General features: G+C 72.0%; 46 protein-coding genes and 1 pseudogene (1 of these 47 cut by a window edge). 22 read left to right on the plus strand and 25 right to left on the minus strand.

Going from position 1 to position 57,283, the window contains the following annotated elements:
- The 4 genes from J5X86_RS37485 to J5X86_RS37500 all read right to left on the minus strand — a co-directional run.
- A partial coding sequence (locus J5X86_RS37485) for an Hsp70 family protein (RefSeq protein ID WP_208521227.1) occupies positions 1–101 on the minus strand: 101 nt, incomplete at its 3' end.
- Positions 102–275: 174 nt separating this feature from the next.
- Positions 276–2,729, minus strand: a complete 2,454-nt coding sequence (locus J5X86_RS37490; RefSeq protein WP_208521135.1) for a SpoIIE family protein phosphatase — start codon at positions 2,727–2,729, stop codon at positions 276–278.
- 19 nt (positions 2,730–2,748) lie between these two features.
- Entirely contained in the window at positions 2,749–3,951 is a 1,203-nt protein-coding gene (locus J5X86_RS37495) for a PP2C family protein-serine/threonine phosphatase (protein ID WP_208521136.1), read from the minus strand.
- A 42-nt stretch (positions 3,952–3,993) separates the two neighbouring features.
- Positions 3,994–5,052: a DMT family transporter gene (locus J5X86_RS37500; protein ID WP_208521137.1), complete on the minus strand. Its 1,059-nt coding sequence runs from the start codon at positions 5,050–5,052 to the stop codon at positions 3,994–3,996.
- Positions 5,053–5,225: 173 nt separating this feature from the next.
- On the opposite strand from J5X86_RS37500, the gene J5X86_RS37505 reads away from it, so the two are divergent.
- The gene (locus tag J5X86_RS37505; RefSeq protein ID WP_208521138.1) at positions 5,226–5,846 is read left to right on the plus strand and encodes a TetR/AcrR family transcriptional regulator; all 621 of its coding nucleotides are present in this window, start codon (positions 5,226–5,228) and stop codon (positions 5,844–5,846) included.
- 51 nt (positions 5,847–5,897) lie between these two features.
- Here the strand turns inward: J5X86_RS37505 and J5X86_RS37510 are convergent, their stop codons facing one another.
- The 3 genes from J5X86_RS37510 to J5X86_RS37520 form a co-directional block, all read right to left on the minus strand.
- On the minus strand, positions 5,898–6,737 hold the full coding sequence (locus J5X86_RS37510) for a glycosyltransferase family 2 protein (RefSeq protein WP_243982489.1): 840 nt from the start codon (positions 6,735–6,737) through the stop codon (positions 5,898–5,900).
- A gap of 221 nt (positions 6,738–6,958) precedes the next feature.
- On the minus strand, positions 6,959–7,573 hold the full coding sequence (locus tag J5X86_RS37515; protein WP_208521139.1) for a hypothetical protein: 615 nt from the start codon (positions 7,571–7,573) through the stop codon (positions 6,959–6,961).
- A gap of 252 nt (positions 7,574–7,825) precedes the next feature.
- The gene (locus J5X86_RS37520) at positions 7,826–8,599 is read right to left on the minus strand and encodes an SDR family oxidoreductase (protein WP_208521140.1); all 774 of its coding nucleotides are present in this window, start codon (positions 8,597–8,599) and stop codon (positions 7,826–7,828) included.
- 173 nt (positions 8,600–8,772) lie between these two features.
- Here J5X86_RS37520 and J5X86_RS37525 point away from each other — a divergent pair, with 173 nt between their 5' ends.
- Entirely contained in the window at positions 8,773–10,395 is a 1,623-nt protein-coding gene (locus J5X86_RS37525; protein ID WP_208521141.1) for an alkaline phosphatase, read from the plus strand.
- A gap of 78 nt (positions 10,396–10,473) precedes the next feature.
- Here J5X86_RS37525 and J5X86_RS37530 read toward each other — a convergent pair whose 3' ends face one another.
- Positions 10,474–11,487 carry a Gfo/Idh/MocA family protein gene (locus tag J5X86_RS37530; RefSeq protein ID WP_208521142.1) on the minus strand — a complete coding sequence of 338 codons (1,014 nt, stop codon included), beginning with the start codon at positions 11,485–11,487 and terminating at the stop codon, positions 10,474–10,476.
- Positions 11,488–11,578: 91 nt separating this feature from the next.
- Between J5X86_RS37530 and J5X86_RS37535 the strand changes: the two genes are divergently transcribed.
- The 3 genes from J5X86_RS37535 (at position 11,579) to J5X86_RS37545 (ending at position 15,435) form a co-directional block, all read left to right on the plus strand.
- Entirely contained in the window at positions 11,579–12,919 is a 1,341-nt protein-coding gene (locus J5X86_RS37535; protein ID WP_208521143.1) for a multidrug effflux MFS transporter, read from the plus strand.
- A gap of 59 nt (positions 12,920–12,978) precedes the next feature.
- A complete protein-coding gene (locus J5X86_RS37540; protein WP_308124845.1) occupies positions 12,979–13,983 on the plus strand; it encodes a serine hydrolase domain-containing protein in 1,005 nt (334 codons plus the stop codon).
- A gap of 120 nt (positions 13,984–14,103) precedes the next feature.
- A complete protein-coding gene (locus J5X86_RS37545) occupies positions 14,104–15,435 on the plus strand; it encodes a cytochrome P450 (protein ID WP_208521144.1) in 1,332 nt (443 codons plus the stop codon).
- 435 nt (positions 15,436–15,870) lie between these two features.
- Here the strand turns inward: J5X86_RS37545 and J5X86_RS37550 are convergent, their stop codons facing one another.
- The gene (locus J5X86_RS37550) at positions 15,871–16,887 is read right to left on the minus strand and encodes a small ribosomal subunit Rsm22 family protein (protein WP_208521145.1); all 1,017 of its coding nucleotides are present in this window, start codon (positions 16,885–16,887) and stop codon (positions 15,871–15,873) included.
- 371 nt (positions 16,888–17,258) lie between these two features.
- A complete protein-coding gene (locus J5X86_RS37555; protein ID WP_208521146.1) occupies positions 17,259–18,161 on the minus strand; it encodes a glycerophosphodiester phosphodiesterase family protein in 903 nt (300 codons plus the stop codon).
- Between the two features lie 169 nt (positions 18,162–18,330).
- On the opposite strand from J5X86_RS37555, the gene J5X86_RS37560 reads away from it, so the two are divergent.
- Positions 18,331–19,068, plus strand: coding sequence for a bifunctional DNA primase/polymerase (locus tag J5X86_RS37560; protein WP_208521147.1), 738 nt, complete (start codon positions 18,331–18,333; stop codon positions 19,066–19,068).
- 115 nt (positions 19,069–19,183) lie between these two features.
- Here the strand turns inward: J5X86_RS37560 and J5X86_RS37565 are convergent, their stop codons facing one another.
- The 7 genes and pseudogenes from J5X86_RS37565 to map form a co-directional block, all read right to left on the minus strand.
- Complete coding sequence (locus J5X86_RS37565) at positions 19,184–20,089, minus strand: hypothetical protein (RefSeq protein WP_208521148.1); 906 nt, start codon at positions 20,087–20,089, stop codon at positions 19,184–19,186.
- The gene (efeU, locus tag J5X86_RS37570; RefSeq protein WP_208521149.1) at positions 20,040–21,017 is read right to left on the minus strand and encodes an iron uptake transporter permease EfeU; all 978 of its coding nucleotides are present in this window, start codon (positions 21,015–21,017) and stop codon (positions 20,040–20,042) included. The genes J5X86_RS37565 and efeU overlap by 50 nt, the downstream gene beginning before the upstream one ends.
- Positions 21,018–21,057: 40 nt before the next feature.
- Positions 21,058–22,317 (minus strand): iron uptake transporter deferrochelatase/peroxidase subunit, encoded by a 1,260-nt coding sequence (efeB, locus tag J5X86_RS37575; RefSeq protein ID WP_208521150.1) that lies wholly within the window; start codon positions 22,315–22,317, stop codon positions 21,058–21,060.
- Positions 22,318–22,328: 11 nt separating this feature from the next.
- Positions 22,329–23,459 carry an iron uptake system protein EfeO gene (efeO, locus tag J5X86_RS37580; protein WP_208521151.1) on the minus strand — a complete coding sequence of 377 codons (1,131 nt, stop codon included), beginning with the start codon at positions 23,457–23,459 and terminating at the stop codon, positions 22,329–22,331.
- 213 nt (positions 23,460–23,672) lie between these two features.
- Positions 23,673–23,903 (minus strand): annotated as a pseudogene (locus J5X86_RS37585) (hemin ABC transporter ATP-binding protein); the annotation flags it as partial.
- Between the two features lie 37 nt (positions 23,904–23,940).
- On the minus strand, positions 23,941–24,585 hold the full coding sequence (locus tag J5X86_RS37590; RefSeq protein ID WP_208521152.1) for a heme oxygenase (biliverdin-producing): 645 nt from the start codon (positions 24,583–24,585) through the stop codon (positions 23,941–23,943).
- 150 nt (positions 24,586–24,735) lie between these two features.
- Positions 24,736–25,593 (minus strand): type I methionyl aminopeptidase, encoded by an 858-nt coding sequence (map, locus tag J5X86_RS37595; protein WP_078641069.1) that lies wholly within the window; start codon positions 25,591–25,593, stop codon positions 24,736–24,738.
- An 88-nt stretch (positions 25,594–25,681) separates the two neighbouring features.
- Between map and J5X86_RS37600 the strand changes: the two genes are divergently transcribed.
- Complete coding sequence (locus tag J5X86_RS37600) at positions 25,682–25,906, plus strand: hypothetical protein (RefSeq protein WP_208521153.1); 225 nt, start codon at positions 25,682–25,684, stop codon at positions 25,904–25,906.
- 39 nt (positions 25,907–25,945) lie between these two features.
- Here J5X86_RS37600 and J5X86_RS37605 read toward each other — a convergent pair whose 3' ends face one another.
- Together J5X86_RS37605 and J5X86_RS37610 are read right to left on the minus strand one after the other, a co-directional pair.
- A complete protein-coding gene (locus J5X86_RS37605) occupies positions 25,946–27,259 on the minus strand; it encodes an MFS transporter (RefSeq protein WP_208521230.1) in 1,314 nt (437 codons plus the stop codon).
- A 408-nt stretch (positions 27,260–27,667) separates the two neighbouring features.
- Positions 27,668–28,276: a hypothetical protein gene (locus J5X86_RS37610; protein ID WP_208521154.1), complete on the minus strand. Its 609-nt coding sequence runs from the start codon at positions 28,274–28,276 to the stop codon at positions 27,668–27,670.
- 261 nt (positions 28,277–28,537) lie between these two features.
- Here J5X86_RS37610 and J5X86_RS37615 point away from each other — a divergent pair, with 261 nt between their 5' ends.
- From J5X86_RS37615 to J5X86_RS37640, 6 genes are all read left to right on the plus strand, one after another.
- Positions 28,538–29,665: an exo-alpha-sialidase gene (locus tag J5X86_RS37615; RefSeq protein WP_208521155.1), complete on the plus strand. Its 1,128-nt coding sequence runs from the start codon at positions 28,538–28,540 to the stop codon at positions 29,663–29,665.
- Positions 29,662–31,017 carry an ABC transporter substrate-binding protein gene (locus J5X86_RS37620; protein WP_208521156.1) on the plus strand — a complete coding sequence of 452 codons (1,356 nt, stop codon included), beginning with the start codon at positions 29,662–29,664 and terminating at the stop codon, positions 31,015–31,017. Before J5X86_RS37615 ends, J5X86_RS37620 begins: the two co-directional genes overlap by 4 nt.
- Positions 31,014–31,955, plus strand: a complete 942-nt coding sequence (locus J5X86_RS37625) for a carbohydrate ABC transporter permease (RefSeq protein ID WP_059143140.1) — start codon at positions 31,014–31,016, stop codon at positions 31,953–31,955. Before J5X86_RS37620 ends, J5X86_RS37625 begins: the two co-directional genes overlap by 4 nt.
- Complete coding sequence (locus J5X86_RS37630; RefSeq protein WP_243982473.1) at positions 31,952–32,935, plus strand: carbohydrate ABC transporter permease; 984 nt, start codon at positions 31,952–31,954, stop codon at positions 32,933–32,935. Before J5X86_RS37625 ends, J5X86_RS37630 begins: the two co-directional genes overlap by 4 nt.
- Before the next feature lie 47 nt (positions 32,936–32,982).
- Positions 32,983–33,720: an NADPH-dependent F420 reductase gene (npdG, locus tag J5X86_RS37635; RefSeq protein WP_119994395.1), complete on the plus strand. Its 738-nt coding sequence runs from the start codon at positions 32,983–32,985 to the stop codon at positions 33,718–33,720.
- Positions 33,721–33,823: 103 nt separating this feature from the next.
- Positions 33,824–34,024, plus strand: a complete 201-nt coding sequence (locus J5X86_RS37640) for a hypothetical protein (RefSeq protein WP_208521157.1) — start codon at positions 33,824–33,826, stop codon at positions 34,022–34,024.
- Positions 34,025–34,221: 197 nt separating this feature from the next.
- On the opposite strand, the gene J5X86_RS37645 is transcribed toward J5X86_RS37640, so the two are convergent.
- Entirely contained in the window at positions 34,222–35,019 is a 798-nt protein-coding gene (locus J5X86_RS37645) for a site-2 protease family protein (RefSeq protein ID WP_119987419.1), read from the minus strand.
- A 221-nt stretch (positions 35,020–35,240) separates the two neighbouring features.
- Here J5X86_RS37645 and J5X86_RS37650 point away from each other — a divergent pair, with 221 nt between their 5' ends.
- The gene (locus tag J5X86_RS37650; protein WP_208521158.1) at positions 35,241–38,651 is read left to right on the plus strand and encodes a BTAD domain-containing putative transcriptional regulator; all 3,411 of its coding nucleotides are present in this window, start codon (positions 35,241–35,243) and stop codon (positions 38,649–38,651) included.
- A 108-nt stretch (positions 38,652–38,759) separates the two neighbouring features.
- On the opposite strand, the gene J5X86_RS37655 is transcribed toward J5X86_RS37650, so the two are convergent.
- From J5X86_RS37655 to panB, 3 genes are all read right to left on the minus strand, one after another.
- A complete protein-coding gene (locus tag J5X86_RS37655) occupies positions 38,760–39,584 on the minus strand; it encodes an ABC transporter permease (protein WP_308124836.1) in 825 nt (274 codons plus the stop codon).
- On the minus strand, positions 39,581–40,591 hold the full coding sequence (locus J5X86_RS37660) for an ATP-binding cassette domain-containing protein (RefSeq protein ID WP_208521159.1): 1,011 nt from the start codon (positions 40,589–40,591) through the stop codon (positions 39,581–39,583). Before J5X86_RS37660 ends, J5X86_RS37655 begins: the two co-directional genes overlap by 4 nt.
- A gap of 208 nt (positions 40,592–40,799) precedes the next feature.
- The gene (gene panB, locus J5X86_RS37665; RefSeq protein ID WP_014060167.1) at positions 40,800–41,660 is read right to left on the minus strand and encodes a 3-methyl-2-oxobutanoate hydroxymethyltransferase; all 861 of its coding nucleotides are present in this window, start codon (positions 41,658–41,660) and stop codon (positions 40,800–40,802) included.
- Positions 41,661–41,881: 221 nt separating this feature from the next.
- On the opposite strand from panB, the gene J5X86_RS37670 reads away from it, so the two are divergent.
- From J5X86_RS37670 to J5X86_RS37690, 5 genes are all read left to right on the plus strand, one after another.
- Positions 41,882–43,507 (plus strand): MFS transporter, encoded by a 1,626-nt coding sequence (locus J5X86_RS37670; RefSeq protein WP_208521160.1) that lies wholly within the window; start codon positions 41,882–41,884, stop codon positions 43,505–43,507.
- Positions 43,504–44,112, plus strand: a complete 609-nt coding sequence (locus J5X86_RS37675) for a TetR/AcrR family transcriptional regulator (protein WP_208521161.1) — start codon at positions 43,504–43,506, stop codon at positions 44,110–44,112. Before J5X86_RS37670 ends, J5X86_RS37675 begins: the two co-directional genes overlap by 4 nt.
- A 172-nt stretch (positions 44,113–44,284) precedes the next feature.
- Complete coding sequence (locus J5X86_RS37680; RefSeq protein WP_208521162.1) at positions 44,285–45,310, plus strand: endonuclease/exonuclease/phosphatase family protein; 1,026 nt, start codon at positions 44,285–44,287, stop codon at positions 45,308–45,310.
- A gap of 210 nt (positions 45,311–45,520) precedes the next feature.
- On the plus strand, positions 45,521–46,726 hold the full coding sequence (locus J5X86_RS37685; RefSeq protein WP_208521163.1) for an MFS transporter: 1,206 nt from the start codon (positions 45,521–45,523) through the stop codon (positions 46,724–46,726).
- A gap of 499 nt (positions 46,727–47,225) precedes the next feature.
- Positions 47,226–48,002, plus strand: a complete 777-nt coding sequence (locus tag J5X86_RS37690; protein ID WP_208521164.1) for an alpha/beta fold hydrolase — start codon at positions 47,226–47,228, stop codon at positions 48,000–48,002.
- A 57-nt stretch (positions 48,003–48,059) separates the two neighbouring features.
- Here the strand turns inward: J5X86_RS37690 and J5X86_RS37695 are convergent, their stop codons facing one another.
- A complete protein-coding gene (locus J5X86_RS37695; protein ID WP_208521165.1) occupies positions 48,060–49,814 on the minus strand; it encodes an NAD+ synthase in 1,755 nt (584 codons plus the stop codon).
- 136 nt (positions 49,815–49,950) lie between these two features.
- On the minus strand, positions 49,951–51,585 hold the full coding sequence (locus J5X86_RS37700) for a multicopper oxidase family protein (protein ID WP_208521166.1): 1,635 nt from the start codon (positions 51,583–51,585) through the stop codon (positions 49,951–49,953).
- 424 nt (positions 51,586–52,009) lie between these two features.
- Here J5X86_RS37700 and glnA point away from each other — a divergent pair, with 424 nt between their 5' ends.
- From glnA to J5X86_RS37715, 3 genes are all read left to right on the plus strand, one after another.
- Positions 52,010–53,371 carry a type I glutamate--ammonia ligase gene (gene glnA / locus J5X86_RS37705; RefSeq protein WP_208521167.1) on the plus strand — a complete coding sequence of 454 codons (1,362 nt, stop codon included), beginning with the start codon at positions 52,010–52,012 and terminating at the stop codon, positions 53,369–53,371.
- A gap of 87 nt (positions 53,372–53,458) precedes the next feature.
- On the plus strand, positions 53,459–54,085 hold the full coding sequence (locus J5X86_RS37710; protein ID WP_208521168.1) for a maleylpyruvate isomerase family mycothiol-dependent enzyme: 627 nt from the start codon (positions 53,459–53,461) through the stop codon (positions 54,083–54,085).
- A 119-nt stretch (positions 54,086–54,204) separates the two neighbouring features.
- Positions 54,205–57,283: the 5' portion of a bifunctional [glutamine synthetase] adenylyltransferase/[glutamine synthetase]-adenylyl-L-tyrosine phosphorylase gene (locus J5X86_RS37715; protein WP_208521169.1), read on the plus strand. It continues 170 nt past the right edge of the window; only the first 3,079 of its 3,249 coding nucleotides appear in the window; it begins with the start codon at positions 54,205–54,207; the stop codon falls past the right edge of the window.

A 57,283-nucleotide genomic window follows, 5' to 3' on the forward strand; every position in this document is an offset into this window, starting at 1 on the left:
CGGTTTCCCTCGGAGTTCGGAACGACCGAGGACTCACCGCCTTCCCACACGGCGATCACCGAGTTGGTGGTGCCCAGGTCGATTCCGACTGCCTTGGCCATGGCAACTCCTTCCGAGGCGGCCACGGGCTGGGCTCAGCGCCCGGTCGGCCGCGGGAGCGGGATCGGTTAGCGGGCCCTCTAGGCAAATGGTGACAAATCAGACCGCTGCCGGTCCAGTGCCCGGGGGTCGAAAATCGGCGTCCCGAGTGCACCCACGGGACAGGGCATCCGTGGTCAGTCCGGGGAGAGGTCCTGCTCCACCCAGATCGTCTTGCCGTCCGCGCCCTGCCGGGTGCCCCAGCGCGTCGCCATCTGGGCGACCAGCATCAGACCGCGGCCGCCCTCGTCGAAGACCCGGGCCCGGCGCAGATGGGGCGCCGTGCTGCTGGCGTCGGAGACCTCGCAGATGAGGCCGCGGTCGCGGATCAGGCGCAGCCGGATGGGCGGGCGGCCGTAGCGGATCGCGTTGGTGACCAGTTCGCTGACGATCAGCTCGGTGGTGAAGAGCGTCTCCTCAAGACCCCAGGCCAGCAGTTGCCGGGTGGTGTTCCGGCGGGCCTCGGCGACGGCGGCCGCGTCCGCGGGGATGTCCCAGGTGGTGACCCGGTCGGCGGGGAGCGGCCGGGTGCGGGCGAGGAGCAGCGCGATGTCGTCGTCGGGACTGACCGGGAGCAGGGCCCGCAGGACGTTGTCGCAGAGCGCCTCCAGGGACGGGGCGGGCCGGCTCAGGACCTCGCGCAGCGTCTCCAGCCCCTCGCCGATCTCGCGGTCGCGGCCGTCGACCAGACCGTTGGTGTACAGGGCGAGCAGACTGCCCTCGGGCAGCTCCGTCTCCATGACCTCGAAGGGCAGCCCGCCCAGCCCCAGCGGCGGACCGATGGGCAGATCGAGCGGATCGGCGGTGCCCTCCGGGCCGACCACCAGCGGTGCGGGATGGCCCGCCGCGGCCATGGTGCAGTGGCGGGAGACCGGGTCGTAGACCGCGTACACACAGGTGGCGCCGAACGGCCCGAAGCTCTCGGGTTTCTCGTCCGCAGACAGCCGGGTGACCAGGTCGTCGAGGTGGGTCAGCAGCTCACCGGGCGGCAGATCGATATCGGCCAGGGTGCGTACGGCGGTGCGCAGCCGTCCCATGGTGGCGGCCGCCTCGACGCCACGGCCCACGACATCGCCGACCACCACGGCGGCGCGGGCGCCGGACAGCGGAATCGCGTCGAACCAGTCGCCGCCCACCCCGGCCCCGGCGCCCGAGGGCAGATAGCGCGAGGCGAGCTCCAGCGCCGTCAGGTCGGGCATCCCCTGCGGCAGCAGGCTGCGCTGCAGGGTCTCGGCCGTCACGCGTTCCCGCAGATAGCGACGGGCGTTGTCGACACAGACGGCTGCCCGGGAGGTGAGCGCCTCGGCCAGCAGGACGTCGTCCTCGGAGAAGGGCACCGGGGTGCGGTGGCGGGCGAAGAAGGCGGCACCGAGGGTGACCCCGCGGGCGCGCAACGGCGCCACGATCACCGAATGCATCCCGTGCTCGCGGATCCGGGCGGCCCGGCTGGGATCCTTGGCCTCCCACCGCGCCAGCAGGGGCTCCGTCACCTCGCACCGCACGGCCCGGCCCTCGATCAGACACTCCGCGGTGGGGGAGTACTTGGGGTGGGTGGCCACGCCCCCGATGTCGACCACCGCCTCCGGGACGCCCTCCAGGACCGACCGGTGGGCCACGCGGCGCAGGATGATGGGCCCGCGCAGCGGCCCCTCCGGGGGCTCGTCGCCGTGGTGGAGGAAGGTGAGCAGATCGACGCTGGTGAAGTCGGCGAGCCGGGGGACCGCCACCTCGGCCAGATCCTGGGCGATCCGGTCCATGTCCAAGGTGTCGCCCAGCCGCTCCCCCGCCTCGTTGAGCAGCAGCAGCCGCTGCCGGGCCTCCTGCTCGGCGGTGGTGTCGCGGGCCGCGAAGCACACGCCGCACAGCCCGCCGGACCGGTCCGTCAGCGGGGCCAGGGAGACCGACCAGGCGTGCTCATGGCTCTCGCCCGGCCCCCGCAGATGCGTGTCCAGTTCGAGCCGTTCGCCGCTCTCCAGCACCTCCCGCATGGCCCGCTCGACCCGCTCGCTCTCCCCGCGGCCCACCAGCTCCGTCAGCCGCAGCCCGCGCATCTGGTCCTCGCCGCGGGCGGTGGCGGCCTGCATATCGGCGTTGGCCCGCGACAGCCGCAGCTCGGTGTCGAAGAGCGCAAGGACGCACGGGCACTGGGCGAACGCGCGGTCCACCGGTGCGCCAGGCTCCTGGGAGAGCGGTTCCGGGGGGAGCGGCTCCCGGGGGAGCGGCTCCCGGGGCGCGGCGGAGACCAGCAGCCAGCCCGCGGATCCATCGCCCACCGGGCCGCGCTGGGCCAGCAGCTCGACCTCCACCCGATGGCCGTCCCGGTGGCACAGCGCCACCTGTCCGCTCCACCGGGGCTCGTCCGCCAGGCACGGCCCGGCGCCGCCCGCGGCGTCCCCGAGGGTCTTCTCCGCGCGCAGCTCGCCCGCCGACCGCCCTACGACGTCCTCGGCGCGATAGCCCAGCAGCCGCCAAGCGCCCTCGCTCCACCCGGTCACCACGCCGTGGTCGTCGACCGTGGCCGTGGCCAGGTCGGGGGCGCCGGGCGGGGGGTTCGGCCGGACGCGGCGGGTGGCGGGGTCGGGGGGCGTCATCGGATATCGCCTCGACGGCTCAGGGATCCGGCGGCTGCCACTCGATCATCAAAATCGTGGCGTCGTCGCTGAGTTGGCTGTGCCCGTGGTCGAGGATGGCGTGGATGAGCAGCCGGAGCACCTCGGGGGCGTTCTCCCCGGCGGCCGTCGAGCGGATGATGTGGTCGGCGAAGCGCTCCAGGCCGAACTGCTCGCCTCCCGCGTCGCGCGACTCCACGACCCCGTCGGTGTACAGCAGGATCCGGTCGCCGGGCTCCAGGGCCGTCTCATGGATCCGGCGGGGGGCCTCCGACAGCCGCGTGGGCAGCCCCAGTGGCGGTTCTGAGGACCGCTCCAGCTCCTTGTCCAGCAGCCGTTGGCGGCGGATGACCAGTGGGGCGGGATGGCCGCAGTTGGACCAGCGCAGCGCCCCGCTCGGCATATGCAGCCGGAGGAAGACGCCCGTGCAGAACTGGTCCGGAAGCCATTTGGCCAGGGCCTCGTCCACGGTGGTGACCAGCTCCGCCAGGTCGGCGCCGGTGCGCCGGGCGTTGCGGCTGCCCGCCATCGCCACGGAGGTGGTCAGCCCGGACGCCAGATCGTGGCCCATGGCGTCGAGGATCGTGGCGTGCAGGACGTCCTCGGTGAACGAATGGTCGAAGGCATCGCCGCCCAGCTCGTACGCGGGCTCCAGAACGGCCGTCGAGATCACCCGGCCGGTGCCGATCGAACGCGGCGGGAGGAAGGCCCGCACCATCTCCGTGGGCAGCTCCATGGTCCGGGTCCGGGTGCGCCGCGCGAAGGTGTCGATGGACGTGCGCTTGGACGTGATGACCAGGGAGAGGAGGGAGGCCAGCGTCCGGCAGCGCCAGAGCGTGAGCCCGTCCAGGGAGTCCATCCGCAGCTTCAGCATCCCCAGCCGCTCCGCGCCGTTCATCAGCGGCAGCCAGACGTCCAGCCCGCCCCCGTTGTCCTCCTTGACCCGCACGGTGCTGGTCCGGTAGGCGAATCCGGCCAGGGAGTCGTCGAGGTCCAGGCGCGATACGTCCTCGTCGAGCGGTATCAGCAGCCGCTGCTGGAGGTCGATCAGGTAGACGACCGCATGGCCCATGTGCATGGCCGCGGTGTAGCGGTCCAGGGCTCCCGGAAGCTCCGCGGGTGAAGCCTCGTGGGACGCCCGGAGCAACTCGTCCAGCGACTGCTCAGCGGTCTCGGCCGAGGTCGACACGCTCGCGTCCACCATGCGGTCCACCTTACGGCGGCGGGCCGCCCGGCGCCCGGACGATCACGGGGGCGTGGGCACCGGCTCCCGCGCCGACTCGCGCACGGCTTCCCGCGCCGGTTCCCGCACGGGTTCCCGGGGGACGGCGGCGGGCTCGCGCAGGGTCTCATCGGGTGCGCGGCTCTCCGGTACGGCGGCTGCCTCGCGTGCGGTGGCCCGCCGTACGGTCGCGGCGGCCTCCCGTACGGCCACGGCGTCCCCGCGCACGTCCGTGCTCGCCTGGGGGGCCCGGGAGAGCAGGACCACGCCACGGGCCGCCGCCGCCGCGCCGGCGGCGGCCAGGGCCCAGCCCGCCGGGCCGCCCCGGAAGCGCTCGTCCAGCAGGACGATCCCGATGGCGGCGGCCGCCACCGGGTTGGCGAGGGTCAGGGTGGCGAGCGGTGCGCCGAGGCCGCTGCCGTAGGCGCTCTGGGCCAGCAGCAGACCACTCACGGCGAAGACCGCGACCAGGACGGCCACGATCACGGTCCGCCAGGACACCAGGGCCGCCCCGGGCGCGTGGGAGTCGGCGAGCGCGACGGTGAGGGTCTGGGTGAGCGCCGAGGCGACGCCCGAGGCGACCCCGGACGCGGTGGCGTACCGCAGACCCCGGCCCGACATCCCGCGCTCCCCGCGCCCCGGCCGGACGCACAGCGCGATGAACACCAGGACGACGCCCGCGAGCGCGACCGCCTGCGGCAGGCTGAGCGTGTCGCGCGGGGTCTCCCCGGCGGTGACCGGCAGCAGGGCGCCGAGGCCGAGCAGAGCGAGGGCCACGCCCCGCCATTCGGTCCGGGCCACCCGCCGCCCCGCGAGCCGCGCGCCCAGCGGGACGGCCGCGACCAGGGTCAGCGCGCCGAGCGGCTGGACCAGGGTGAGCGGTCCGTACCGCAGCGCGGCCACATGCAGCAGGGCACCGGTGGAGTTGAGTCCGACGGCACCCCACCAGGCGCCGCGCAGCAGCAGTCCCGGCATACGGCCCGGCCGCCCGCCGGCGGCCAGCCGCTCCTGGGCCACCGCGGCGGTCGCGTAGGCGACGGCCGAGGCGAGCGCGAGCGCGACGGCTATGACGGTCGGGTTCATCCACCGTGCCTTTCTCTGGGCGCCTCTCTGTCTGGCGCCATCGGCACACAAACGTATCGATACGAGAGTGTACCGGTTCTGAGCTGTATCGGTACATGGGTGTATCGGTACGCCGATGTGTCGGTACACTGCGTGGTCGGGGGGCCGGAGTCCGGTGACCGAGGAGGAGAGCCATGGCGACGCAAGGCTCGGAGACGGCCGCGCCGCAGCGCCGTTCCAAGATCAGCCCCGAGCGGGAGCAGGAGTTCTACCAGGCAGTCCTCGATCTGCTCCAGGAGGGCGGCTACGAGGCCCTCACCATCGAGGCGGTCGCCGCCCGCACCCGCGCCAGCCGCTCCACCCTCTACCGGCAGTGGTGCAGCAAGCCCCAGCTCGTCGTCGCCGCGCTGCGCTCGTGCAAGCGCCCCTTCGCGCTGGAGGGCATCGACACCGGCTCCCTCGCGGGCGATCTGCGCGCCGTCGCGGCGGCGGTGGGGGAGGCGCGGGAGGTGTGCGGCGGTGACACGGCGCTGGTGTACGCCGTTGGGCACGCCGCGCTGCAGGACCCCGATCTGCTGCAGGCGCTGCGCGCCGCGCTGATCGAGCACGAGGTGAAGACGATCCAGGCGATGGTTCGCCGGGGCGTGGAGCGCGGCGAGGTGGCCGCGGACAACCCCGCCGTCGAGTTCGTCCCCACCCAGCTCATCGGCGCGATGCGGGTCCGCCATCTGCTGGAGGGCCGCTTCGCCGACCGCGACTATCTGACGCGCTTCCTCGAAGCGTCGGTCTTCCCCGCCCTCGGGCTGGCCCCGTAGGGCCGCCGGTCACGCCACCGGGCGCCTTCGGTCCATCGATCCGTCAGCCCATCAGATCACGGGTGGGCGGCCGAGTTTGGTCATGTGCCATACCGTGCGCCAGCGCATCGGGCGGCGCTTGCCGCAGGAGGTGCGCAGCCCCTCCAGAAAGCCGCCCGCCCAGGCCCGCAGCCCCGTCAGGGAGCGGGTGCGGGCGAGCGTGAGCAGCGTCCAGGTGCCGAGATAGAGCGGGACCAGCGGCAGCGGCAGATGGCGGCGGGCCAGCCAGACCCGGTTGCGGGCGGTCATCCGGTGGTAGACGGCGTGCCGGGCGGGGGAGGTCCTGGGGTGCTGAAGCAGCAGCTCGGGGGCGTAGAGGACCTTCCAGCGCGCGTCGAGCGCCCGCCAGGCGAGGTCGGTCTCCTCATGGGTGAAGAAGAACGCGTCCGGCCAGCCGCCGATCTGCTCCAGCATCGCCACCGACAGGGCGTGGCCGCCGCCGAGGAAGGTGGTCACCTCGCCGCCGCGCATCGGATCGGAGGCGCGCAGCCGGGGTACGTGGCGGCGCTGGGTCTCGCCCGTCTCGTCGGCGATGCGGAAGCTCACGATGCCCAGGCGCGGGTCCTCGGCGTACAGATCGCGCACCCTGCGGAAGACGTCGGCGTCGACCAGCAGTCCGTCGTCGTCGAGGTCGATGACGACGTCCACGTCGCCGAAGTCGCGCAGCCGCCGCCAGGCGACATTACGGCCGCCCGAGACGCCGAGGTTCTCCGCCAGCTCGACCGCGGTCACCTCGGCGGGGAACTCCGGGAGCGGGGAGCCGTTGCCGACGACCACGATGCGGGCCGGGGGCACGTCCTGCTTCGCGACCGACTCCAGCAGGGCGGCCACCTCTGTGGGCCGGTTGCCCATGGTCAGGACGGCGATACCCAGGCGTGGTTCGGAGGCGGCGGACACGATGGGACTCCAGAGCTCGGGTGCGATGCCCGCGATCGTATCCGTTCACCCGGAAGGGCACTTCCGTACGGCTGATGTTCATCAAGGACTGAGCCGCCGACCTCAAAGGGTGAGCGGAACAAAAAGACCGAGCGGAACACAAAGACCGAGCGGAACAACGAGACTGAGCGGAACGATCAGCCGTCGAGCGCGGAGAGGGCCTTCTTGGCCGCGCTGATGGCGCCCTTACGGATCGCATCGCCGTCGGCGGCCTTGTGGCTCTCGAAGTCGCCGCCGTTGTAGGTCACGGTGACCGTGGCGTTGTCCTGGTGGACCGTCACCACGGCCTCGCGTATGCCCTGGTCGTCGTCCTCGGTGGTCTTCTCGGTCACCGACGCGTCGTCGCCGAGGCCGGGCACCGCGCTGCCGCCCTCGCTCCCGCTCTTCTTCCCCGCGGTGCTCTTGACGTCGTAGGCGATGTCCAGCCAGCGGTATTCGAAGTCGTCCAGGGCGTGCCAGGAGCAGCCCGTGCGGCGGTTGAGGTCGCTGGACTTCAGCTCGTTCCCGGCCGCTTTGGCGCCCGGCACCAGGTCCTTGATCATCGACTCGGGGAGGGTGGCGCACGCCTCCGCGGGCGGCTTGGCGTAGCGCGGCGCGGCGGCGCCGGTGGCCGGGGCCGAGGTCTGCGGGGAGGGGCCCGCCGGGGTGGCGCCCGCGTCCGAGTCGTCCGACGTCGTCATGGCCACCCCCGCGGCGGCGAGGACGGCGACGGGCAGCAGGCGGGCGACCAAGGTGAGCGGCAGAGAACGCACGGCGGTCTCTCTTCGTTCGGATGGCGGTCGTGGGGCGGTGGTGAAAGGTGTGGCGCGGTGGGAATCGACCCTGCCATATGGAGCGGGCGTCGAACAGCCCGGGGGCGGGAGAGGGTGCCGGTCCGGGGGTGGGTGAGCGGGTGTGTCGGCCGTGGCGTCGGAGCCGCTGTGCCGATGGAGTGAATTGCCCGCATCCTCACATTATCTCCACAATTGGAGGGTTATCTAGGACGGGTGACGAACCCTCATCCGTCAGCCGCGGCCGATGTACGGCATCGCCGTCGCCATGACCGTCGCGAACTGCACGTTGGCCTCCAGCGGCAGCGACGCCATATGCCGGACCGTGCGCGCCACGTCCGCGACGTCCATCACGGGCTCGACCGCCACTTCCCCGTTCGCCTGCGGTACACCGGCGGACATCCGCTCCGTCATCTCGGTCGCCGCGTTGCCGATGTCGATCTGCCCGCAGGCGATGCGGTACCGCCGCCCGTCCAGCGACAGCGACTTGGTGAGCCCCGTGATGGCGTGCTTGGTGGCGGTGTACGCCACACTGTCCGGCCTGGGCGCGTGCGCCGAGATGGAGCCGTTGTTGATGATCCGCCCGCCTTGTGGCTCCTGATCCCGCATCAGCCGGAACGCCGCCTGGGCGCACAGGAACGCGCCCGTCAGGTTGGTGTCCACGACCGACCGCCAGTCCTCGTAGGCCAGGTCCGCCAGGGTCACGCCGCGCGGGCCGAAGCTCCCCGCGTTGTTGAACAGCAGATCGAGCCGTCCGAACCGCTCCCGCACCGATGCGAAGAGCGCCTCCACCCGCTCCGGCCTGGCCACATCCGTCGGCACCACGGGGGCCGGGGGACCGCCACCGGCCAGCCGCGCCGTCTCGGTCAGCGCCTCCTCGCGGCGCCCCGCCAGCACCACCGACCAGCCCGCCTCCAGGAGTTCGAGCGCCACCGCCCGGCCGACCCCGGAGCCCGCGCCCGTCACCACCGCCACTCTCGACACCACCGACACACGACCGTCGCTCATGGCGCCGCAGCGTACGCCACGTCAGTTCGCCGTGTGGAGGAGTCGATTCGCCGCAATGGTCCCTTCCGGCAACGGACCTCACCCAGCGGTCATATCGATGTCGGGTGCACGCAAGCGGCCGGCCGTCCCCCGACACTGCAATTCCTCTGACGCCACGAGCCAGGGGAGAGCACATGGCACACGACTCGCACCAGCAGGCCATACGGGACGCTGCCGCACGTCCGGGACGCCGCCGCTTCCTCACCGTCACCGGGGCCGCCGCCGCGCTCGCGTTCACCACCAATCTGCCCAGCGCCCACGCCGCGCAGGTGTCTCCGCGCGCGCTCGCCGACAACCCCTTCACCCTCGGCGTGGCCTCCGGCGACCCGCTGCCCGGCGCGGTCGTGCTGTGGACCAGGCTGGCGCCCCGCCCGTACGAGCCCGGCAACGGGCTGCCCGAAGAGGGCACCGTCAAGGTCGACTGGGAGATCGCCCGCGACGAGAAGTTCCAGCGCGTCGCCCGCCGGGGGACCACCTCCGCGCACGCCGAGTTCAACTACACGGTGCACGTGGACGCGGGCGGGCTCGAGCCGGACCGCGTCTACTGGTACCGCTTCCGGGCCGGGAACTGGACCAGCCCGGTGGGCCGCACCCGCACCACCCCCGGCCTGGGCGCCAAGGTCCGGGACGTGCGCTTCGGCCTGGTGTCCTGCCAGGCGTACCACGACGGCTACTTCACCGCCTACCGCCACCTGGCGGACGAGGACCTGGACGCCGTCTTCCACGTGGGCGACTACCAGTACGAGTACGCGGTCAACGCCGTGGGCGGCGCCCGCAAGTACACCGACCGCACCCTCCCCGCGGTGTTCAACGCCGAGACGATGACCCTCGAGGACTACCGGCTGCGCTACGCGCTCTACAAGTCCGACGAGGACCTCCAGGCCGCCCACGCCGCCTTCCCCTGGTTCGTCACATGGGACGACCACGAGACCGAGAACAACTACGCCGACGACATCGACGAGAACGGCGGCCCCTCGGACGAGTTCCTGATCCGCCGCGCCGCCGCCTACCGGGCGTACTGGGAGAACATGCCGCTGCGGATGCCGCAGCAGCCGGACGGCGCCGATATGCGGCTCTACCGCCGCTTCCACTACGGCAAGCTGGCCCAGTTCGACATCCTCGACACCCGGCAGTACCGCTCCAACCAGGCGTACGGCGACGGCTGGCAGTACCCCGGCCCGGAGTCCGAGGACCCCGCGCGCACCCTCACCGGCAGCGCCCAGGAGCGCTGGCTGCTGAGTGGCTTCCAGAGCTCCACCGCCACCTGGAACGTACTGCCGCAGCAGGTCACCTTCTCCCAGCGGAAGAACACCACGGCCGCGCGCTCCCAGCTCTCCATGGACTCCTGGGACGGCTACCCCGCCTCCCGGGAGCGGATCCTGGCCGGTGTCGAGCAGGCGGGCCTGGAGAACTTCGTGGTGCTCACCGGCGATGTGCATGTGCACTACGCCTTCGACATCAAGAAGGACTTCGACGACCCGGGCTCCCGGACCCTGGGCGTGGAGTTCGTCGGCACATCCGTCAGCAGCGGCAAGGACGGCGCCGACAAGCCCGACAACTGGGCCACCTACATGGCCGCCAACCCGCATATGAAGTTCTACAACGGCCGGCGCGGCTATGTGACGGTCTCGCTGGACGAGGAGCGGGCACAGGCCGACTACAAGACCGTCTCCGCGGTCACCACCCCGGGCGCGCCGCTCACCACGGCGGCGTCGTTCGTCAGCGAGGCCGGGAACCCCGGCCTGAAGCAGGTCTGACGAACGGGCGGGGCCCGGCGCGCACCCCAAGCGCCGGGCCCGCCCGGGTCACCCCTCGTACCTCGTCCTCACACCTCGTCACACCACGCCCTCGTCCTCGCCCGGATACCGCACCCCGAGCCGCTCCCGCGCCGCGTCCAGGGTGCGCATCACCGCCAGGGTGCCGTCCAGCGGCACCAGCGGAGACTCCGTCTCGCCCGCGCGCAGGCAGCGCATCACCTCCGCCGCCTCCCGCTGGTAGGAGCGCAGCCCGTCCACGGCCATGATCTCCTCCGGATCCCGGCCGGGCCGGTGCAGCACGAAGCGCTCGGGGTGGAAGAAGCCGCGCGGGAACTCGATCCGGCCCGCCGTGCCCGTCACCGCCGCCGTCATCGGCGTATCCGCGGTGATCGAGCAGGAGAGCAGCGCCACCGCCCCGCTGTCCCAGCCCAGCGCCAGGCCCGTGTTCACATCCACGCCCTCGGGGGAGAGCTGTCCCACCGCCCGTATCTCGTCCGGTTCGCCGAGCAGCAACTGCGCGAAGGACACCGGATAGACGCCGAGGTCCAGCAGGGCGCCGCCGCCCAGCGCCGGATCGCGCAGCCGGTGGTCCGGGTCGATCGGGCCGGGCAGCCCGAAGTCCGCGTGGACCGCCCGGACCTCGCCGATCGCGCCGTCGTGGACCAGCTCGGTCATCCGGCGGACGACCGGATCGCAGTACGTCCACATCGCCTCCATCAGGAAGCGGCCCCGGGCCCGGGCGAGGCCCACCAGCTCCTCGGCCTGCCGGACATTGAGCGTGAACGGCTTCTCGCACAGCACCGCCCGCCCCGCCTCCAGACACAGTCCGGCCGCCTCCCGATGGGCCGAGTGCGGAGTGGCGACATAGATCACATCGATGTCGTCATCGGCGGCCAGCTCCGCCCAGCCGCCGTAGGCGCGGGATATCCCGAACCGCTCCGCGAACCGCTTGGCCGACTCCGGCCGGCGCGAGCCGACCGCGATGACCTGCGCGTCCGCCATCTCCAACAGATCCGTGGTGAACGAGGCGGCGATCCCACCGGTCGCCAGAATCCCCCACCGCACGGCCCTTGACCCGCTTGTCCCGGCCATCCCGACCCCGTTCCCCCCTGTCCACAGGAGTTCGACCCCATTCGAATTGCTGAGAGCATAGAGACGCATCAACGACTCATGGAAGGTACGCATGCAGCAGCCCGGCCAACCGGCCGCCGCTCCCACCCGGGCCGACCGGCCCGGAACCTTGATCCCCGACACCTCCGCCGCCTCCCGCACCTCCGCTGCCGCCCCTCCCGGGCTCACCGCGCAGCGCCGTACGAGCCTCCTCGTCACCCTGATCCTCGGCGGGCTCACCGCACTCCCGCCGCTGTCCATGGACATGTACCTGCCGGCCCTGCCGGCGGTCACCGACGGGTTCCACAGCACGGCCGCCACCGCCCAGCTCACCCTCACCGCCTGCCTGATGGGCATGGCGCTCGGCCAGCTCGCCGTCGGCCCGATGAGCGACCGGTGGGGGCGCCGCCGTCCGCTGCTCATCGGCATGGTGATCTACGTCATCGCCACCGCCATCTGCGCCTTCGCCCCCACCGCCGGGCTGCTCATCGGCTTCCGGCTGCTCCAGGGGCTCGCGGGCGCGGCCGGCATCGTGATCGCCCGCGCCGTCGTCCGGGACCTCTACGACGGCATCGCGATGGCCCGCTTCTTCTCCACCCTGATGCTGATCTCGGGGGTGGCGCCGATCGTGGCCCCGCTCATCGGCGGCCAGATCCTCCGCTTCACCGACTGGCGCGGCGTCTTCGCGGTGCTCACCGTGATCGGCACCCTGCTCACCCTCGTGGTCTGGCGGTGGCTGGGGGAGACGCTGCCGCCCGAGCGGCGCCAGGACGGAGGGCTCGGCCAGACCCTGCGCACCATGCGCGGGCTGCTCGCCGACCGCGTCTTCACCGGCTACATGCTCGCGGGCAGCTTCGCCTTCGCGGCGCTCTTCGCCTATGTCGCCGGGTCGTCCTTCATCGTCCAGGAGATCTACGGCGCCTCACCGCAGACCTTCAGCCTGCTCTTCGGGCTGAACTCGATCGGCCTGATCGCCACCGGTCAGCTCAACGGCCGGGTGCTGGTCGGCCGGGTCAGCATGGACAAGGTGCTGATGGTCGGGCTGGTCGTGATCACCGTCGCGGCGGCCGCGCTGCTCGTGCTGGCCTCCGGGGTCTTCGGGAAGGCCGGTCTCGTGCCGGTGGCGGGGAGCCTGTTCGTGCTGATGTCCGCGATGGGCCTGGCCATGCCGAACACCAACGCCCAGGCCCTGAACCGCACCCCGCACGCCGCCGGTTCCGCCTCCGCGCTGCTGGGCACCTCCACCTTCCTGCTGGGCGCCGTCGCCTCCCCGCTGGTGGGGATCGCGGGGGAGACCACGGCGGTGCCGATGGCCGTCGTCCAGCTCGTCTGCGCGCTCGCGGCCATCGCCTGCTTCATGGGACTCTGCCGTCCGTGGCAGCGACGTACAAAGCAGAGCGTGACCGTGGTCTGACCCGGCTGCTGGAGATCGTCAGGGCGCTTCCCGAGGGGGAGCGCCCTTGGTGTTCGGGGGTGGCACTGGCCGCCGGGACCGCATCGGGCCCGCTGGCCGAGGAGTCCTTCGGCTGGGCGGTGCGCTACGCGGCGTACGACGAGCGGGCCGACCGGGGCGTGGAGCTGCCGCGCGAGCGGTGGGTGCCGGTGCGCCGCGACACCCTCTTCGACCTCGCCTCGCTCACCAAGCTGTGCACCACGATCGTGGCGCTGCGGGCCGCCGAGCGCGGGCTGATCGCGCTGGACGGGCGGGTCGCCGCGTACGCCCCGGAGTGCACGGCCGCCGCCGAGCACGGCATCACCGTGCGGCAGCTCCTCACCCACACCTCGGGGCTGATTCCCGAACTGCCGCTGTACGAGGAGGACGGGGTGGAACGGCGGCTGGCCCGGCTCGCGGCCGAGCCGCCGGTCACCCCGCCCGGCACCGCCCGCCGCTACTCCGACCTCAACTTCCTGCTGCTGCAGCGGGTGCTGGAGCGGACCGCGGGGCGTGGGCTGGACCGGCTCGTCCAGGAGACGGTCACCGGCCCGCTGGGCATGGCCGACACCCGCTTCCGCCCGCCCTCCTCCTGGCTGCCCCGGATCGCGGCCACCGAGGACCAGCGGCGGCCCTGGGGCAAGGTGGACCGGGGGATGCTGCGGGGCGTGGTGCACGACGAGAACGCATGGGCGCTGGGCGGGGTCGCGGGCCATGCCGGGCTCTTCTCGACCGCCGGGGACCTGGCGGTGCTGTGCCGGGCGCTGCTGGCCGGTGGCGGGCCCGTACTGTCGCCGGAGTCCACCGAGCTGATGCTGACCGCGCCGGGGCTGGGCTTCGAGGTCGACCAGCCGTGGTTCATGGGCGAGTTGGCGGGGCGCGGCGCCGCGGGACACACCGGCTTCACCGGCACGAGCCTGGTCGTGGACCGGGCCCGCGGGGTCTATCTGGTGCTGCTCGCCACCACCGTGCATCCGCGCCGCCGCCCCGGCGACAGCGCGCCCCGCGCGGCGGCGGCGACGGCGCTGGCGCGGGCGGTGGGCTGACCTGCCTCACCAGCCGGTGGTGTCAGGACAGTTGGCCTGATCCGTTCGCTTGGTTAACCTTTGCCACTGCCGTGTACCCCCGGACGGCCGCGCTGCTCCACCGCCATGAGGAAGACCTCTGTGACGAATCTCCAGGACCCGCAGGACTCTCCGGACCCCCAGGCCCCACCGGGCGCCGAGGACGCGTCCGGCGACCCGGGCCCGGAGGTGCCGCCCCCCGGCTGCCCCGCCCACGCCGACCCCTCCTATGACGGCCCCGCACTGCTGTACGGGGAGCGGTACCTGCGGAATCCGGCCGAGAGCTATGAGCGGATGCGGCGCGACCACGGGCAGGTCGCCCCGGTCCTGCTGGAGTCCGACGTCCCCGCCTGGCTCGTCCTCGGCTATCGCGAGATACGTCAGGTCGTCACCGACGTCGAGACCTACGGCCGCGATTCGCGCCGCTGGAACCGCTGGGACGAGGTGCCGTCCGACTGGCCCCTCATGCCCTGGGTGGCCCACAGCCCCATGATCCACTTCACGGAGGGGGACGAGCACCGGCGGCGCTCGGCGGCCGTCAGCGACGCCCTCGCCTCCGTCGACCCCTTCGAGCTGCGCCGGCACTGCGAGCGCTTCGCCGACTCGCTGATCGACAAGTTCGTCGGCAGCGGCAAGGCGGACCTGGTCTTCGACTACGTCTACTCGGTGCCCGCCCTCGCCATGGGCCAGATGTTCGGCCTGCCCGAGGACGAGCTGGAGTACATGGCGGAAGCGGTGACCGTCTCGCTGCTCTCCAACGACGAGGCCATGGCGGCCCAGCAGCGGGCAGCCGAGGTGGTGCGGCGGCTGGTGGCCGCCAAGCGCGAGGAGCCGGGCCCGGACGTCACCTCCCGGTTCATCCGGAACTCCCCGGACCTCACCGACGAGCAACTGGTCGGGGACCTGATGGTGATGATGGCCGCGGGCATGCCCGCCACGTCCTACTGGATCGGCAACACCGTCCGGCTGATGCTCACCGAGCACAAGTTCACCATGACCCTCGCGGGCAACCGCCGCAGCATCGGCGAGGCCATGAACGAGGTGCTGTGGGCGGACTCGCCCCTCCAGAACGTCATCGGGCGCTTCGCCACCCGGGACACCATGCTCGGGGACCAGCGCATCCGCGCCGGTGACCTCCTCGTCCTCGGCCTCGCCGCCGCCAACGCGGACCCGCTGCTGTGGCCCGACACCAAGGCGGGCTACGCCGGGAACAACTCCTATGTGTCCTTCACCGGCGGCGACTACGGATGCCCGGCGGGCGCGCCCGACCTGGGCAAGGTCATCTCGGAGACGGCGATCGAGGTGCTGCTCGACCGGGTCCCGGATCTGGAGCTGGCGGTCGAGCCCGATGAGCTCCAGTGGATGGACTCCCTCTGGTACCGCTGCCTGGTCTCCCTCCCGGTCACTTTCACCCCCGCACCGGCCGGGGGCTAACTGGTGTCCGGCGGATGGTGACGCCTGCGGCGGGCTGTCCCCTCCCCGCCTCTTCCCACAACTGGGGCTCCGCCCCAGACCCCGGAGTCTGGGGCGGAGCCCCAGCCACGCGGCCGAGCCGCATATCGATGCTGCGGGAAGGGGCGGGGCGGGGAACAGCCCGCCGCACCGGCCGCCGGGAAGGCGGCGTCCGACGGTTCTTGATGCCTGCGGCGGGCTTCCGCAACTGCGGCTCCGCCGCAGGCCCCGGGGTCCAGGGACGAAGCCCTTGGTAGCGGGAAGGGGCGGGGAGGGGAAAGACCACCCGGACACCCCGTAGGAGCGTGCCCTGAAGGGGCGCGGGGGTGGGTCGATGTGTGGCTCCGCCGCGTGGGCGCGAGCGGCCACGGCGCCGCGGACGGTCGACGGTAGATCCGGGCACTCCCGGCGGAGCGCCTAGCGGGGTGGCTCCTCCTCGGGTGGCCAGACATCGCCCCAGGAGACATCGCGGGCGGCCCGGTACAGCGGCCCCTGACGCTTGGTCACCGTGGTGCGGCCCAGCCCGTCCTCCGGGGCGCACAGGTCCAGCAGCACCTGGCCCTTGCGAATCTGCGGGCGGCGCACCACCCGCGCCCCGGCGGGCGCGGCGTCGAACCGTACGGCCGCGACATAGCTGAACTTCTCGTCCTCGTACGGCAGCGAACCGCCCTTGACCTGCCGGTGGAGGGAGGAGCGGCGGACCCGGGCGGCGAAGTGGCACCAGTCGGCGCCGGGCTCGATCGGGCAGGCCGCGCCGTGCGGGCAGGGGGCGACGATCCGCAGCCCGGCCGCCAGCAGCCGGTCCCGCGCCTCGCGGATCCGCAGATAGCCGTCCGGGGTGCCCGGTTCGATCAGCACCACGGCCTGGGCCGCGCGCGCCGCCTCGGCCACCACGGCCTTCCGGTCGGCCTCGGTCAGCTCGCCCAGCACATAACTGACGGTGACCAGGTCGGTCCCGTCCGGCAGCGCGAGCCCGTCGCCGATGGCCCGGCGCTGCCAGCGGGCGGTGCGCAGCGCTTCGGAGGGCGCCTGCCCGGCCAGCTCGCGGCCCAGGGCCAGCGCGGGCTCGGCCCAGTCCAGGACGGTGGTGGTGTGCCCGTCGCGCGGCCAGGTGGCGGCCACCGCCCAGCTCGCCGCGCCCGTACCGCCGCCGATGTCGATATGCGAGGCCGGGGCCCATGCGGGCGTCCGGGCGCGGAAGGCGGCGAGGGCGGCGCGCACGGCCTCGAAGGTCGCGGGCATCCGGTACGCGGCGTAGGCGGCGACGTCGGAGCGGTCGCGCAGCACGGGCGCGTCGGTCGGGGTGCGCCCCCGGTAGTGGCCGATCAGCCGGTCGACCGCCTGGGCCGCCTGGCGAGGCGGCAGACCGTCGAGCAGGCCGGCGAGCGCGGTCTGCGGCGTCTCGTCGGTGAGGGCGGCGTCGGGGGCGTGCATTCGGCGGATTCTACCGGCGGGAGGGGGCGCCTTCGGCGCCTGGGCGGGGGCCGCGCTGCCCCTGGGCGGCGCCCTCGCCGCCTGGGCCGGGAACCTCCCGCGCGGTCCGCTGCCCCCAGGACCGCCTCCGCCGCGCGGACCGGGGGCTGGGCCGCTGCCCCGGGCCGGAGCGCCTCGCGGAGCCCCGTTGCCTTCAGGGTCGGTCTCACCCGGGTCGGCCTCGCCGTCTGGGCCGGGCGCCTCGCGGGGCCCGCTGCCCCAGGGGCGGCGTCGCGCAGGTCGTCCTTGCCGCCCGGCCCGGGGTCGCTGGTCGGTCGGGGCGGCACCGGCGGGCGGTCTGGGTATGGCCGACGCCCACCGCCGGCCGGCGCTCACCCCCCGCTGAGCGCCCGCGGCATTCGTACGGGCGTGGAGACCAGCAGGGCCGGTGCGTCCGTGATGATGCCGTCGCACCCCAGCCGCAGCATCCGGTCCCGCTGTGCCGGAGTGTCCACGGTGTGCGCCCACACCCGCGGTATCCCGGAGGCGACGGCCCGCCGCACATCCTTCTCGCGCGCCCGGTAGTCGACGTCCAGCAGATCGACGACCCCGCGCCAGTCGCGCGGGGTGTCGGTGCGCATCTGCCGGGCGGACCGCCATAGCTGGGTCATCAGCCCCTTACGGTGGGCCTCGCGGGCCACCTCGGGGCGGTTGCTGTTGACGTAGACGGAGTGGATCAGACCCCGGTCGCGGATCATCCGCGCCAGCCGCGGCAGGCTTTCGGGGTCCTTGGCCTCCACCATCAAGGTGATCCGGCCGCCGAACCGGTCCAGCGCCTCGGCGACGGTGGGCGGCCGCTCGGGCCGCCAGGTGCCGCGCAGGGAGGGGTCGGGGCGCAGCCGGACGCCCCGCCACTGGGCGGCGGTCATAGCCCGTACGGGCCCGGTCCGGTCGGTGGTGCGGTCCAGCGTCGCGTCGTGCATCACCACGAGCGTGCCGTCCCGCAGCATGCGGGTGTCGAAGTCGAGGACCTGGACGTCATGCCGGCTGAGGGCACTGGCCAGCCCGGACATGCTGTTCTCGGGCACTTCCAGGGCGCCGCCGCGGTGCGCGGTGTAGACGACGGCGGGCTTTCCGGCCGACGGCGCCGTGAGCGCGGGCTGGAGCCGCGCCGGTTCGCCGGCCGGGGGTATGAGGCGTCGTACGGACGGACGAGCGGTGGGGTGGGCCGCGACGGCCGCCGGTATGGAGAGGCCGAGCACCACGACGGCGGTCAGAAAATGCCTGCTGATCATAGATGGAACGCTAGGGGCGAGATGTCTTGTATGCCCTGATATCGACACCCGGTCGAGGTGGTCTCACCCACCCCGGATGCGGACACCGGCCACTTCAGGAGCAGGATGGTGGCAGCATTGATCGGGTACCGGCCGTACCGCCGGTACCGGCGGTGAAGCGAGGCGGTAGATGGAACGCAAGGGCAGGTTCTCCCAGTGGCTGCGTCGGCCGAGGAGCGGAGCGGGCGGCGACCACGACACGGGAGCGGGCGCCGGCGGCGTCCGCGAGGACCTGCTCATGGCCGCCGCGGCGGCGGGATTCCCGCTCGCGCCGGCCGCCCACCCCTCGGGCTACGGCTGTTCCTGTGACCGCATCGGCTGTCCCACCCCGGGCCGCCACCCCGTCTCGTTCGCCTGGCAGACCCAGGCGACCACCGACCCGGACAAGGTCGCGCAGTGGCTGCGCGCCGATCCGCAGGCCAACTTCATCACCGCCACCGGCATCGTCCACGACGTGCTCGACGTGCCCGCGGACGCCGGGCGGCTGGCCCTGGAGCGGCTGGGCGCGGCCGAGGTCGAGGTCGGGCCCGTGGCCACGAGCAGCGGCGATCTCCAGCAGGGGCGGATGCTGTTCTTCACCGCCACCCGGGGCACGCCGGATGACGAGGACGAGTGGTGGCCCTGTGAGCTGGACTGCCACCCGGAGACGATGGACGAGCATCCGGGGCTGCGGTGGCATTGCCGGGGCAGCTATGTGCTGATGCCGCCCGCGCGGCTTCCGGGCGACGGGCATGTGGGGTGGCTGCTCGGGCCGGAGCGGCCGCTGCCGGATCCGCTGACGTTGCTGGAGACGCTTACGGATGCGTGTGCCCAGTTCGTGGGCGAGGACCACGATGCGGAGTCGGCCGCTTGGCCCATAGGGCGGTAGCCCTTGCGGTTTCGTTGTCGAGTGCGGGCCGGTGGCCGGGTTGTGCCCACCCGTTCCGCCGGGGGCACCTCCCAGCGGTAGCTGGGGGAGGAACGATTGCCCACAACCTCGCCTACTACTCGCCCTTGGCTGCCGTGACGCCTTCCAGGCGGTTGAGGAAGACCACCTTCGGGTCCGCCGCATCCTTCGCGGGGACCCGCACCGCCGACTCCGAGACCCTCGTCAGGGTCACCGCCTTCTTCGCCTCGCCCGTCATCAGCGCCTTGATCTGCGGATCCGGGTTGGGCCGGAAGCCCTTCGCCATCGTCTGCTTCTGCCGGTGGTGCGAGGAGAAGAACACGATCGCCCCGCCGTCCGAGGTGCGCAGCCCCACCGGGGCGTCCTGCGCGCCCTGCGCCGGGGTGTCGATGTACTCCGTCCAGAACTTCGGGGTGCGCAGGAACTTCTTCCGGGTGTCCCGCAGCCCCGAGGTCGACTGGCCGTCGGCGAAGACCGAGCCCTCGCCCGTCATCAGGTAGTCGGTGTACTCCGCGCTCAGCTTGTCCGGGCGGGTCGCCAGCTTCGGGGTCGGCCCCTCCGTCGGGGCCGGCTTGGCCCAGCCGTCCTTGTCGGTCGCGAAGTCCGGCACCTCGTCCTGGCTGAGGATCGACAGATACGCGGCCTTCCACGGCTCGTCCGCACCGCCACGGGTGAAGACGAACAGCCAGCGGTTGTCGTCGCGGTTGCTGTCCGCGTCCGCGACGAAGAACTTCGGCCAGCCCACCTGCTTGGGGATGCGGTAGGTGACGTCGGACAGTTCCAGCGCCGGGTACTTGGGGTTGCCGTTCGGGGAGCTCGCGTGCTGGGCCTTGAGGTCGGCGGTGGTGATGGCCTTCAGCGGGCCCGTCTCCACCTGGCTCGCCACCGCCGGATCCAGCTCCCGGTACGCCTTGTTGTACGCGTCGGTGAACTGCTCGAGCGCCTTGGGCGCCTCAGCCTTGTCCACCGACGGAATGTTCTCCCGCTCGCCGTGGACCGTCATGCACCCCGTCAGCGTCATCCCCAGCGTCAGTACCGCCGCTGCGGTCGGAACTGTCAACTGCCGACGGGGCGGCCTGCGTGTCATGGGGCTCCGGCTCCCGATTCCTGGGGGCTGCTGTGGACGGCGACACCCTACCGGCACGCAGGAACAGCGCGAGCGTGGGGACCAGATAGAGCGCCCACATCCACACCTGAAGCCAGGTCGGGTCCGGCTGGAAGTTGAAGACGCCCTTGAGCACCGTGCCGTACCAGGAGTCCGGCGCGATGGTGGAGCTGATGTCGAAGGCCAGTGAGTGCAGCCCGGGCAGCCAGTCGGCCTCCTGCAGATCGTGGAAGCCGTACGCGAGCACCCCCGCGGCCACCACGACCAGCATCGCGCCCGTCCAGGTGAAGAACTTCGCCAGGTTGATCCTGAGCGCACCCCGGTAGAACAGCCAGCCCAGCACCACCGCGGTGACCAGGCCCAGGACCACGCCGATCAGCGGATCCGCCGTACCGTCGTTGCTCGCCCGCACCGCCGTCCACACGAACAGCGCGGTCTCCAGGCCCTCCCGGCCCACCGCCAGGAAGGCCGTGGCCACCAGCGCCCCGGTGCCCACCGCGAGCGCCGCGTCCAGCCTGGTGTGCAGCTCGGACTTCAGATGGCGGGCGGTGCGCCGCATCCAGAACACCATCCAGGTCACCAGGCCCACCGACAGGATCGACAGCGAGCCGCCCAGCGCCTCCTGCGCCTCGAAGGTCAGCTCCTGCGAGCCGAACTCCAGCGCCGCGCCGAAGGACATGCTCAGCAGCACCGCGACGGCGATCCCGAGCCACACCGGGCGCAGCGCGTCCCGGCGCTCGGTCTTGACCAGATAGGCGACCAGGATGCACACCACCAGGCTGGCTTCGAGCCCTTCGCGCAGACCGATCAGGTAATTGCCGAACACGGGGTTCGCCTTCCTTGTCGAGGGATCCGGGGGGAGTCCGTCAGGAGAACAGCGCCCTGCCCCACCAGTCGTCCGCGTCCCGGACGCCCGGCGGGACCGCGAAGAGCGCCGAACCCACGTGCTGGATGTACTCGTTGAGCGCGTCGGAGCGCGCCAGCCCCCGCTGCACCGGTACGAACCCGTCCCGTACGTCGTGCTGGTAGGCGAGGAAGAACAGCCCCGCGTCCAGCCGCCCCAGACCGTCCGTGCCATCGGTGAAGGAGTAGCCGCGGCGCAGGATCCGCGCCCCGCCGTTGGAGTCCGGATGCGCCAGCCGGACATGCGCGGTGGGCAGCATCGCCTTCAGATTCGGCTCGTCGCGCTCATGCTGCCTGCCCTGCGGCGCGCCCTCGCCCTTGTCCCGGCCGAAGACGTCCTCCTGCTCCTTGAGGGAGGTGCGGTCCCAGGTCTCGATGTGCATCCGGATGCGGCGCGCCACCAGATACGAACCGCCGGCCAGCCATGCCGGGCCCGCCTTCCCGCTCACCCACACATGCTTGTCCAGGGCGGCGGTGTCGGTGCCCGCGATGTTCCGGGTGCCGTCCTTGAAGCCCATCATGTTGCGCGGTGTCTGGGCGTCCGGTGTGGTCGAGGACGTCTTGCCGAAGCCCAGTTGCGACCAGCGGATGGCCACCTTGCCCATGCCGATCCGGGCCAGGTTGCGGATGGCGTGCACGGCCACCTGCGGGTCGTCCGCGCACGCCTGCACACACAGATCGCCGTCGCTGCGCGCCGCGTCGAGGTTGTCGCCGGGGAAGGCGGGCAGGTCGATCAGCGCCTCGGGGCGGCGGTCGGCGATGCCGAAGCGGTCCTTGCCCTTCCTGTCCTCGAAGAGCGTGGGCCCGAAGCCGATGGTGAGAGTGAGCCGGGACGCCTTGAGGCCGAGCGCCTCGCCGGTGTCGTCCGGCGGGGCCTCCGCCAGATCGCTCACCGCGCCGCCGCCGACCGCGTGCCCCTGGGTCATCCGGGCCGCCGCCTTCGTCCACTCCTTCAGCAGCGCGATCAGCTCGGCGCGGTCGTCGGTGGTGACGTCGAACGCCGCGAAGTGCAGCCGGTCCTGCACCGCCGTGGCGATCCCCGCCTGGTGGGCCCCGTAGAAGGGCACCGCGGCGCCGCTGTCGGCGACCGCCTCGGTGTCGTCCGCACCGCCGCTCAGCGCGGCCGCAGCGCCGCCGGCTGCCGCGGCGCCGAGCGCGAGCCCGGCGCCTCCCCAGCCGATCAGCGCCCGGCGCGAGGGAGCGGTGCCGGTCTCGTCGGTCATGCCCGGCTCCCTCACTTGGTGACGACGGCGGCGGCGAGCCGGGAGAGCGGCTCGGCCAGCGCGTTGACCGCGTCGGACAGCTCCTTGCGCTTGGACTCCGTGATGGTGTCGTACGACACGAAGCCCTCGCCCTCGCGGTACTTGTCCAGCAGCTTCCCGACGGCCGCGAACTGCTTGTCGAGGTCCTTGGCCAGCTCCGGGTCGTTCTTGGACGCCACCGGCTTGAGCAGCTTGTACGAGGTCTCGGCGCCCTCGACGTTGGCCTCGAAGTCCACCAGGTCGGTGTGGCTGTAGCGCTCCTCCTCACCGGTGACCTTGCCGGTCTGCACCTCGTCCAGCAGCTCCTTGGCGCCGTTGGCCATGCCGGTGGGGGTGATGTCGGCGGTGCCGACGCGCTTCTGCCAGTCCTTCAGGTCCTTGATGAGCTGGTCGGCGAGGGTGTGGTCGGCCGCGGTGATCTTCTTGGTCTGCCACAGCGACTTCTCCAGCCGGTGCCAGCCGGTCCACTTCTGGCCCTTCTCCAGACCGTCCTCGCGCACATCGACCTTGGGGTCGATGTCGCCGAAGGACTCGGCGACCGGCTCGGTGCGCTCCCAGCCGACGCGGGAGGGGGCGTAGAGCTTCTTGGCGCCATCGACGTCGTCCTTCTTGACCGCGTCGGCGAACTTCTGGGCCGCGGGCAGGGTCTCGTCGGCCTGCTGCTGGGCGTAGGCGCGGTACGCGGCCACCGCCTTGTCCAGCTTCGGATCGCGCTTGGCCACCGCGCCCTTGCCGGTGGCGGACACCTTCTGGCGGATGCCGTGGCCCTTCATCCCGGGCTTGCAGGCGATCTCGTACGAACCGGTCTTGATCTCGGCGCTGATCGAGGTGGAGGTGCCGGGCCCGATGTTCTCCCGCTCGGTGACGATCCGGTCGCCCGGGGCGTAGACGTACACCTCGGTCACCTTGGAGCCCTTGTTCTCCACCGCGAGCTTCACATGCCCGGCGGGGAAGGAGGTCTTGGAGACCTCGCACGCGTCGTCGGAGGCGGTGACCTGGACGGCGTCCGAGCCCTTGGCGTCGGACTTCTGGGCGCAGCCGGCGACGTTGATCGTCGCCAGCGCCGATATCGCGGCGACAACGGAGGTGCGAGCGGCTCGCATACGGGCTCCAGACGGAATCAGGACAGGGCGGACGGAGGACGGCCGGATAAGGCTGGCCTAACTTAACTGAGCCTTGCCTGTGTGGATCCTGTGCAAGGTCAAGGAGTGACCTGTGGATGGCAAAGTTTTTGCCAAGGTGGCTGATTTGATCCGGTTCGGAGTCAGGGAAAGTGATGCACGCCTCTCACGGGCGCGGCTCGTTGCATGTCTCCCCCCGGTCGCCGCGATCCGGCCGTCGTGCAGGACGGCGGCCCGGTCCGCGTACGCGGCGGCCGGCGACAGGTCGTGCAGGACCACCACCACCGCGTCCCCCGCGGCGGCCCGCTCCCGGCACACCCTCAGGACCAGCTCCTGGCGGCGCAGATCGAGGGCGGCGGTCGGCTCGTCGAGCAGCAGCAGCGCGGTGCGCCGGGCGAGGACGCGGGCGAGCGCGACGCGGGCTTCGCGCATACAGTGCCTCGGGCGCCGCGCATACGGTGCCTCAGGCGCTGAGCCGGAACTCCTCGGCCAGCTCCTGGAAGATCCCCGCGTTCAGCGCGTACGCGCGCTTGCACTCCTCCACGACGCGCTGCTTCTCCAGATCGTCCACCGGCAGCGCGTCCAGCAGCGCGCGGTACTCCCGCTTGAAGGCGGCGGGGTTGCCGATCGACTCGAAGACGTAGAACCGCACGCCGTCGCCCTTGCGGGCGAAGCCCCAGGTCTTCTCCGCGGTGTCCCGGACGTACTGGCCGCCGGAGAGATCGCCCATATAGCGGGTGTAGTGGTGGGCGACATAGCCCGCCGGCCAGTCGCGGGCGCACTCGGCCACCCGCGCCGCGTACGCCGTCGTGGCGGGCAGCGCGGTGAGGCCGGTGCGCCAGTCCGGGCCGCCGAGGTGGGCCAGATCGCGCTCCAGCTCGGCTATACGGGCCAGCTCCGGCCGGAGGAACGGGCCCGCCACGGGGTCTGTCGCGAGCGCGTCGGCCGGGGTCTCCAGGGCGCGGTAGACGAACCACAGCTGCTCGGAGTAGCGGCGGTAGGCCGCCACGCCCAGGCGCCCGCCGAGCAGATCGGTCATGAACGACGAGCTCCCGACGTCCGTGTGTGCTTCCCGTGAGGCGGTGCGGATCAGGGCGGAGAACTCCACGGTGGACCTCCGGGGGCCGAGGTGTATAGGTTAGCCTTACCTAAGTAGAGGCCACTGGCTACGTCAATAGCTTTCCCGACAAGCTGTCGGTAAAACGGCCGGCGAAGAATCGGCCCCCGGCACAAGACATTCGGTGAACCGGCCCGGCCGCTACGGCAGGGTGAGGATCTCCGCCCCGGTCTCCGTCACCACCAGTGTGTGCTCGAACTGCGCCGTCCGCTTGCGGTCCTTGGTGACCACGGTCCAGCCGTCCTCCCACATGTCGTACTCATAGGTGCCGAGCGTCAGCATCGGCTCGATGGTGAAGGTCATCCCCGGCTTGATCTCGGTGGTGTGGTGCGGGCTGTCGTAGTGCGGCACGATCAGGCCGGAGTGGAACGAGGAGTTGATCCCGTGGCCCGTGAAGTCGCGGACCACGCCGTAGTCGAAGCGCTTGGCGTACGACTCGATGACCCGGCCGATGATGTTGATCCGGCGGCCCGGCTTGACGGCCTTGATCGCGCGGTTGAGGGACTCCCGGGTGCGCTCGACGAGCAGCCGCGACTCCTCGTCCACCTCACCGCACAGATACGTGGCGTTGTTGTCCCCGTGCACCCCGCCGATGAAGGCGGTCACGTCGAGGTTCACGATGTCGCCGTCCTGGAGGACGGTGGTGTCCGGGATGCCGTGGCAGATGACCTCGTTGACCGAGCTGCACAGCGACTTGGGGAACCCGCGGTAGCCCAGCGTCGAGGGGTACGCGCCGTGGTCGCACATGTACTCATGGGCCACCCGGTCCAGCTCGTCCGTGGTGACCCCCGGCGCGATCAGCTTGGCGGCTTCCTCCATCGCCCGTGCGGCGATACGCCCCGCGATCCGCATGCGCTCGATCGTCTCGGCGTCCTGGACCTCGGGCCCGTCATAAGGCGTCGGGCCCGCCTTGCCGACGTACTCCGGACGCGGGATCGAGGCGGGGACGGGGCGGGTGGGGGAGAGCGTCCCCGGGACTAGAAGCGACTGGCCAGACATATCAGCGAGTGTATCGGCGGCGCATGGGGCAGCATGGCCGCAAGGGCCCTTAGGGCCACTGGGGAACGAGCGGAGGCCGGAGGCCGGGATGGCGCTGTTCAAGAGGGGGACCGCCGGCAAGCCCGGTGAGTGGTACTACTGCATCCGGCACCAGAAGGTCGAAGAGGGCCCGGAATGCCGCGCCGCCGACCGCCTCGGGCCGTACGCCTCCCCGGAGGAGGCCGCCCACGCCATGGAGACCGCGCGCGAGCGCAACGAGGAGTGGCAGAACGACCCCCGCTGGCGGGACGACGAGCCCCCGGCGACGCGCTGAGGCCCCTGCTCCGAAGCCCCGGCCCGGGGCGCCGGGGGATCAGCCGGGCGTGGTGCGGAACTCACGGGATTCGCGCGCCCGGCGGGCGTGTTCGTCCGTCCGGGCGTCGTAGCTCATCAGCCGGGGCAGCGCCAGTGCCAGGAGGCCGACCGAGGCCACGCAGGCCAGCCCGCCGGACCACACCGAGGCCCGTACGCCGGTGAGCCCGGCCATGGTTCCGGCCCGGACCTGGCCCAGTTGGGGGCCGGTCGCGTAGGAGAGCAGCTCGATACCGGCCAGCCGGCCGCGCAGCTTCTCCGGGATCGTCTGGTTCCACAGCGTCGAGCGGAACAGTCCGCTGACCATGTCCCCGCCGCCCGCCACCGCCAGGCACAGCAGCACCAGCCAGACGTTGGACAGCCACCCCGCGGCGGCCATCGCCAGCCCCCAGACCGCCGCGCCCGCGACCACCATTCGGCCATGGCGGTGGATCCGGGCGGTCCAGCCGCTGGTCAGGCTCACCGCCACCGAACCGGCCGACCCCGCCGCGTACATCAGGCCGAGCGCCCAGGGCGCGTCCAGATCGTCGGCGAGGAAGGGGAAGATGGCGTTCGGGAAGGCGAAGAACATGGCGGCCATGTCCACCGCGTACGTGCCCAGCAGCTCCTTGCGCCGCCATGCGTAGCGCGCGCCCTCGCCGATCGCGCGCAGCGACGGCGGTTCGGCGTCGTGTGCGGGCGGTGCGGAGGCCAGCCGGAGGGCCAGGAGCCCGGAGACCAGGAAGGTCAGCAGATCGAGGCCGTAGGCGAGCGGCAGCCCGGCGTACGCCACGACGACCCCGGCCAGCGAGGGCCCCACGATGGCGGACAGTTGCCAGCGCAGCGCGTTGAGCGCGGCGGCCGCGGTGAGCTGGTCATGCGGGACGATACGGGCCACCACGGCGTCGATGGCGGGGCGCTGCAGCCCGGTCAGCGCGCTGGCCAGCGCGGCCACGACGTACAGCGGCCACAGCATGGGATCCGGCAGCAGGCTGTTGACCAGCAGTAGCGCGGCGAGCAGCCCGAGCCCGGCCTCGGTGAGCAGGATCAGCCGCCGCCGGTCGACCGCGTCGGCCAGCGCACCGCCGTACAGTCCGAAGACGATCAGGGGCACCAGCTCGACCGCCCCGATCGCGCCGACCGCGGCGGCGGAGCCCGTCAACTCCTTGATCTGCAGCGGCAGCGCCACCATCGTCAGGAAGCTGCCGAAGGCGGTCACCAGCCCCGCGGTCCACAGCAGCCGGAAGTCGCGGGAGGAGTGCCAGGGCCCGAGATCGGGCAGCAGCGCGCGGAAACGCGGCGCGCGGCGCGCCGGGGGGTCGTCCTGGTCGGTCATGGTCACGAGGTCACATCGTCCGGCCGGGCCCCGGCCCCGGGCAACCGAATTACGGCCGGTGGGGCGGTGACCGGCGGGGCCGGTGGGGCGCGGTGACCGGTGCGGCTCGGGGGGTGCGGTCACCGGTATGACCGGTGGGGTGTGGTCACCGTTACGTCCCGTGGGGCGCGTCTCCGGTACGGCCCGGTGGGGCGCGGTGACCGGTCGGGCCCGTAGGGTGCGGTCACCGGTAGGGCCCGTGGGGTGCCGTCATCGGTACGGCCCGGTGGGGCGCCGTGACCGGTAGGTCCCGTGCGGCGCGGTCACCGTTACGTCCCGTGGGGTGCCGTCACCGGTACGGCCCGGTGCGGCGCGGTTACCGATACGCCCCGTGGAGCGGCGTCATCAGTACGGCTCCTCGGGCCGTCGTCACCAGTGGGTCGGCGGGGGCGCCGCCAGGTGCTCGGCCAGTCGGGCCAGCCGGTCCTGGAAGCGTCGGCGGCGGCCGGGGCGTGGCAGGCTGTTCTCTCCGGCGGCCGCGCTGACCAGGTGCTGGAGGGTGTCCAGGTCGAGCTCCCCGCCCTCGGGGGCGGACAGCGCGTCATGGGCCAGGGCGTGCAGCCCGGTGTCGCCGCCGTCGAGGGCGAGCACGGTCGCCCCGCCCCGGCGGGCGTCGTTCACCCGCTCCAGCAGCCCGGCCCCGGGGTCGCCCGGCGCGACCACCAGCAGGGTCTCACCGCGGCCCGCCCGCTCCAGCCGTCCAAGACCGACCGCCAGATGCGCGGGCACGGCGGCGCCCTCCGGTACCCGGTGGCGGACGAGCGTGGGGGACAGCTCGGGCAGTCCGGACCAGGCCGCCTCGTCGTCGAGATGTGCGGCCAGATGCCACGGTTCGTATCTCTCGCTGCCGACCAGCAGCAGTCCGCCCTCGCGCGGTCCGACCGAGGCCCGTAGCGAGCCCGCGAAGCGGCGGGTGGCCTGGAGCCATTCGGTTCCGGCGAGGACCTCGCGCAGCAGTGCAACCCTTACGGCGTCCATGGCATCCGCATCCTGCCGCGGCCCGCGGCCCCGTGGGCGCGATTCGGGCCCGGCTCACTCGTTCGGGACATATGCGGGGGGCATGCCGCCGACCGGGTCCGTGTCCGTCGGTCGCGTGTGCTCCTGCTGCGTCTCCAACTGTTCATGCGCCGTCTCTTGACGCTCTGTAAGGCAAACCCTAAGGTCGCGGCACACAAGGGACGTCCTACGTCCCATTTTTCTGACTCGGCACTCGATTGCGACGGGGCATCGGGAGGTCTGATGACAGTCGGCACGGGGGCGGCACGCTCGTACGAGGTGTCCGTTCCGTTCCGGGCGGCGACCGAGGGCTATGCGAGCTACCGGATCCCGGCAGTGGTGCTGACCCACGCCGGAACACTCCTCGCCTTCGCCGAGGGCCGGGCGGACTCCTCCGCCGACTACGGCCGCATCGATCTCGTGCTCAAGCGGTCGGCCGACGGCGGACGGACCTGGGGCGCCTTACAGCTCGTCGCCCGCAACGGCGATGGCACGGCGGGCAATCCGGCCCCCGTCGTCCTCGACGGCGGTCCCCACGACGGCCGCGTCCTGCTGGCGCATATCCGCAGCGCCGCCTCCGCCACCGAGGACCGGATCCGGCGCGGTGAGGTGAGCGCGGCCGACGGGCGGCGGGTGTGGCTGACGTACAGCGATGACGACGGTGCGAGCTGGAGCGAGGCCCGCGAGATCACCGCGAGCACCAAGCGGCCCGAATGGCGGTGGTACGCCACCACCCCCGGCCACGCCCTCCAACTGCGGTACGGCGCCCACGCGGGCCGGATCGTCGTCGCGGCCAACCACTCCCTGCCCCCGACCGTCCCCGGCGACGACGGCACCGAGGGGCGGTACAACGGCGGGCACGATCTGCTCAGCGACGACGACGGCGCGACCTGGCGGATCGGGTACGTGGACGACAACCCCGACGGCTACGTCAACGTCAACGAGACCACCGCCGCCCAACTCCCCGACGGCCGCGTCTACTTCAACACCCGCACCGACGCGACCGCGCCCGGCACCCGCGCCGACGCCCACTCCGGCGACGGCGGCGCCACCCTGGACCTCGCCTTCCGGCCGCAGGCCGGTCTGGTGGCCCCCGTGGTCGAGGGCAGTGTGCTGCACCTCGGCGAGCCGGACGCGCTGCTCTTCTCCGGCCCCGCCGACCCCGCGTACCGGGCGCTGATGACCGTCCGCACCAGCCATGACGGCGGTGTCACCTGGCGGCCCACGCACACCGTGAACGGCCTGCCCGCCGCCTACTCCGATCTGGTCCGACTCGACGACGCCACGGTCGGACTGCTCTACGAGACCGGCGACTTCAGCGCCTACTCGACCATCACATTCCGGCGCATTCCGATGGAGGAGCTGGTATGAGCGATACCCAAAGAAACCGGAACACCTGGCTGTCCGGCGCGCCGCGCCGCGCCGTCCTCGGCGGTGCGGCCGCCGCGGCGGCCGGGTTCGCCCTCGCGGGCTGCGGCTCGGACGACGACGGGGGCGGGGAACCCAAGGGCCGCAAGAAGGGCGAGAAGATCACCCTGACCTTCTGGTCCTGGGTGCCGGGCATCGACAAGCCCGTCGACCTGTGGAACAGCAAGAACCCCGAGGTGCGGGTCAAGGTCGAGAAGGTCTCGGCCGTCGACGGCGCCCAGTACGCCAAGATGCACGCCGCCATCAAGGCGGGCAATCCGCCGGACCTCGGCCAGATCGAATACCCGGTCGTGCCCAGCTTCCTCGTCGACAACGGGCTGCTGGATCTGACCAAGTACGGGGTCGCCGAGCACAAGGACATGTTCATCGGCTGGCAGTGGCAGCAGTCCGTCTTCGGCAAGGCCGTCTACGCCGTACCGCAGGCGTCCGGTCCGATGGGCCTGTTCATCCGTCAGGACCTGTTCGACAAGTGGGGCATAGAGCCGCCCACCACCTGGGACGAGTACGAGGCGGCGGCCACGGCGATCCGTAAGAAGGGCGCCTGGATCGAGACCTTCTCGGCCACCAACGGCAACCGTTTCGCGGGGCTGGCCTGGCAGGCCGGGGCGCGCTGGTTCGGCACCGAGGGCGACACCTGGACCGTCTCCATCGACGACGAGCCCACCCGTAAGGTCGCCGACTACTGGTACGACCTGGCCCGGCGGAAGCTCATCAAGACCATTCCGGACCGGCAGAACGCCTGGTACAAGGACGTCCAGACCGGCTCCATCGCCTCCTGGCTCGGCGCGAGCTGGGGCGACGCCCTGCTGGTCGGCAACGCGCCCAAGACCGCGGGCAAGTGGCGCGTGGTGCCCATGCCGCAGTGGAAGAAGGGCGACGCCTCCTACGCCAACTGGGGCGGCTCCACCACCGCGGTCTTCGCCAAGACCAAGTACCCCAAGGACGCGCTGGCCTTCGCGATCTGGCTCAACACCGACCCCGAGTCGATCAAGCTCCTGATCGAGAACGGCTATGGCACCCCGGGCGCCAAGCAGGGGTACACCACCTCCCAGCTCGATGTGCACAAGGACTTCTTCGGCGGCCAGGCATACAGCAAGGTCTTCGACGAGGCGAGCAAGGGCGTGGACACGAGCTGGAAGTGGGGCCCCGCCACAGACACCCTCTACCAGCGGCTCGGCGACGCCTTCACCGCCGCCATCGGGGACGGGTCCGACTTCCGTTCCGTACTGAAGAAGGTGCAGGGCGAGACGATCGCCGACCTCAAGGAAAAGGGCCTCAAGGTGAAGGCCGGGTGAGGCGGGTGAGCAAAGCCCCCCGCCGCTTCACCCGGACCGAGGCACGCAGCGCCCGGGCGGCGTCCGGGTTTCTGCTGCCCTTCCTCGCGCTCTTCCTGCTGTGCTTCATCGCCCCCATCGCCTACGCCCTCTACGAGAGCCTGCTGAAGGTCGAGCGCACCGGGCCGCTCGGCCTCGGCGGGGAGACCAAGCAGGTGTGGGCGGGCCTGTCCAACTACGCCCACGCCCTGGAGGACGACCGGTTCACGGCGGGCTTCGGCCGGGTGCTGCTCTTCGGCGCCGTCCAGATCCCGTTGATGATCGCCTTCGCCACCGCGCTCGCGCTGCTGCTGGACGCGGCCTCCGCGCGCTGGGTCGGCTTCTTCCGGACCGCCTTCTTCCTGCCGTACGGCGTGCCCGGTGTGATCGCGTCGATCCTGTGGGGCTTTCTCTACGTCCCCGGGATCAGCCCACTGGTGGAGATGGCCGATTCGATGGGCTGGGACGTGGACTTCCTGGGCCGCGGGGCGGTCCTGTGGTCCATCGCCAACATCGTCACCTGGCAGTTCACCGGCTACAACATGCTGGTGCTGATCGCCCAGCTCAAGGCCGTACCCGGAGAGCTCTACGAGGCGGCGCGGATCGACGGGGCCAATGCCTGGCAGGTCGCCCGGCACATCAAACTCCCCCTGATCCGGCCCGCGCTCGTGCTCACCACCGTCTTCAGCCTCATCGGCACCCTGCAGCTCTTCGCCGAGCCGAAGGTGCTCAAACCGCTGAGCAACTCCATCGACTCTGGCTACACCCCCAACCTGGCCGCCTACAACGAGGCGTTCACCAGCAACAACCAGCACATCGCGGCGGCCGAGGCGGTCCTGCTCGCCCTCGTCGCCTGCGTGCTGTCCTTCGGATTCCTGAGACTCGTGGGCCGGCGGGGGAAGGACGGCGACAACGGATGAACGAGGCGAACGACCTGGCGGGCGCGGTCGCGAGCGAGCCCGCGGACGAGGCCGCACCCGGTCAGGGGCGGCCCGAGACGGTCCCGCCCGATGACCGGCCCGGTGCGGGCCGCCGCGCGGCGAAGGGCCGGGAGGGGACGGAACCCCCCTTGCGGCACCGGATCATCACCGTCTCGCTGCTCACCGTCGCCGCCATCTACTTCCTGACCCCCGTCTACTGGCTCGTCGTCTCCTCCACCAAGTCCAGCAGCGATCTCTTCGGCACCTTCGGCTTCTGGTTCCACGACCCGCACCCGCTCGACTATCTGCAGCGGGTGCTCACCTACGACGACGGCATCTACGTCCGGTGGTTCGCCAACAGCCTGATGTACGCGGGCGTCGGCGCGCTCGCCGCCACCCTGCTGTCGGCCGCCGCCGGCTACGCCCTGGCCAAGTTCCGCTTCCCCGGCCGGGAGGGCATCTTCAACGTCATCCTGGCCGGAGTGCTGATCCCGGGCACGGCGCTCGCCCTCCCGCTCTATCTCCTCTTCAGCGAGATCGGTCTGGCCAACACCTACTGGGCCGTGCTGATCCCCAGCATCGTCAGCCCCTTCGGGGTCTATCTGTGCCGGATCTACGCGGCCGCCGCCGTCCCGGACTCCCTCCTGGAGGCGGCGCGGATCGACGGCGCGGGGGAGGCCCGGATCTTCTCCACGCTGGGGCTGCGGCTGATGACCCCGGCGCTGGTCACCGTCTTCCTGTTCCAGTTCGTGCACATCTGGAACAACTTCTTTCTGCCACTGGTCATGCTCTCCGACTCCGATCTCTACCCGATCCAGCTCGGCCTGACGTCCTGGCAGGGGTACGCGGACCGGCAGCCGGAGCTGTACCAGTACACGGTCGGCGGGGCGTTCCTGTCCGTCCTGCCGCTGATGGTGCTGATGGGCGTACTCCAGCGGTACTGGCGCACAGGGCTGACGGAGGGGAGTGTCAAAGCGTAAGAGACGTCACCGTGAAGGTGGCCGCGGTGCGTGACAGGATCACTGTCATGACTACTCCTGATGCCCCGAACTCCGCGTCCGACGCCCCCGCGAAGAAGGCCCCCGCCAAGGACCCCTGGGACCTTCCCGATGTGTCCGGCCTGACCGTCGGCGTGCTGGGCGGCACCGGCGACCAGGGCCGCGGCCTCGCCTACCGGCTGGCCAGGGCCGGTCAGAAGGTGATCATCGGCTCGCGCGCCGCCGAGCGCGCGCAGACCGCGGCGCGGGAGCTGGGCGGCGCGGAGCTCGGCATCGAGGGCGCGGACAACGCCGAGTGCTCGCGCCGCAGCGACATCGTCATCGTCGCGGTCCCGTGGGACGGCCACGCCAAGACGCTGGACTCGCTGCGCGAGGAGCTCAGCGGCAAGCTGGTCATCGACTGCGTCAACCCGCTGGGCTTCGACAAGAAGGGCGCGTACGCCCTGACGCCGGAGGAGGGCAGCGCCGCCGAGCAGGCCGCCGCCCTGCTGCCGGACTCCCGGGTCACCGCGGCCTTCCACCACCTCTCGGCCGTACTGCTGCAGGACCCCGAGGTCGAGCAGATCGACACCGATGTGATGGTGCTGGGCGAGTCGCGTGCCGACACCGACCTGGTCCAAGCGCTCGCGGCCCGCATCCCCGGCATGCGCGGCGTCTTCGCGGGCCGGCTGCGCAACGCCCACCAGGTGGAGTCGCTGGTGGCCAATCTGATCTCGGTCAACCGCCGCTACAAGGCCCATGCGGGCCTGCGCGTCACCGACGTCTGAGGGCGCTGCCGCCCGACCGGCGCATCCGGGGCGCCCCGCCCCCGCGGCGGTGCATGGGGGACAATGTGGGGGAGTGCCACATCCCCCGACAGGAGCCGATCCCATGCCCCGCCTCGCCCTTTGCACCCTGGCCGTCTGCGTCCTCGCGATCGCCGCGGCCGTCGTGTCCTTCGCGCGGGGGAGCTGGCTCGGGATCATCTGGATCATGATCGCCGGTATCTCGTCCAATATGGCCTGGTACTACGTCCGCAAGGCCCGGGCCGACCGCGCGGCCGACCGGGAGAGCACGGGCGCCACGAGCTGAGGCCACCGCCGCGGGCCGAGCTCACGGGGGAGCTGCTACGGGTGCCCGGCGGACCACGCGGCGGAGCCGCATGTCGATGCTTTCCCCTGCCCGCCCCTTCCCGAAACTGGGGCTCCGCCCCAGCCCCCGGGGGGTCCAGGGGCGAAGCCCTGGTTAGGGGAAGGGGCGGGGAGGGGAACAGCCCGCCGCAGGCACCCCTAGGAGCGGAATCCGGCGATATCGGGCTCGCCCTGCCAGAAGCGGAAGAACTCCTGCCCCCAGTAGGTGTCCCACTCCGATACGCCCAGGGCCCGCATCACCGCGTCGATCGCGCCGAAGAACGCCTCGTTGACCTCGGGTATCCACAGGATTCCGAAGACCGCGAGCAGCCCGAACGGCGCGTACGGCTCGACCTGGCGCCGGATGCGGTGCGACAGCCAGGGCTCGATCACCCCGTAGCCGTCCAGGCCCGGGACCGGCAGGAAGTTCAGGATCGCCGCCGTGACCTGCAGCAACGCCAGGAAGGCGAGTGCGAAGCGGAAGAGCTCCGGCACCTGGTCCGTGGCATCGAGCCAGAACGGGGCGGTCAGCGCGGCCGCGAACAGCACGTTCGTCAGCGGGCCCGCGGCCGAGATCAGGCTGTGCTTCCAGCGGCCCTGGATCCGGTGCCGCTCGATGAACACCGCCCCGCCCGGCAGCCCGATCCCGCCCATGATCACGAAGACCACGGGCAGCACGATGCTCAGCGCCACATGTGTGTACTTCAGCGGGTTCAGGGTCAGATAGCCCTTCGCGCCGATCGACAGATCCCCGCCGTGCAGCGCGGTGCGCGCATGGGCGTACTCGTGCAGGCACAGAGAGACGACCCAGCCGGAGACGACGAACAGGAAGACGGCGAAGCCGGGGCTCGCGGAGTACTCCGTCCACACCGCCCACGCGGACACGACCATGATCGCGAACAGTCCGAGGAAGACGGGGCTGATGCGCCGCTCGCGGCGGCTGATGGCGGTGGTCATCGAGTGGGGTCTCCATACGGGCTGGTGAGCGCTGAGGGGGAAACGTCGAACGGGGGGCGCGGAGTTCCGGGCCAGGGTAAACGGGAGAACCGCCGGGCCAGGGAAAACGGGGGGAACGGCCGGTCCACGGGAAACGGGAGAATGGCCGGGCCGGGGTCAACGGGAGAACGGCCGGGGCAGGCGCGGTCGGCCGGGTGACGGGCATCCATCAGAATGGGGCCGTGCGCTACGGCATCCTCGGCACCACCCAGGCCCGCCACGACGACGGAACCCCCGTGGACGTCGGCGGGGCGCGGCTGCGTGCGCTGCTGGCGGCGCTCGCGCTGGCGCCCGGGCAGGCGCGGACCACCGGGGCGCTCATCGGGGAGATCTGGGTCACTGATCCGCCCGCCGACGGGCACGGCGCGCTGCAGGCGCTGGTCGGGCGGCTGCGGCGGGCGCTCGGCAAGGACGCCGTGGAGTCCGTGCCAGGCGGGTACCGGCTGACCGCCGACCCCGACGACGTCGATCTGCACCGCTTCGAGCGGCTCGCGGAGGAAGGCGCCCACGCCCTCGCCGACGGCGATCCGGCCAAGGCGGTCGATCTGCTCGACGCCGCCCTCGCGCTGTGGCGCGGGCCCGCGCTCAGCGATCTGCCCGACGCCACCGCGCCCGCCGCCCGCGCCGAGGCGCGACGGCTGGACGCGCGGCGCGCCCGGCTCGCCGCCGACCTCGCCCTCGGCCGCCCCGCCCAGGCCCTCCCCGCGCTCACCGGGCTCTGCGACGGCCACCCCCTGGACGAGCCGCTGCACGCGCTGCGCATCCGGGCCCTGCGGGACGTGGGCCGGGTGGCGGAGGCGCTGGCCGCGTACGAGGTGATCCGTACGGAGATCGCCGAGCGGCTGGGCGCCGATCCGGGGCCGGAGCTGCGGGGGCTGTACGCCGAGCTGCTGGCGGCGGCCGATGAGGGCTCTCCCGTACCGCCCGGCCCCGTTCCGCCGCGCCCCGCCCCCGCCCGTACCGGCGGTGGCAATCTGCGGGCCAGACTGACCAGCTTCGTCGGCCGCGAGGCCGATCTGGCGACCCTGCGCGGCGATCTGTCCGGCCACCGGCTGATCACCCTCCTCGGGCCCGGCGGCGCCGGGAAGACGCGGCTGTCGCAGGAGGCCGCCGAATCGTTCGCGCCCGACTGGCCGGACGGGGTGTGGCTGGCCGAGCTGGCGCCCGTCGACGACCCCGAGACCGTTCCGGAGACGGTGCTCAGCGCGGTCGGGGGGCGCGAGACGGTCCTCCTCGGCACGTCGCCCGAAGGGCTGCGCGCCGCGACCGACCCGGCCGTGCGCGATCCGCGCGCCCGGCTCATCGAGCACTGCGCCCCGCGCCGGATGCTGATCGTGCTCGACAACTGCGAACATCTCGTCGCGGCCGCGGCCCACCTTGCCGAGTCCCTGCTCGCCCAGTGCCCCGGGGTCACCATCCTGGCCACCAGCCGTGAACCCCTCGCCGTCCCGGGCGAGTTGGTGCGTCCCGTGGAGCCGCTGCCCGACCCCGTCGCGCTGCGGCTGCTCCAGGACCGGGGCGCGGCGGCCCGGCCCGGTTTCCGTACGGAGGACGATCCGGCGGCGTGCGCCGAGATCTGCCGGCGCCTCGACGGACTGCCCCTGGCGATCGAACTGGCCGCCGCGCGGCTGCGGCTGCTCACCCCACGGCAGCTCGCCGACCGCCTCGACGACCGCTTCCGCCTCCTGACCAGCGGCAGCCGTACGGCGCTGCCCCGCCAGCAGACCCTGCGAGCCGTCGTCGACTGGTCCTGGGACCTGCTCGACGCCCCCGAACGCACCGTGCTCGCCCGGCTGTCCGTTTTCGCGGGAGGCTGCGGTCTGACCGAGGCGGAGGCGGTGTGCGCGGACGCGGCCGAGGCGGTGCGCGGATACCCCGAAGAAGACGGAGAAGCCACAGAGCGCGCGGAACACGAACAGCGCGCCGGGCACACCGGGGCCGTGGAGCCCCGGGACGTGGCCGCGCTGCTCGGCTCCCTCGTCGATAAATCGCTGGTCGTCACCGCGCCCGGACCGGAACCCGGGGCGGACGGGGAGATGCGGTACCGGCTGCTGGAGACCGTCGCCGAGTACGCGGCGGAGCGGCTGGACGAGTCCGGCGAGCGGGCCGCGGTCGAACAGCGCCATCTGGTGGCCTACCGGGAGCTGGCCCGTGCCGCCGATCCGCTGCTGCGCGGCCCCGCCCAGCGCCACTGGCTGGTCCGGCTGGAGACGGAGCACGAGAATCTGCGCACCGCGCTGCGCCGGGCCGTGGCCGCCCGCGACGAGCAGGAGGCGTTGTGCCTGGTGCTCTCGGTCGGCTGGTTCTGGCATCTGCGCGGCCACCGCGGCGAGGCACGCCAGTGGGCGAACGCCGCGGCCGGCCTCGGGCCGAGCCCCTTCGCGCCGCCCGTGGTCCCCGCGCCGCCGCTGTACGTCAGCTCCACGGCCGCCTCGCCGCCGATGGAGCCCGAGCTGCTGGCGGAGGCGCGGCGGGGAGTGCGGCTGTACGCGCTGGCCAACATCGACGGCGACCTCCAGGCCATGGTGGGCGACGACACCCAGCGCGAGTTGGAGGGCATCGTCGCCGCCTACCGGCCGGGGCTGCCCCAGACCTGCCGTCTCCCGGGCATCCTGTGGTTCTTCGCGGTGTTCCTCAGGGGGGATTTCGTCCTGCTGCGGGAGATGGCCGACGAGGCGGTGCGCACCTGCCGGGAGCTGGGCTACGCATGGGAGCTGGCGTTCACCCTCCAGCTACGGGCCAAGTTCTACCGGGAGCCGAGCGGCGAGCACCAGGGCGCGACCCGCGATTCCGACGAAAGCCTGGAGATCTTCCGCAGGCTCGGTGACGTATGGGGCGAGGCGGAGGCGCTGGCCGGCCGCGGCGAGACCTGGGAGAAGCGTGGCGAGGGCGCGGCCGCGGCCGCGGACTACCGCGCGGCGATCCGCTGCGCCCAGGAGCTCGGGGCCCATGATCAGGTGCTGCTCCTCCGGTCCCGGCTGGCCGGGCTGTTCGTGGAGTTCGGGGACGAGGAGAAGGCCGCCGAGGGTGAGCGGATGCTGCGCGAGGTGGTCGAGCAGGGGCAGCATGCGGCCGCCGATGCGCTGTCCCACGCCCGGATCCATCTGGCGCAGCGCTACGGCACCACGGGCCGCCTCGCGGAGGCGCGGACCCTTCTGGTCACCATGCACGGGGAGTTCGAGCATCGGGCGCTGCGGATGTTCGAGGGCATGGTGGAGGGGCTGCTGGCCTGGCTGGACCTGCTGGAGGGACGGCCGGGCGACGCCCTGGCGACCGTGCGCGGCGCGCTGGCGAAGACCACCGGCCGGATGACGGAGATGGTCGCGCCGTTCATCCCGGTGACCCATCTGCTGACCGCCGCCGAGGCGCTGAGCGGCCTCGGCGGCCCGGAGCGGGCCGCAGCCGCGGCGCGGCTGCTGGGGGCGTTCGACACGCTGCGCAAGCCCCAGCAGTACCGGATCTCCGCCGGCGAGCGGACGCGCCGGGAGTGGACCGAGGCCGCGGCGCGGGCCGAGCTCGGGGACGCCGCGTACGAGCGGACCCACGCCGAGGGCGGCGACCTCACCCTGGACGAGGCCATCGCACTGGTCTGAGCGGGCCGGTGAGCAGGTCGGGGAAGCAGCGGGAGGGGCGAGACGACGACCGGCCGGGCGCCCCCCCCCGTAGGGCGCGCCCGGCCGGTGGCTCGAGACCGTGGACCGTCAGGTCGTCTTGTTGCGGAACTTGCGCACCGCGAGCGGTGCCATGAACACCGTGATGGCCACCGTCCAGATCAGGGTCACCGTCACCGGTTCGGCTATCGCGCCATGGCCGCTGGTGAGCGCCCGTGCGGCGTCCGCGAGCCGGGACAGCGGGTTGTACTCGGTGAAGGACCGCAGCCAGTCCGGCATGGTGGCGGTCGGGGCGAAGATGGACGAGCCGAACTGCAGGGGCATCATCACCAGGAAGCCCATGCCGCTGACCGCCTGCGGAGTGGGCAGCGACATGCCCAGCAGCATGAAGATCCAGGTCAGCGAGGATCCGAAGAGCACGGCCAGCGCCACCGCGGCCAACAGCTCCAGCGGCCCGGTCTTGAGCTCGAAGCCCATGATGAAGCCCATGATCAGCAGGATGATGGTGGACAGCAGCATCCGGCCGCACTCCACGACCAGCTTGGCGATCAGCACCGAGGAGCGGGCGATCGGCAGCGTGCGGAAGCGGTCCATGACGCCCTTGTTGAAGTCGTCATTGACGCCGCTGCCGATCGACATCGCGATGTTGAGCCCGCCCATCGCCATGAGGCCGGGGATGAAGTAGTTGACGTACTCGGAGCGGTTGCCGCCCGTCATCGCGCCGCCGAAGACATAGGTGAACAGCAGCGCGAAGACGATCGGCATCGCCAGGGCGTCGAACATCGCGAACGGTTCGTACCTGATCTGCATGGCGTTGCGCCGCACCAGCGCGCCGATGTGGCGCAGATTGGCGCGGGGGCCGATCCGGCCGTCGCTCTTTCCCCGCACGGGCGCGGTCATCGTGGCCGTACTCACGCGGCGACCTCTTCCAGCGTCTTGTTGTCCTGCGGTGCGGACGCCTTCCGGCCGGTGATGGCCAGGAAGACCTCGTCCAGGCTGGGCATATGGGTGTCGATCCCGGCGATCGCGAAACCGCGCTCACTGAGCAGACCGATCAGGGCGGTGAGCTGCTCGTCGCTGGCGATGGGCACACTGACCTGGCCCTCCTCCACGTCGGCGGTCGCGCCGCCGATGCCGTCGAGACCCGCCTGGGTGATGGCGCCGACCATGCGGTGCACCTCGCCGGGGTCGGACGGGCGGATCTTCAGGGTGCGGCCGCCGACCTTGGCCTTGAGCTCGTGCACCCGGCCCTCGGCGATGACCCTGCCCCGGTCGATCACCGTCAGGTTGTCGGCGAGCTGCTCGGCCTCCTCCATGTACTGGGTGGTCAGCAGCACGGTGGCCCCCTCGGTGACCATCCGCCTGACCTCGTCCCACACCTCGTTACGGGAGTGCGGGTCCAGACCGGTCGTCGGCTCGTCCAGATAGAGCACCGAGGGCCGGCCGATCATGGACGCGGCCAGGTCGAGCCGGCGGCGCATACCGCCGGAGTAGGTGCGCACGCGCCGCTTGCCGGCCTCGGTGAGCGAGAACCGCTCGAGCAGGGCGTCCGCCCGCGCACGGGCCTCCTTGCGGGAGAGATCGAGCAGCCGCCCGATCATGTAGAGGTTCTCCCAGCCGGGGAGCTTCTCGTCGACCGAGGCGTACTGCCCGGTCAGCCCGATGGTGCGGCGCAACTGCCGGGGCTGGCGCACCACGTCGTATCCGGCCACCACCGCGGTGCCGGCGTCCGGCACCAGCAGAGTGGACAGACAGCGGACAAGTGTCGTCTTACCGGCGCCATTGGGGCCCAGCACACCCAGGACGGTGCCCTCCGGCACGTCCAGATCCACTCCGTCGACGGCCTTGGTGTCACCGAAGTGCTTGACCAGCCCCCGAACTTCGACGGCATTGCCGTCCCTGATCCTCTGTTCCCGCGTCATGCGCCCAGGATGACAGCCGTCACCGACAGACCGCCGACAGGCGGCAGACAGCCCGCCGACGGGGGAAGATCGGCGGGCTGTCGTTGTACCGCAGTGGCTCGTGGTGCCCAGTGGGACCCGGGGTGCCTACGGGGTGTCCGGCGGGGAGGGAAGTAGCCCGCCGCAGGCGTCAAGATCCGTCGGACACCTCCTAGTGGTCGGACACCTCCTAGTGGAAGGAGTGCTCCTCGGCCGGGTAGGCCCCGCCGACGACGTCCTCCGCGAAGGCCCGCGCCGCGTCGCCCAGGCCCTGGCGCAACTGTGCGTACTGCTTGACGAAGCGCGGCACCCGGCCGTCGGTCATGCCCGCCATGTCCGTCCACACCAGGACCTGGGCGTCGCACTCGGATCCGGCGCCGATGCCGATGGTGGGGATGTGCAGCGAGCGGGTCACCTCGGCGGCCAGCTCGGCCGGGACCAGCTCCAGGACGACCGCGAAGGCGCCCGCGTCCTGGACCGCCTTGGCGTCCCGCAGCAACTGCTGGGCCGCCTCCTCGCCGCGCCCCTGGACCGGATAGCCGCCGTAGGCGTTGACGGACTGCGGGGTCAGGCCCACATGCGCCATGACCGGGATGCCGGACTGGACCAGCAGCTCGATCTGCTGGGCGGAGCGCTCCCCGCCCTCCAGCTTCACGGCTCCCACGCCCGCCTCCTTGACCAGGCGGGTGGCGTTGCGCAGCGCCTGCACCGGGCCCTCCTGGTACGAGCCGAAGGGCAGATCGCCGACGACGAGGGCGCGCCGGGTGCCGCGCACCACGGCGGCGGAGAGCAGCGCGATCTCGTCCATGGTGACGGGGACGGTGGACTCATAGCCCAGGTGGCAGTTGCCCATCGAGTCGCCGACCAGCAGCACCGGGATGCCCGCCTGGTCGAAAACGGACGCGGTCATCGCGTCGTAGGCGGTGAGCATCGGCCACTTCTCGGCGCGCTCCTTGGCGGCCGCGATGTCACGGACGGTGATGCGGCGGGAGCTCGTGCCCCCGTAGAGGGCCTTCTCGGACTGCTTCTGCGCAGGACTGACGTGCGTCATCGCTACGGCTCCTGTTCATCATCTCGAGGCGCCCTGACGGCGTCCCCGGACCAACCCCATGCTGGCACGGCTCCTGCCGGGGCGAAAGTGGGCCCGGATCCCCCGGGCGGCGGCCTTGACCACCTTTTCGCGGGCCCTTCTCCGGCCCGTTGGCCAAAAGCCTCGCAAAGATCTTCCAATACGATACGGTCTCGTATCGTAAGTCGCCTAGCCTGGGCGGCATGGCCTCCCCATCCAGCACTCAGGGCGCCCCGGACGGGTCCGGCGTCCCCGAGGCGATCTACCGCAGACGCTGGGCGATCCTCGTGGTCCTGATGTTCAGCGTCCTGGTCGTCGTCCTCGACAACTCGATACTCAACGTGGCGATGAAGACGATCGCCTCGCCCAAGCCCACCGGGCTCGGGGCCACCCAGAGTCAGCTCGAGTGGGCGATCAACTCCTACACGCTGGTCTTCGCCGGGCTGCTGTTCACCGCGGGGATCCTCGGCGACCGGATCGGCCGTAAGAAGGTCCTGCTCGGCGGGATGGTGGTGTTCGGCGCGGGCTCGGTGCTCGCCGCCTTCTCCGGTTCGCCCGGTGAACTCATCGGCTTCCGGGCGCTCATGGGGCTGGGTGCCGCCTTCGTGATGCCCGCGACCCTCGCCATCCTGGTCAATGTCTTCGAACGCGAGGAGCAGGCCAAGGCGATCGGCATCTGGGTCGCCGCGGTGGGGCTGGCCATCGCCATCGGGCCGATCACCGGCGGACTGCTGCTGGAGCACTTCTGGTGGGGTTCGGTCTTCTTCGTCAATGTGCCGATCGTGATCGTCGGACTGATCGCGATGGTGCTGCTCGTCCCCGACTCCAGGGACCCGGCGCCCGGCCGGGTCGACCCGCCGGGCGTGCTGCTGTCCGTCGTCGGGCTCGTGCTGCTGGTCTACGGCATCATCAAGGGCGGCCAGCTCGCCGACTTCACCGACGCCCAGGTGCTGGGCTCCATCGGCGCCGGGCTCGCCGTCCTGATCCTGTTCGTGCTGCACGAGAAGCGCAGCCGCCACCCGGCCATCGATATCGGCTACTTCCGCAACCCGGCCTTCTCCGCCGCCATCGCCGCCGTCGCCCTGGTCTTCTTCGCCCTCATGGGCGTGACCTTCTTCATGGTCTTCTACACCCAGAGCGTGCGCGGCTACAGCGCGCTCGAATCCGGGCTGCTGATCCTGCCGCTGGCCGTGGCGCAGTTGATCTTCGCCCCGCGTGCCCGGCTGGTCGTCGAGCGGTTCGGCGCCCGCGCGGTGTGCACCTGCGGCATGCTGCTGGTGGCCGCCACCATGTCGGGGTTCCTGCTGCTGGGCGTGGACACCCCGATCGTCGTGCTGGAGGTGCTGTTCTTCGCCCAGGGCGCCGGAATGGCGCATATCATGCCGCCGGTGACCACCGCGATCATGCAGGCGCTGCCGCGCCAGAAGGCCGGCTCCGGCTCTGCGCTCAACAACACCTTCCGGCAGGTCGGCGGCGCGCTCGGGGTCGCCGTACTCGGCTCGGTGCTCTCCTCCACCTACCGCGAGGGCATCCGGGGCACCCTGGCCGCCGTGCCCGGACTTCCCGACTCCGTACGGCACTCGGCGGGCGAGTCCGTCGAGGCCACCCTGGGGGTCGCCGAGAAGCTGGGGCCCAGGGGCCAGGAGCTGGTGGGTCCCGCGCAGGACGCCTTCGTCCACGCCATGCATGTCACCGCCCTCGGCTCGGCGGGCGTCGCCCTCGTCGGGGCGCTGGTCGTGCTGGCCTTCCTGCCCGGCAAGGGCGCCTCCGGCGAGGCCCCCGACGGCGGGCGGCCGCACCCGCGGAAGGAGGCGTCGGCCGACCGATGACCGCACCGGAGAGCTCCGCGCCCAAACTCCGCGGCCGCCCCCGCAGCCCCGCCACCGACGCCGCGATCATCGAGGCCGCGCTGCGGCTGCTGGAGGAGGGCGCCTCGGTCGGCGGGCTGTCGATCGAGGGGATCGCCCGCGAGGCGGGCGTCGGTAAGGCCACCGTGTACCGCCGCTGGCCCGGTAAGGACGCGCTGATGCTCGATGTGCTGCGCTCCCTGGAGGAGCCCAGCCCCGAGCCGGCCGGGGTCTCGGTGCGCGACGACCTCGTCACCGTCCTGGAGTTCATGCGCCGCCGCGGGCTCGCCAAGCGCAACTCCGCCCTGCTGCGCAGCGTCGTCACGCAGATGCACGCGCACAAGGAGCTGTGGCGGGCCTACGACGAGAACGTCATAGCGGCCCGCCGCGCGACCCTGCGCGCCGTGCTGCGGCGGGGGCGGGAGAGCGGTGAGATCCGCGCCGATGTGGACCTGGAGCTGCTCGCCGACCTCTTCACCGGCCCGATGCTCGCCCGCGCCATGCTCCACGAGTGGAAGGAACTCCCCGACGGGCTGGCCGAGCGGATCGTCGACACGGTCCTGGACGGGGTTTCCCCACGCCGCTGAGCGGTTTGTGCCTGTTGTGTCACAACACCCCCTCCCGGGCCGGGAGGTGGAACTCCCGGCCGCCGACCCGACGTCCTCGGACGGGAGACGCCCCGGGGGCGTCCGGAAAAGCCCTGGTCATCACCTAGGGTCGTAGCCAAGGCGCGGCAGTTGAGGCAGTGAGGGACGACGAATGACGCAGGCGTACACACAGGAGACACGACAGCTCGGGGACGCGCCCGGGCGATCGGGCTCCCGGATCGGCCGCCTGCTCCACCGGCTCCGGGACGATCGCGGCATCTGGCGGCGCGGACTGGTGCTGGCGGCGATCGCGATCCTGCTCGCGCTGGTCATGATCTTCCACGCCGAGATCCCCAACCGGGTGGGCAACCTCGGCTCCCTGCTGGAGACCTTCCTGCCGTGGCTGGGCCTGGCCCTGCCGGTGCTGCTGGTGCTCGGCCTGGTGCGGCGGTCGGCGAGCGCCGTGCTCGCGCTGGTGCTGCCCGTCGCCGTCTGGCTGAACCTCTTCGGCGGGCTGATGTTCTCCGACAAGTCCGGCAGCGGCGGCGAGCTGACCGTCGTCACCCACAACGTCAACGCGGAGAACGCCGACCCGACGGGCACCGCCGAGGACGTGGCCGGATCGAGCGCCGATGTGGTGGCGCTGGAGGAGCTGACGGGCGCGGCCGTGCCCACGTACGAGCGGGCCCTGGCGGGCACTTACCGCTACCACACCGTGCAGGGGACGGTGGGGCTGTGGAGCAAGTACCCGCTGTCCGGCACCAAGCCGGTGGACATCAAGCTGGGCTGGACGCGGGCGCTGCGCACCACCGTCGCCACACCGCGCGGTGAGGTCGGTGTCTATGTGGCCCATCTGCCCTCGGTGCGGGTGAAGTTCAACGCGGGCTTCACCGCCGGGCAGCGCGACGCCAGCGCCGAGGCGCTGGGCCAGGCCATCTCCCGGGAGCGGCTCCCCAAGGTGATCCTGCTCGGCGATCTGAACGGCACCATGAACGACCGGGCGCTGGCCCCCGTCACCGCGCAGATGCGGTCCGCCCAGGGCGCGGCGGGCGACGGCTTCGGCTTCAGCTGGCCCGCCTCGTTCCCGATGGCGCGGATCGACCAGATCATGGTGCGGGGCATGGATCCGGTCGCGGCGTGGGCGCTGCCCAAGACCGGCAGCGATCACCTTCCGCTGGCGGCGTCGGTCGACTACTGAGCCCGCGGATGAACCCCGGCGGGTGAACCCCGGCGGGTGAACCCTGGCGGATCAACCCTGGCGGGTGACCCAGCTCACGGTCCATCCGGCGAGATCTTACGTCCTGTTCATCTTGGGGATCTCCTCGGGAACATCCGGCGTGAGAGACTTTGTTCAGCTAGAGAACATACGCATCCTGTGCACGTTTCTCCTTCGTTTGAAAGGTCTCTCATGCCCCTGGCCCTGCTCGCCCTTGCTGTGAGCGCCTTCGGCATTGGTACTACCGAGTTCGTGATGATGGGCTTGTTGCCCAATGTCGCCGGCGATCTGGGCACCTCGGTGCCCACGGCCGGATACCTCGTCTCCGCCTATGCCATCGGGGTCGTGGTGGGCGCTCCGCTGCTGACCGCCCTCGGTTCCCGGATCCCGCGCAAGCGGATGCTCGTGTTGCTCATGGCGCTTTTCACGGTGGGCAACCTCGCCTCCGCCCTCGCCCCCAACTTCGGGCTGCTGATCGCGGGCCGGGTGCTCGCCGGGCTGCCCCACGGCGCGTTCTTCGGCGTCGGCGCGGTGGTCGCCTCGCGGCTGGTGTCCGAGGACCGGCGGGCCCGCGCGGTCGCCACCATGTTCCTCGGGCTGACCATCGCCAATATCGTCGGCGTCCCCGTGGCCACCCTGCTCGGCCAGAACCTCGGCTGGCGCGCGACCTTCCTGGTCGTCTCCGCGATCGGCGTGGTCGCCATGGGCGCGCTCGCCCGGCTCGTCCCGCAGGTCTCCCATGAGGAGCACGGCGGCCTGCGCCAGGAGCTCGGCGCGCTGCGCGACCGGCAGGTCATCCTGGGACTGCTCACCGCCGTCTTCGGCTTCGCCGGCGTCTTCGCCGTCTACAGCTACCTCGCCTCGATGATGACCGAGGTCACCGGGTTCGGTGAGTCGACGGTCACCCTGGTGCTGGCGCTGTTCGGCATCGGCATGACGCTGGGCGCCCTGATCGCCGGTCCGCTGACCGACCGGGCGCTGCGGCCGACGCTCTACGGCTCGCTGGCGGCGCTCGCGGTCACGCTCGTGGCCTTCGACTTCACGGTGCATGTGAAGTGGGCGGCGCTGCTGTCGGTCGTGGTGCTGGGCGCGGTCGGCTTCATGACCACCACCCCGCTGCAGATGCTGGTGATGAACAAGGCCCAGCACGCCCCGACGCTGGCCTCCGCCTCCAACCACTCCGCGTTCAACCTGGCCAACGCCGGTGGCGCGTGGCTGGGCGGTGTCGCCATCGCGGCGGGCTGGGGCTGGACCTCCCCGACGCTGGTCGGCGCGGTGCTCGCGGTGATCGGTCTGGCGATCGCGCTGATCGCGGGGCGGACCGACCGGGCCCCGGCGAGCGGCTCGCGGGTCGTCGCGAGCAGCGAGTCGATGCCGCACCTGTCCGATGTGAGCTGAGCCGAGCGCTCCGCTGGAGCGTGACGCCTGCGGCGGGCTGTTCCCCTCCCCGCCCCTTCCCGAAACTGGGGCTCCGCCCCAGACCCCGGAACCGGGGCTCCGCCCCAGACCCCGGAACCGGGGCTCCGCCCCAGACCCCGGAACCGGGGCTCCGCCCCAGACCCCGTTACCAGGGGCTCCGCCCCGGACCCCGGGGCCCCGGGGGGAGTCCCTGCCACGTGGCGGAGCCAATCCAGCCCCTCCGGCGCTTGAGGAGCGGGGCCCAGGGGCGGAGCCCCGGTCGGGGTCTGGGGCGGAGCCCCAGTTTCGGGAAGGGGCGGGGAGGGGAACAGCCCGCCGCAGGCGTCACGCCCCGTCGCACACCCCTAAGCGCTCCGCTGGATACGTTGCCGGGGCGGGCGCTCCCGGACCCCGTCTCGCTTGACTTTGACACCGATGTGAGGCTTTAGCGTCCCCGTCATCAGCCGTGAGACGTTCGTGAGACGTAAGGACACACCTGATGACCAGCACCTCACCCCTGGCCCGCATCGTCCGGGGCACCGGCCCCGGGCTGTTGCTCGCCCATGGCGGGACCGGCTCCATCGACGGAAACTACGGCCCGATCCTGGACGCCCTCGCCGAGCGCCACCGCGTGGTCGGCCCCGACTACCCCGGCTCCGGCCGCACCCCGCGCGCGAGCGGGCCGCTGGACCTGGACACCCTCGCCGACCAGCTGGTGGCCGCCGCCGTCGAGCAGGGCCTGGACACCTTCGCCATCGCCGGATACTCCCTCGGTGGCCCGGTCGCCCTGCGCGCCGCCACCCGCCATCCGGAGCGGGTCACCGCCCTGGTCCTGACCGCGACCTTCGCCCATCCCAGCGCCCGGATGCGACTCCTGGTCGAGGAATGGCTGCGCCATCTGCGCTCGGACGACCAGGAGGCGGCGGCCCGCTGGGCGGCGCTCATCGGCGCGGGCGCGCCTTATCTGGACCGGATGACCCCCGAGCAGCTCGACATGGTGATCAAGGGTGCCCGCGCCTCCGTACCGCCCGGCGCGATCGACCAGGTCGAACTGGTCGGCCGGGTCGACGTCCGCGGGGACCTGGGCCGGATCCGGGTGCCCACCCTGGTGATCTCGACGACGCTGGACACGATGGCGACGCCGTACCACCACCGCCAGGTCGCGGACGCGATCCCCGGCGCCCGCTTCGTCGAGCTGGAGTCAGGCCACCTGCCGTTCGTGGAGGCGCCCGCTGAGTGGCTGGGCCTGATCAGGACGTTCCTGGACGCCCAGTAAGTACGCCCAGTACGCCCAGTAAAACCAGGCGTAGCCCACAGGGCCCCGCCCACGAACTCAGGTGCGCTCGCGCCAGCGGTTGGTGATGGGCAGCCGGCGGTCCTTGCCGAAGCCCTTCGCGGAGATCTTGGTGCCCGGCGGGTACTGCCGGCGCTTGTACTCGGCGGTGTCCACGAGCCGCAGGATCCGGGTCACCAGCGGATCGTCGTATCCCGCCGTCACGATGTCCTTACGTCCCTGGTCACGGTCGACGTACAGCTCCAGGATCCGGTCGAGGACCTCGTAGTCGGGGAGCGAGTCGGTGTCGACCTGGCCGGGACGCAGCTCGGCGCTCGGCGGCTTGGTGATCGAGTTCTCGGGGATGGGCGGGGTCTGGCCCCGCTCTTCCGCCGCGCGGTTGCGCCACTTCGCCAGGCGGAAGACGGAGGTCTTGTAGACGTCCTTGATCGGGCCGTACGCGCCGACCGAGTCCCCGTAGAGCGTGGAGTAGCCGCAGGCCAGCTCGGACTTGTTGCCCGGCGCGAGGACGATATGGCCCTCCTGGTTGGAGATCGCCATCAGCATCGTGCCGCGCAGCCGCGACTGCAGGTTCTCCTCGGCCAGCCCGGTGAGCTGCAGGGAGTCCATATAGGCGTCGAACATCGGGGCGATCGAGACCGTGCGGAAGTTGAGCCCGGTGCGCCGCGCCAGCTCGGTGGCGTCGGCGACGGAGTGCTCGGAGGAGTAGCGCGAGGGCATCGCGACGCCGTACACGTTCTGCGCGCCGACCGCGTCACAGGCGAGGGCGGCCACCAGCGCGGAGTCGATCCCGCCGGAGAGCCCGATCAGCACACTGCGGAAGCCGTTCTTCGCCGCGTAGGCCCGCAGCCCCACGACCAGCGCCGTGTAGACCTCCTCGTCGTCGCCGAGCCGCTCGGCCTCGCCGCCCGCGAGCTCCGGCTGGTAACCAGGCAGCGGGTCGGGGGAGAGGGTGACATGGTCGATGCGCAGCCCGTCGTCCACGACCCCCTCGGGGACGGAGTCCGGGTCGGCGGCTGGCAGCTCGAGGTCGAGCAGCACACAGCCTTCCGCGAACTGGGGGGCGCGCGCGATGACTTCGCCATCCCGGTCCACGACGATCGAGTCGCCGTCGAAGACCAGCTCGTCCTGGCCGCCGATCATCGCCAGATACGCGGTGGTGCAGCCCGCCTCCTGGGCCCGCTTGCGCACCAGGTCCAGCCGGGTGTCGTCCTTCTCCCGCTCGTACGGCGAGGCGTTGATCGACAGCAGCAGCCCGGCCCCCGCCGAGCAGCTCGCCGGCACCCGGCCGCCGTCCTGCCACAGGTCCTCGCAGATGGCGAGCGCGACGTCGATGCCGTGGACGCGCACCATGGGCAGGGTGTCGCCGGGCACGAAGTAGCGGAACTCGTCGAAGACGCCGTAGTTCGGCAGATGGTGCTTGGCGAAGGTCAGCGCGACCGTGCCGCGGTGCAGCACGGCGCCCGCGTTCTGCGGTGAGCCGGCCGGCTGGCCGTAGCGCCGGGCGCGCTCGCTGCGGTCGAGATAGCCGACGACCACCGGCAGCTCGCCCAGCCCCTCGGCGTTCAGCCGCTCGGCGAGTGAGTGCAGGGCCGCGCGCGACGCCTCGACGAAGGACGAGCGCAGCGCCAGGTCCTCGACGGGGTAGCCGGTCAGCACCATCTCGGGGAACGCCACCAGATGGGCGCCCTGCTCGGCGGAGTGCCGGGTCCAGTGGAGTATCGACTCGGTGTTGCCGTCGAGGTCTCCGACGGTCGAGTCGATCTGGTTCAGAGCGAGGCGAAGTTGAGGCACGCGCCCAGTGTAATCGTCTGTCTGACGCGATAGCCGGGGGTGTCTCCCTTCTCACGCCGGACGCCGGACGGCGGCGCCGGGGCGGACCCCGCCCGGCCCCTTCGCCTCCGGGGCCGGGCCGTCCCGGACGCCGCGGCTACTTCTGGTAACCGAGGATGGTCATCATCCCGGACTCCGAGTGGTAGACGTTGTGGCAGTGGACCATCCACAGCCCCGGGTTGTCGGCGTCGAGGTCCACGTTCACCTTGTGGTGCGGCCGCAGGATCGTGGTGTCCTTACGGGGGCCGCCGTCCGGCAGCCCGAAGGTGTGGCCGTGCAGATGCATCGGATGCCACATGTCGGTGCCGTTGATGAAGGAGATCCGCACCCGCTCACCGGCCCGCACCGGATAGCGCTGCGCGGGGTCGTACGGCCGGCCGTTGATCGCCCAGTCGTAGCGCCGCATCGAGCCGGTGAGCCGCATCCGGATGATCCGGTCGGGCTCCTTGGGCGCCAGGCGTACGTCCTCCGCCGCCTTCAGCCGGTCCGCGGTGAGCAGCTCGCCGTCCAGCTCCTTGGGGCGCGGGAACTTCACGGGGCTCTTGCCGCGGGTGCGCAGCACCGCCATCGCGGAGCGCCCCTTGCCCTCGGCCAGGACGGCGAGCGGGAAGACCCCGTCCTTGACGGTGACCAGCACGTCGTAGCGCTCGCCCATGCCCAGCAGCAGCGCGTCCGTCTTGGCCGGTACGACGGGGTAGCCGTCGGTATGGGTGACGGTCATCCGGTGGCCGCCGAGGGCGACGCGGAAGGCGGTGTCGCCGCCCGCGTTGATGAGGCGGATGCGGATCCGGTCGCCGCGCTTGGCGCGGAAGACCTGCGGGGACTCCGGGCTGCGCCCGTTGACCAGGTAGTAGGGGTAGGTGACATCGCCCGCGTGGCCGCCCAGCAGCTCGCTCTCCATGGGCGCGGCGGGCGCGGCCTTCTTCGGCGCCGCGGGGCGGGCCGCGCCGCGCTTCGCGGCGCCCGCGGCCGTGCCCTTGGCCGCGCCCTTGGCGGCTCGTTTGCCGCCGTCCCCCATGGAGTGGCCGCCCTTGCCGCCGCCCAGCCGTTCGAGCTCCGTGTCCGGGGTGCGGCCGCCCACCCCGTCGAGCCAGTCGTCGAGAACGACGACCCACTCCTTGTCGTACTTCAGCGGCTCCTTCGGGTCCTCCACGATCAGCGGTGCGTACAGCCCCCGGTCGAGCTGGACGCCCGAGTGCGGATGGACCCAGTAGGTGCCCGGGTAGTACGCGGTGAAGCGGTAGTCGAAGGCGGCGCCGGTCTTGACCGGCCGCTGGGTCACCCCCGGGACGCCGTCCATGTCGTTGCGCAGCCGGATGCCGTGCCAGTGCAGCGTGGTGGGCTGCGGCAGGTTGTTGGCGAGGGTGAGGGCGATCGTGTCGCCCGCGGTCACCCGGATCTCCTGGCCCGGCACCTGGTCCTCGTACGCCCAGGACGCCACCTTGCGGGCGCCGATGTCCAGGGTGGTCGCGGTGGCGGTGAGCCGGAACGTCCGCACCGGGCCGGGGCCCCGCCGCTGCTCGGTCGCGGCGACCTCCGGGCCGTGGGGGGAGACATACCCCGGCGGGGCGTCCTCCGCGGGCGCGCCGGCCCGGGCGGGGGCGCCCATCGCGTTGCTGTCCATACCGTCGTGGCCCGCGGCCCGGGGGTGGGAGCCGCAGGCCGCGAGCAGACCGCTGCCCGCGGCGGCGATGCCCGTGCCGAGCACGGCACGGCGAGTCTTTTCGTGCATGAGTCGGTACCCCAATGCTGATGTGTGCCGGATGCGTGAGGGTCGGCGCGTCCGCCGCCCCGCCGGAAGGGCGGGCGGCCGACGCGCCGCTCTATGCGACGCATCAGCGGTCGGCTGTGGGGTGAGGGGCTCTGGTACACCGCCGCCTCCATCTGACCGTTCAGATCATCTGACCGTTTGATCATCGTGATAATCGGCACCCTACCCCCAAGGGGTATGGAGCTCCCGCAGGCGCCACGATGGGCGCGGAACGCCCGGGGCGGGGACGGGCCGGGTGAAAGTACGATGCACACATCGTGGTGAGCTGAGGGGAGACCGGAGAGCCCGGACGAAACCTCCGTGTAATCCCACCGCGTGATACTGGGCTGCGGAAGGTGCCCCGCGCCCGCGAAAAGAGCCGTTTGACCTGCAAGGATAGGGGACCATGGATAAGCAGCAGGAGTTCGTGCTCCGTACGCTCGAAGAGCGCGACATCCGGTTCGTGCGGCTCTGGTTCACCGACGTGCTCGGCTTCCTGAAGTCCGTGGCCGTCGCGCCGGCCGAACTCGAGGGCGCCTTCGACGAAGGCATTGGCTTCGACGGCTCCGCGATCGAGGGCTTCGCCCGTGTCTACGAATCCGACATGATCGCCAAGCCGGACCCCGGGACGTTCCAGATCCTGCCCTGGCGCGCCGAGGCCCCCGGGACCGCCCGGATGTTCTGCGACATCCTGATGCCGGACGGCTCACCGTCCTTCGCGGACCCCCGCTTCGTCCTCAAGCGCATCCTCGCCAAGACCTCCGACCTCGGCTTCACCTTCTACACCCACCCCGAGATCGAGTTCTTCCTGCTCAACCAGAAGCCGGTGGACGGCAGCCGCCCGGTGCCCGCCGACTCCTCCGGCTACTTCGACCACACCCCGCAGAACATCGGCATGGACTTCCGCCGCCAGGCGATCACCATGCTCGAATCGATGGGCATCTCGGTCGAGTTCTCCCACCACGAGGGCGCCCCCGGCCAGCAGGAGATCGATCTGCGCTACGCCGACGCGCTCTCCACCGCCGACAACATCATGACCTTCCGCCTGGTCATGAAGCAGGTCGCGCTGGAGCAGGGCGTACAGGCCACGTTCATGCCCAAGCCGTTCTCCGAATTCCCCGGCTCGGGCATGCACACCCACCTCTCCCTCTTCGAGGGCGACCGCAACGCCTTCTACGAGTCCGGCTCCGAGTTCCAGCTCTCCAAGGTGGGCCGCTCCTTCATCGCGGGGCTGCTCCGCCACGCCGGGGAGATCTCCGCCGTGACCAACCAGTGGGTCAACTCCTACAAGCGCATCTGGGGCGGCTCCAAGCGCACCGCCGGCGCGGGCGGCGAGGCCCCCTCCTACATCTGCTGGGGCCACAACAACCGCTCCGCCCTCGTCCGCGTCCCCCTCTACAAGCCCGGCAAGACCGGCTCCACCCGCATCGAGGTCCGCTCCCTGGACGCCGGCGCCAACCCCTACCTGGCCTACGCGGTGCTGCTCGCGGCCGGGCTCAAGGGCATCGAGGGCGGCTACGAACTCCCGGCCGGCGCCGATGACGACGTCTGGGCCCTCTCCGACGCCGAGCGCCGCTCCCTCGGCATCGAGCCCCTGCCGCAGAACCTGGGCGAGGCGATCGACCTGATGGAGCGCAGCGAACTGGTCGCGGAGACGCTCGGGGAGCATGTCTTCGACTTCTTCCTGCGCAACAAGAAGCAGGAGTGGGAGGAGTACCGCTCCGAGGTGACCCCCTTCGAGCTGCGGAAGATGCTGCCCGTTCTCTGACCTCCCCACGTCCGATAACTGTCGCTTCTGGTTGCGAGAACCATGAGCTCTTGGACTTATGGCAGCACTGCCGAAACCCTTGAGCTCATGGATCTCGTGGACATCAGAAGAGCGATCGCGGCCGAACGCCGGGAGCTGGCGGACCTGTTGGACACTCTGACGGCCGAGCAGTGGGACGCGCCCAGCCTGTGTGCGGGGTGGCGGGTGCGGGAGGTCGCGGCGCATATGTCCATGGGGTTCCGGTATCCGCTCCCCGCGGTGCTGTGGGAGCTGACCAAGGCGCGCGGCGGCCTTCACCGGATGACCGACCGGCTCGCCCGTAAGGACGCGGCCACCGCCTCGACCAGCGAACTGGCCGCGTTCCTCAGGGACCACGCCGACCACCCTTGGAAGCCGCCGGTCGGCGGGATCGAGACGGCGCTGGGTCACGATGTGATCCACGGCCTGGACATCACCGTCGCGCTCGGGATCGACCGCCGGGTCCCCGAGGAGCGCCTTCGTGTCCTGCTGGGGACGGTCAACCCCAAGAGCCTGAAGTTCTTCGGGGCCGACCTCGACGGGGTCCGGCTCCGCGCCGACGACCTCGACTGGTCCTACGGCACCGGCGCCGAGCTGACCGGCGCCGCCCAGGACCTTCTCCTGGTCGCCTACGGCCGCAGGCTCCCGACGGGCCGTCTCCACGGTGAGCCGCGGGCCCGTTTCGTCGCCGCCTGACCCCGCTCGGACCTGCCGCTTCGCCCTTGGGGTCGCTTAGGCTCGTCAGCGGCGCCTTTGATCACCGGTGTGCGCGTGGTCGAACGGCGCGGAGTCGACCAGGGACGGGAGGCGGCGGGATGTCCGTACCGCAGGGACGCAGGAGCAGCAATTTCACCCGGCTGCTGCGGCACGGTTTCACCGACGCCTCGGCCGCCCAGCGGCTGCTGGACGCGCCCGAGCTGGCCGCGGTGCGCAGCGATTCGGTGCTGTTGGAGGCGCTCGGCGCGACCGCCGACCCGGATCTGGCGCTGCTCGGGCTCGTACGGCTCGTCGAGGCGCTGCCCGAGGAGGAGGCGGCGAAGGGGAAGGGCGGCGCGGGGGAGAACGGCGGGCAGCGGGCCGGTTCGCGGCAGGCGCTGCTGGACACCCTCGTCACCGCCAAACCGCTGCGCGACCGGCTGCTCGGGGTGCTCGGGGCCTCCGAGGCGCTGGGCGACCACCTCGCCCGCCATCCGGGGGACTGGCACGCCCTGGTGACGTATGAGTCGGCCGATCTGCATCCGGCCACCCCCGAGTTCGAGCGGGCCCTGGCCGAGGGGGTCTGGGGCGCGCCCGGGGCGGGGCTGCCCCGGGCCGACGCGCTGCGCGTCGCCTACCGCCGGGCGCTGCTGGCCATCGCGGCCCGCGATGTGTGCGGCACCATCGACATCACCCAGACGGCCGCGGAGCTGGCCGACCTGGCGACCGCGACGCTGCGGGCCGCGCTGGAGATCGCGGCCGAGGAGCAGCCGCAGGACGCCGCCGCCTGCAAGCTGGCCGTGATCGGTATGGGCAAATGCGGCGGCCGCGAGCTCAATTACGTCTCCGATGTGGACGTGATCTTCGTGGCGGAGGCGGTCGAGGGGGTCCAGGAGGACGAGGCGGTGCGGGCCGCCTCCCGGCTCGCCTCCCGGCTGATGCGCGTCTGCTCCGATGTCACCGTCGAGGGCACCATCTGGCCTGTGGACGCCAACCTCCGCCCCGAGGGGCGCAACGGCCCGCTGGTGCGGACCCTCTCCAGCCATCTGGCGTACTACCAGCGCTGGGCCAAGACCTGGGAGTTCCAGGCGCTGCTGAAGGCTCGTCCGATGGCGGGCGACGCCGCGCTCGGCCAGGCGTATGTGGACGCCCTCGCGCCGATGGTCTGGCAGGCCGTCGAGCGCGAGAACTTCATCCCCGATGTGCAGCAGATGCGCCGCCGGGTGGTCGAGAACATCCCCGCCGCCGAGGTCGACCGCGAGCTCAAGCTGGGCCCCGGGGGGCTGCGCGACGTCGAGTTCGCCGTCCAGCTGCTGCAGTTGGTGCACGGGCGGTCCGATGAGTCGCTGCGCAGCGGTACGACGCTGGACGCGCTCGCGGCCCTGGCCGCGGGCGGCTACGTGGGGCGCACCGACGCCGCCGCGCTGGACGCCGCGTACCGCTTTCTGCGCACCATGGAGCACCGCCTCCAGCTCTACCGGCTGCGCCGCACCCATCTGATGCCCGAGGGCGAGGCCGATCAGCGCCGCCTCGGCCGGTCGCTGGGGTTCCGCACCGAGCCGGTGACCGAACTGGGCACCGCCTGGCGGCGGCACGCCCGCGAAGTGCGGCGGCTGCACGAGAAGCTCTTCTACCGGCCGCTGCTGGACGCCGTCGCCCAGCTCCAGCCCGGCGAGATCCGGCTCAGCCCCAAGGCGGCCGGTCAGCGCCTCACGGCCCTGGGGTACGCGGACCCGGCCGGTGCGCTACGCCATCTGGAGGCCCTGGCGTCCGGTGTGACCCGAAAAGCGGCGATTCAGCGTACGTTGCTGCCTGTGCTGCTGGGCTGGTTCGCCGATTCCGCCGACCCGGACGCCGGGCTGCTGGGCTTCCGCAAGGTCTCGGACGCGCTCGGCAAGACCCCTTGGTATCTGCGGCTGCTGCGCGACGAGGGCGCCGCCGCCGAGAACCTGGCCCGGGTGCTCTCCGCCGGGCGGCTCGCCCCCGATCTGCTGCTGCGCGCCCCCGAGGCGGTCGCCCTGCTCGGCGACCCGGAGGGGCTGCGCCCGCGCGGCCGGGCCCATCTGGAACAGGAGGTGCTGGCCGCCGTCGGCCGCGCCGACGGCGCCGAACAGGCGGTCGCGGTGGCGCGCGGGGTGCGGCGGCGCGAGATGTTCCGTACGGCGGCCGCGGACGTCATCGAAAGCGCCCGGCTGGCCAACGGCGAGGTGCGCCCGACCGTGAGCTGGCCGCTGTCGGAGGACCGGACGCCGGGCCGGGCCACCGGAGCGGCGGTGACGGCGCCCGTCCCCTCGCCGGGCAAGACCCCCGAGGTCCCCAGCGCCCTGCGGGAATCCGAGCCCCATATGCCGGCCCGGCCCGCCGTCCCCGCCGCCGAACCGCCCGTGGACGGCGCGGCGCTGATCGACATGGTCGGCGACGCCCTCTCCGATCTGAACGCCGCGACCCTCGCCGGCGCCCTGCGCGCCGCCGTCCGCGACACCTGGGGCGATGAGCTCCCCACCCGCTTCGCCGTCATCGGCCTCGGCCGCTTCGGCGGCCATGAGCTCAGCTACGGCTCCGACGCGGATGTGCTCTTCGTCCATGAGCCACGCGAGGGGGCCGAGGAACAGGAGGCCGCCCGCGCCGCCTTCGCCGTGGCCAACGAGATGCGACGGCTGCTCCAGCTCCCCACCGCCGACCCGCCCCTGCTCATCGACGCCGATCTGCGCCCCGAGGGCAAGTCCGGGCCACTGGTGCGCACCCTCGGCTCGTACGCCGCCTACTACCGCCGCTGGGCGCTGGTGTGGGAGAGCCAGGCGCTGCTGCGCGCCGAACCGGTGGCGGGCGACCCCGGGCTCGGCCGGCGGTTCATCGAGCTGATCGATCCGCTGCGGTATCCGGCCGAGGGGCTGGGCGAGGACGCGATCCGCGAGATCCGGCGGCTCAAGGCCCGGATGGAGTCCGAGCGGCTGCCGCGCGGGGCCGACCCCACCACCCACGCCAAGCTGGGCCGGGGCGGTCTCAGCGATGTCGAGTGGACCGTCCAACTGCTCCAGATGCGGCAGGGCTGGGCCGAGCCCGGACTGCGCACCACCCGCACCCGCGAGGCCCTGGCCGCCGCCCACGCCGCCGAGCTGATCTCCACCGAGGACGCCCAGACCCTGGATGAGGCATGGGTCCTCGCCAGCCGCGTCCGCAACGCCGTCATGCTGGTCC

Origin of the sequence: Streptomyces sp. NEAU-YJ-81 (assembly GCF_017592595.1) — a bacterium.
In the GTDB taxonomy this organism is placed as follows: domain Bacteria; phylum Actinomycetota; class Actinomycetes; order Streptomycetales; family Streptomycetaceae; genus Streptomyces; species Streptomyces hygroscopicus_B.

Bases quoted from the DNA above. Each gene is read 5' to 3' on its own strand.
- J5X86_RS37640 (WP_208521157.1), top strand. From the start codon at position 33,824: ATGCCCCGCCTCGCCCTTTGCACCCTGGCCGTCTGCGTCCTCGCGATC.
- J5X86_RS37505 (WP_208521138.1), top strand. From the start codon at position 5,226: ATGGCGACGCAAGGCTCGGAGACGGCCGCGCCGCAGCGCCGTTCCAAG.
- J5X86_RS37645 (WP_119987419.1), bottom strand. From the start codon at position 35,019: ATGACCACCGCCATCAGCCGCCGCGAGCGGCGCATCAGCCCCGTCTTC.
- npdG (WP_119994395.1), top strand. From the start codon at position 32,983: ATGACTACTCCTGATGCCCCGAACTCCGCGTCCGACGCCCCCGCGAAG.
- J5X86_RS37600 (WP_208521153.1), top strand. From the start codon at position 25,682: ATGGCGCTGTTCAAGAGGGGGACCGCCGGCAAGCCCGGTGAGTGGTAC.
- J5X86_RS37660 (WP_208521159.1), bottom strand. From the start codon at position 40,591: ATGACGCGGGAACAGAGGATCAGGGACGGCAATGCCGTCGAAGTTCGG.
- J5X86_RS37525 (WP_208521141.1), top strand. From the start codon at position 8,773: ATGGCACACGACTCGCACCAGCAGGCCATACGGGACGCTGCCGCACGT.
- J5X86_RS37550 (WP_208521145.1), bottom strand. From the start codon at position 16,887: ATGCACGCCCCCGACGCCGCCCTCACCGACGAGACGCCGCAGACCGCG.
- J5X86_RS37530 (WP_208521142.1), bottom strand. From the start codon at position 11,487: ATGGCCGGGACAAGCGGGTCAAGGGCCGTGCGGTGGGGGATTCTGGCG.
- map (WP_078641069.1), bottom strand. From the start codon at position 25,593: ATGTCTGGCCAGTCGCTTCTAGTCCCGGGGACGCTCTCCCCCACCCGC.
- J5X86_RS37605 (WP_208521230.1), bottom strand. From the start codon at position 27,259: ATGACCGACCAGGACGACCCCCCGGCGCGCCGCGCGCCGCGTTTCCGC.
- J5X86_RS37710 (WP_208521168.1), top strand. From the start codon at position 53,459: ATGGATCTCGTGGACATCAGAAGAGCGATCGCGGCCGAACGCCGGGAG.
- efeB (WP_208521150.1), bottom strand. From the start codon at position 22,317: ATGACCGACGAGACCGGCACCGCTCCCTCGCGCCGGGCGCTGATCGGC.
- J5X86_RS37675 (WP_208521161.1), top strand. From the start codon at position 43,504: ATGACCGCACCGGAGAGCTCCGCGCCCAAACTCCGCGGCCGCCCCCGC.
- J5X86_RS37495 (WP_208521136.1), bottom strand. From the start codon at position 3,951: ATGGTGGACGCGAGCGTGTCGACCTCGGCCGAGACCGCTGAGCAGTCG.
- J5X86_RS37615 (WP_208521155.1), top strand. From the start codon at position 28,538: ATGACAGTCGGCACGGGGGCGGCACGCTCGTACGAGGTGTCCGTTCCG.
- J5X86_RS37685 (WP_208521163.1), top strand. From the start codon at position 45,521: ATGCCCCTGGCCCTGCTCGCCCTTGCTGTGAGCGCCTTCGGCATTGGT.
- J5X86_RS37510 (WP_243982489.1), bottom strand. From the start codon at position 6,737: ATGGGCAACCGGCCCACAGAGGTGGCCGCCCTGCTGGAGTCGGTCGCG.
- J5X86_RS37610 (WP_208521154.1), bottom strand. From the start codon at position 28,276: ATGGACGCCGTAAGGGTTGCACTGCTGCGCGAGGTCCTCGCCGGAACC.
- J5X86_RS37670 (WP_208521160.1), top strand. From the start codon at position 41,882: ATGGCCTCCCCATCCAGCACTCAGGGCGCCCCGGACGGGTCCGGCGTC.
- efeO (WP_208521151.1), bottom strand. From the start codon at position 23,459: ATGCGAGCCGCTCGCACCTCCGTTGTCGCCGCGATATCGGCGCTGGCG.
- J5X86_RS37630 (WP_243982473.1), top strand. From the start codon at position 31,952: ATGAACGAGGCGAACGACCTGGCGGGCGCGGTCGCGAGCGAGCCCGCG.
- glnA (WP_208521167.1), top strand. From the start codon at position 52,010: ATGGATAAGCAGCAGGAGTTCGTGCTCCGTACGCTCGAAGAGCGCGAC.
- J5X86_RS37690 (WP_208521164.1), top strand. From the start codon at position 47,226: ATGACCAGCACCTCACCCCTGGCCCGCATCGTCCGGGGCACCGGCCCC.
- J5X86_RS37565 (WP_208521148.1), bottom strand. From the start codon at position 20,089: ATGACGGTCCACGGCGAGCGGGAGAACATTCCGTCGGTGGACAAGGCT.
- panB (WP_014060167.1), bottom strand. From the start codon at position 41,660: ATGACGCACGTCAGTCCTGCGCAGAAGCAGTCCGAGAAGGCCCTCTAC.
- J5X86_RS37500 (WP_208521137.1), bottom strand. From the start codon at position 5,052: ATGAACCCGACCGTCATAGCCGTCGCGCTCGCGCTCGCCTCGGCCGTC.
- J5X86_RS37520 (WP_208521140.1), bottom strand. From the start codon at position 8,599: ATGAGCGACGGTCGTGTGTCGGTGGTGTCGAGAGTGGCGGTGGTGACG.
- J5X86_RS37490 (WP_208521135.1), bottom strand. From the start codon at position 2,729: ATGACGCCCCCCGACCCCGCCACCCGCCGCGTCCGGCCGAACCCCCCG.
- J5X86_RS37555 (WP_208521146.1), bottom strand. From the start codon at position 18,161: ATGATCAGCAGGCATTTTCTGACCGCCGTCGTGGTGCTCGGCCTCTCC.
- J5X86_RS37560 (WP_208521147.1), top strand. From the start codon at position 18,331: ATGGAACGCAAGGGCAGGTTCTCCCAGTGGCTGCGTCGGCCGAGGAGC.
- J5X86_RS37700 (WP_208521166.1), bottom strand. From the start codon at position 51,585: ATGCACGAAAAGACTCGCCGTGCCGTGCTCGGCACGGGCATCGCCGCC.
- J5X86_RS37680 (WP_208521162.1), top strand. From the start codon at position 44,285: ATGACGCAGGCGTACACACAGGAGACACGACAGCTCGGGGACGCGCCC.
- J5X86_RS37620 (WP_208521156.1), top strand. From the start codon at position 29,662: ATGAGCGATACCCAAAGAAACCGGAACACCTGGCTGTCCGGCGCGCCG.
- J5X86_RS37535 (WP_208521143.1), top strand. From the start codon at position 11,579: ATGCAGCAGCCCGGCCAACCGGCCGCCGCTCCCACCCGGGCCGACCGG.